Genomic DNA, 54,934 nt, shown 5'->3' on the forward strand with positions numbered 1-54,934 from the left:
CGCGCGGCACCGAGCGCGCCGAGCAGATCAGCGTTTCGAGCTTCGGCATCTCCTGTGCCGACAGCCCTTGCGGCATGCAGATCTGACGCATCGAGCAACTGGAACAGCGTGCGGCCGTACGCGCGGTTGCGCGTGACGCCACAGTCTCGCGGTTACGGCGCCCGGCGGTGCCGGCGGAGCGGGTCGGGGAACGGGTCACAGCAGAGGGATTCAGCATGTTGTGCACGCGATTTTTTTGGTAGTGAAATTGTCCCACCCGCCATGACACGCAACTGGCGGCAAAGTGACGCGTGCGCTTGCGAACGTGGGAAGTTGAGCCACCGCGGGTCTGGACGACGGTGCGCGTCGACGGACAGCGTGGCTCGGTGCCGGGGGGCAGCGCGTGGCGCGTCGCCCCGCGAGTGATGAGAAAGTCAGGTGGGTTCCTTGTCGCTGCCGGCGGCGGAAGGTACCAGCAGAACCGGCAGCGTGGCCTGGCGCACGCAGCGCTCGGCGACGCTGCCGAGAATCAGCCGCTGGAAGCCACGCCGGCCGTGCGTGCCCATCACGAGCAGGTCGGCGTTGAATTCGGCCGCGGCCTGCAGCACGATTTCGGCGACGTCACCGAGCGACGAAGCTTCGGAGACCGCCGGGTCGCCCTTCACACCCTGTGCCTCCATGGCTTTCGAAAATTCGGCACGCAGCTCCTGGCCCTCCTCGATCAAGCGGTTGCGCAGGATCGACGGGTCGTAGCCGGGCGCCTCGAAATACATTGGGGTGTTCTCGACGACGTAAAAAGGCCGTAACACCGCGCCGTTCGATTTGGCGAGATCGAGCGCCGCTTCGAACGCCCGGCGCGAGGTATTGCTGCCATCGACCGCTACAAGGATGCGTTTGTACATATCGGCTCCGCGTCAAAAATACGTCTGCCACATTGATTGCCGCGGCAGGGTTCATTGATCTTTTATACCAAGCAAGCTTAGATGATTGCCGGAAAAGGTGCATGCGACCAGGATGTAAATCAAACATTTGCCAAATTTTTTGGCTTCGGGCGGACAAAATGAAGGACGCGAGGGCAAGCGCGAGCGGCCTCGCGGGTGTGCAGTCCGCATAAGTTTCCTGAAACCGGGGCAGAGTTGGCCTTACAATCAGCCCATATTCAGACAAGCTGACTAGTCCGCTGATGAACGATCGAAAAACCAAGGGCTTACCCGACCAGATCTACGGCGACATTCTCAACCGCATCCTCGAAGGCGAGTACAAGGAAGGCGAGCGATTGCCGACCGAGCACGCGCTGGCGGAGCGTTTCGCCACATCCCGGCCGACCGTGCGCGAGGCGCTCGCGCGGTTGCGGGCCGACGGCATCATCTCGACGCGGCACGGCTCCGGCACGACCGTCGCGCGACGGCCGGACCCGGACGTGCGCCGCTTCGCGCCGCTCGAGACGCTGTCCGATATCCGCCGCTGCTACGAATTTCGCATCGTGACCGAGGCGGGGGCGGCGGCCCAGGCGGCGCTAAAGGCCGACGCCGACGACATCGAGGCGATCCAGCATGCCTGGGACGAGCTCGAGCGAATCATCGAGGCGCAGGGGATCGGCGCGAAGGACGACTTCCTGTTCCATCAGGCGGTCGCGCGGGCGTCGAAGAATCCGTTCTTCATCACGGTGATGTCGTTCATCGAGGAACAGATCCTGTTCAGCATGAACCTGTCGCGCAATCTGTCGCTCGTCAAGACGGTCGAGCGGCAGCGGCTGGTGCAGGCCGAGCACATGGCGGTGCTCGACGCGATCCGCCGCAAGGACGCGGCGGGCGCGGGCGCCGCCATGCGCGCGCATCTCGAGAACGCGCTCGAACGGATGTTCGGTTCCTGAGTCCGCAGGCGGGTGAGGGCGTCCCGGCTCAGGCCGCGGCGGCGACCGGCCCAAATAGCGCGGTCAGCGTTTTCGCGCTCACCGCGACGTCGAGCGCGACGGCCCGCTCGACGCCGATCTGCAGCGGCGGCCCGAGCCGGCTGATGTCGAGGCCGGCCCGGCGCAGCATCCGTTCGATCGGCGTGGTGGTCACCGTGACGTAACGCGTGATGCCCATGCGCTGCGCGAAGCGCATCACTTCCTGAATCGCACGGATTGTCATATCCGTGAAACCAAACGACTGTTCCTCTCCGCCGGTTTCGATCGCCCAGCGGCTCAGTTCCCAGATGTGCCGCCCGACCGGTGCCTCGGCGCCATGCAGCAACTGCGGGAAAGTGTCTTTCAGCATATTGGGGCCTTCGGTCGGCATCAGCCGCCAACAACCGCGCAACCGCTCGTCATCGCCCTGAATCAGCATGTAGTGCGGCCCGAGCGCATCGTAGCCGTCTATCTCCATCCCCGCGATGGTCGGAATTTCCCAGCCCAGCCGGCCGTGAAAGACACGGGCTCGCAGGCGGTACATCTCGTTGATCAGTTCGTTGTCGAAATCCTGCCGCATTCCAATCCGGATCGTGGTTTGCATGACGTTCTCCTGTACGTGTTGGGGTATGCCAAATACGCAGAAAAACTTATGCATTCTGAATCTTCGCGCCACCTACCTACCTGGATAGGTGTGGATGCTTATCGGGTAACGCAGAATTCGAACACGTATCCGCCAATAACCTACAAGGCTCTAAAATGGAACTTCTCGACAATCACTGGCAACCGCAAACCCACCTCCAGGCGCGTCCCTCGGAGGTCTCTTCGGCAGTGGATCGCGTTCTGATCATTGCCTACCGGAAGAAGAAAAAAGAAAGCCAGCGCCGTTTCTGGGCTCGCTTTGGCGTCACGCAATCGCGCGGCAGCCGCTTCGAGTCGGGTGCGGAGATCCCGGCGCCGGTGTCGATCCTGCTGGGTCTGTACTTCACGAAAACCGTGTCGGACGCCGATCTGGGCCGCGCCGAACGCGTGATGTACAGCCGCGACGCCGCCGCGCTGCTCAACCCGGGTCAATAAGCCCGAGCTGCGCGGCGATCACGGCCGCCGCGCGCCGCGAATTCACGCCGAATTTCGCCCTGATGTTTTTCATGTGGAAGTTCACCACGGCTTCCGAGCAACTCAGGATGTGGGATATCTCCCAGGTGGATTTGCCGCGCGCGGTCCATTTCAGGCATTCGCGCTCGCGCGGCGTGAGCTTCGGCATCAAGGTTTGTGCGTGCGAATTCAGATGCTGCTTGCTGGTGTCGATCACCAGGTCACGCAACAGCACGAGGTTCGGCAGGGCGGCGTTCACATGGCGACGAAACCCCTCTGACGGTTTGTCGTCATTGACGAAGCACATCATGCCAGCTTCCTGATTCGGCCCATGAATCGGCAGTGTCACGCCCGCACCCAGACCGTACGAACGCGCTTCCTCATACAAGGATTGCTGCGCCGGGGTGGCGAAAAGTTCTGGCGTCCAGATCAGCGGCGCGGAGCGCGACAGGCAATGCGCGACCGTCGGGTCGATATGAACCATGCCTTGTTCGTCATACGTCTGGCGCCATGCCGGCGCATAAGTGCTGCGCAGGTAAGCGTCCTCGAGACGCATGGTTGGCCGCGGCAGCATGGCGACCAGAATCCTGTCGAAGCCCCACGTTTCGGCGAGGCCCGTAATCGCGCCGAACCATTCCGCCTCGTCGGCGGCGTCCAGTAGCGGTGCCATCTGCTCGATAAAGTGTAGCGACAATTTTTTGACTCTCTCAGGCTCGCAAACATCCTAGTCGCGGTTAATAGCGGCCAAACTGCGGTCCGCTCTTTTGATCCGCATAATCTATCACTAAAAACTCAAATGCAATGCGCCGCCGCGCTGCGGGGTAAACGATAACCTTCGCGCGGCAGCAAGGGTGGCGTTGCCGATGATTATGCTGATTGAAATAAATCATTGGGTCGCCGCGGATTCGCCGGCGATTAATGCGGCTAATCCGCGTCCGGCGAACGGATTTTAATGTGTTTCATTGACGGTATTATTTCCGTTGCGCATTTAAATTAATTGCATTTACCCGATTATCTGGGACGGCGGCCGTATTGCTCGCTGCCCTGTTGCCCAGAAAGAAGCCGGCGCCAGTGTCACACATGGCACGGGTAGGATCTATTGTCGTACAAAAGGAGAATTCGTGACGTGCTACCGGCAGTTCGACCTTCGGCGGTGTCTGGGAATTCGTCGCGCGCCGGTTGTTTGACAACATTGCAACGCCAATGCTACCGTAAAAGCCCCCGCATTGCGCGTTTTCCCAACCACCATGAACGAATCCCCGCTTCGCGACGGCGAGTTCGCCGCGTCGGTTATGGCCGTGCCTCCGCTCGCGCGCCGCGCCGACTACACGCTCGACCCCGCGCAGAATCTCGCGCTGATCCGTCATATCGAAGCGGGCGGCGTGCGCACGCTACTGTATGGTGGTAACGCGAACCTCTATCACGTCGCGGTCAGCGAGTACCGCGAACTGCTGGACCTGCTTGCCGACGCCGCGAGCCCCGCGACGCGCGTGATTCCGGCGCTCGGTCCCGACTACGGCAAGATGCTCGACCAGGCGCGCATCCTCGCGCAGACCCGTTACCGTACCGCGATGGTGCTGCCGCTCGGCGGCTTCACGACGTCCGACGGCGTCGAGACGGGCCTCATGCGGATCGCCGACACGGCCGGCATGCCGCTCACGCTCTATATCAAGAGCGAAAACTACGTCGATGTCGATACGCTCGCGCGGCTCGTCGAGCGTGGGACGTTGAGCGCGGTCAAATATGCGATCCCGCGCGACAATCCCGCTGACGATCCCTATCTGCGCCGGCTGCTGCAAGGCGTGCCGGCCGCGAAGATCGTGTCGGGCATGGGCGAGCGGCCGGCGCTCGTGCATCTGCGTGAGTTTGGGCTCGCCGCCTGGACGACCGGCAGCGGCTGCATCGCGCCGAGCATGGTGATGGCGCTGCTGCGCGCGGTGCAAAGCGGCCAGAGCGCTGCTAGCGCCGATAGTGCCGACAGTGCCGATCACATCGCCGCCGAACGCCTGTACGATGCGTTCATGCCGCTCGAAACGCTGCGCACCGACATCTCGCTGATCCGCGTGCTGCACGACGCGATCACGTTCTCGGGTCTCGCCGACATGGGGCCGCTGCTGCCGCTGCTCAGTTCGACGCCGCGCGAGCATCATGCGAAGATCGCACAGGCCGCGCATACGCTGCTCGCTCTCGAGCGCGCGTTCGCGTCCAGTCACCCGAACCGCTCCGACACACAGGCAACCGCATGACCGACGACAGCCGACGCTATCCCGATCCCTCCATCCGCGTGTTCGACCCGCGCTTCAAGTCGTTGATTCTCGCGTCGGCGTCGGTCGAATGTTTGTATCAGGGCACCCGCTGGTCGGAGGGGCCCGTGTGGTTCGGCGATGGCCGCTATCTGCTGTGGAGCGACATACCGAACGACCGCATCCTGCGCTGGGACGAAACGACGGGCGCGGTCAGCACGTTTCGCCAATCGTCGAACAACGCGAACGGCCATACGCGTGATCGCGAAGGGCGTCTCGTCAGTTGCGAGCACTTGACGCGGCGTGTCACGCGCACCGAATACGACGGCTCGATCACCGTGCTCGCCGATCGCTATCAGGGCAAGCGCTTCAATTCGCCGAACGACGTGGTCGTCAAATCGGACGGCTCGATCTGGTTCACCGACCCGACCTTCGGCATCGACGGTTTCTACGAGGGCGAGCAGCAGCCGTCCGAGTTGACGGCGAGCGTGTATCGGATCGACGGCCAGTCGGGCGAGGTGTCGATGCTGATCGACGATGTGCTCGCGCCGAACGGTCTCGCGTTTTCACCGGACGAATCGCTGCTGTACGTCGTCCAGTCGCGCGGCGAGCCGCGCAAGATCCGCGTGTTCGACGTCGATGCCAATGGCAAAGGCACGACGGTGTCGAACAATCGTGTGCTGATCGATGCGGGTGCGGGCACGCCCGACGGTTTCCGTGTCGACGTGCACGGCAACCTGTGGTGCGGCTGGGGCATGGGCACCGACGAGCTCGACGGCGTACGCGTGTTCTCCGCGCAAGGCGAACCGCTCGGCCATATCGCGTTGCCGGAGCGGTGCGCGAACGTGTGCTTCGGCGGACGGCATCGCAACCGCCTGTTCATGGCCGCGAGCCATGGCCTGTATTCCGTGTTCGTGAACACGCAAGGCGTGCGCGGCGGTTGAGCAGTTGTCCGCTTACCAGACAACCGGCGCCGCAACCGGTGTGAGGGCTCGGGTTTGCCCTTAACGCGCGTTGCAACGCGTTGCACGACAAGGATCTCACGTCAAAACGGCCGTTTTCGCGCACCAGACGCGTTGCTGACTATTTGCTTGACATCGGCTGTTGCGCTTCGCTATGTTCCGTTGGTAGAAATACACCGCCCGCAGCACATCGATCGGCGGGCTTCCATACCAAGAAGCGAGGAGACGCAATGACTGTTCCGCACAGGTTGTCGCTCAAGCTGGTATCTGTCTGTATCGCCGCCAGCGCCGCATTCACCCCTGCCGCGCATGCGGCCGATCCGGTCACGATCAATATCGTCGACGTGGCCGGCGATCTTCAACTCACGCAGAAGGGCTTCGAGGCGTTCAAGGCGAAGTATCCGAATCTCGTCGCGAACATGACCTTCACGAACGCGCCCGCGCCGCAATTGCCCGGCAAGATCAAGGCGATGCAGGCTGCCGGCCGCTCCGACATCGATCTCGTGCTGACCGGCACCGACGCGCTCGCCGCCGGCATCGAACAGAACCTCTGGATCAAGCTGCTGCCCGATAACGCGGCCCAATTCCCCGGCGTGCTCGACAAGTACGCGCCGGGTCCGCGCAAGATGCAGGACCTTGCGCAAGGCTACGGGCTGGAGGTCGCGTATATGCCGGCCGGTCCGCTGCTCGAATACAACCCGGCCAAGGTCAGCGATCCGCCGAAGACGCCCGAGCAACTGCTGCAATGGTGCAAGGCCCACCCCGACAAGCTGATCTACGCGCGGCCGGCGAATTCCGGCCCTGGCCGCACGTTCCTGATGGGCTTGCCCTACGTGCTCGGGGATAAGGACCCGCAAGACCCCGTGCATGGCTGGGACAAGACGTGGGCGTTCCTCAAACAGCTGAACGATTGCATTCCGTACTATCCGGGCGGCACCTCGGCGGTGATGAAGGAACTCGGCGAAGGCACGCGTGACATGACCGTGACCGTGACCGGGTGGGACATCAATCCGCGCGCGCTCGGCATCGTGCCGGCCGAATTCCGCGTGCAGCCGCTGGACAACATGACGTGGGTCAACGACGCCCACTACATGGTGATTCCGAAGGGCGTGCCGAAGGAAAAGCTCGACGTGCTGTACAAGATGATGAACTTCATGCTGGAGCCCGCGCAGCAGGCGCTGACCTACGACGACGGCTATTTCTATCCGGGCCCGGCGATCAAGGGCGTCACCGTCGAGCAGGCGCCCGCGCATAGCCAGGAGGTGCTGCAGAAGTATGGCCGCCCCGAATACGCGAAGATGTTGACCGATCGTCCGCATGCATTGCCGCTGAATGCGGCGGCGATGGTGGCGGCCTTCAAGAAGTGGGATACCGACGTCGGCGCGCAGAAGACTCGTTAGGCCCGCGCCAAGGCCACGGGAAACGAGGCGAAACGCAGCGCGACGTAAGGTATCGTCGCGCTGCGTGTTTTCGGCGACCACACGTTGCCCTGTGTGACGTGTACTTCGCCTCACGCGGATCAGGAAACCGCCATGAAGCATCAATTTGAACAGTTGCGGCTCGATTCGGTGAGCCGCAGTTTCACGAATGCGCAAGGCCACGCGGTCGCCGCGCTGCAGGGTCTCGATCTGACGATCCGGCGTGGCGAGTTCATCGCGCTGCTGGGACCGTCGGGCTGTGGCAAGTCGACCGCGCTGAACTGCATCGCCGGATTGCAGCCGCTCACCGGCGGCGGCATCTGGCTCGACGAGCGGCGCATCGACGTGCTGCCGCCGGAAAAACGCGGCTTCGGCATGGTGTTCCAGAACTACGCGCTGTTCCCGCATATGAGCGTGCTCGACAACGTCGGCTTCGGGCTGAAGATGCGCGGTGTCGGCAGGAGCGAGATCGCGCGTCGTGCGCGCGAGGCCTTGCAACTCGTGCAACTGACCGGTCACGAGCACAAGCTGCCCGGCCAGTTGTCCGGTGGCCAGCAGCAGCGCGTCGCGATCGCGCGTGCGATCGTGATCGAGCCGCCGCTGATCCTGATGGACGAGCCGCTGTCGAATCTCGACACGAAGCTGCGCATCGAAATGCGCGCGGAGATTCGCCGCATCCATACGCAGCTCGAACGCGCGACGCTGTACGTGACGCATGATCAGGACGAAGCGCTGTCGATGGCCGATCGCATCGTCGTGATGAAGGAGGGCGTCGTGCAGCAGGTCGCGACGCCGAAGGAAGTCTATACACGGCCGCGCAATCTGCACGTCGCCCGCTTCATGGGCTATCGCAATGTCGCCGAGTTCACGCTGGAGGGTACGCAGGGCGACGCTGTCGTGGTCAGTGCGAACGGCGTGCGGCTCATCGGCACGCCGATGGCGGGCTTCGATAGCAAACGCGTGAGCGTCGCGCTGCGTCCCGAAGACATGGAGCGCGCCGAACCCGGCGCCGATAACGCGTTCGATGCCCTGATCGACGCGGTCGAATACGGTGGCCATGATTCGCTGCTGCGCGCGAAGACCGCGTTCGGCGAGGTGTGGGCGCGCGTGAGCGGCGAATCCGCCGAGGGCGAGCGCATCACGCTGCGCGTGCGGCCCTCGTGCGTGCTGGTCTACGACGCCGAGGCCGCATGAACACGTCGACGCTATCTCCTCCATTGAGACAGCGCGACGCCAAAGCGTGGCTCGTCGCGCCCGCGCTGCTCTTCATCGTCGCGTTGTTCATCTATCCGTTCGCCTATGGCCTCGCGCTGTCGTTCCGGCCGATGAACGGCGGCAGCATGTGGGCCAACTATCTGACGTTCTTCACCGACACGTCGATGTGGCCGACGATCCTCGTCACGCTGAAGCTCTCGGTGCCGGCCACGCTGATCAACGTCGGCGTGTCGGTGCCGGTCGCGTTCGCGCTGCGCCGCTACTCGCGCTATCAGAAGTTCGTCACGACCTTGCTGGTGATTCCGGTGACGCTCGGCACCGTGCTGATCGCCGACGGCATGCTGACGTACTTCGGTCCCCACGGCTGGCTGCCGCAGGCGTTGCAGGCGCTGCATCTGTACACGCAGGAAATGCGGCTCACGCACAACTTCACCGGCGTGCTGCTGTCGCTGATCGTGTCGGGCTTTCCGTTCGCGTTTCTGTTGACGCTGTCGTACGTGACCGGGATCGATCCGACGCTCGCGGCCGCGGCCGCGACGCTCGGCGCGAGTCCGTGGCAACAGTTTCGCCGCATCTATCTGCCGCTGCTCGTGCCGGGGTTGACGATGGCCGCGTGTCTCTCGTTCGTGCAGGCGTTCTCGGTGTTTCCATCGGCCGTGCTGCTCGGCGCGCCCGCTGGTCCGACGCGCGTGATGTCGATCGCCGCGGCAGAAGCTGCGTTCGAGAGCTACGACTATTCGCTCGCCTCGGCGATCGCGATGGTGATGGGCTTCGTGCAATTGCTGGTGGTCGCCGCGCTGCTCGGCGCGCGCCGCTGGTTCTATCGCGGTCCCGCAACCGGAGGCAAAGGCTGATGACGACCGATCATCGCGCGACGCAGCCCGACTGGTCCGGCTCCACGTCCGCATCCGCCGCGCCTCAGCCCGGCGACGGCGCCCGCGAGCCCGCGCAACACGCACGTCAGCGCGCCAACCTGCCGGGCCGCATCTGGCAGGCGCTGGTGTGGGCCGTGATGGGGTTCTTCCTGATCAACGTCGTGTTGCTGATCGCCACCGTCGCGGTCAATTCGATCGCGACGCGCTGGTTCGGCACCGCGTTGCCGCAAGGCTTCACGCTGCACTGGTATGCGCAGGCATGGAGCGACTTCCAGCTCGCGAGCGTGCTGTGGGTGACCGTGCAGGTGGTCGGCGCGGTCGTGCTGCTGTCGGTGCTGCTCGGCGTGCCGGCCGCGTATGCGCTCGCGCGCGTGCAATTCCCGGGCAAGCGCCTTGCCATGCTGATCTTCCTGCTGCCGTTGATGGTGCCGCCCGTCACCTACGGCATTCCGATGGCGACCGTGATGTACAAGGTCGGACTGGCCGGCACGCTAGGGGGCGTGATTCTTGCGAACCTCGTCCCCGCGCTGCCGTTCGTGATTCTCGTGATGACGCCGTTCATCGAGCAGATCGACCCCAATCTCGAGGCGGCCGCGCGCATTTTCGGCGCGAACACGTTCCGCTATTTCCGTTATGTGCTGCTGCCGCTGCTCGTGCCGGGTATGCTGGCGGCAGGGCTGCTCGTGCTGGTACGCACGATCGGCATGTTCGAGCTGACGTTTTTTACGGCCGGACCGGCGACGCAAACGCTCGTGGTCGCGTTGTACTACGCTGTGTTTTCGACCGGCGTGCGCGCGCCGCAATCGATCGATGCGATGGCAATGATCTATATGGCGATCACGTTGATCTGGGTGCTGATCGCACTCCAGTTCGTGAGCCCGACGCAGATCGTGTCTCGCGTAAAAGAACAGAGGCGCTGACCGATGGTCGGCGGCAATCGTGGAGTAGACGTTGACGAAGAGAAAGACCCCCGAGGAGTTGCGCAGTCATCGCTGGTACGGCGCGAACGATCTGCGTTCGTTCGGCCATCGCTCGCGCACCGCGCAGATGGGCTACAACCGCGACGAATATGCGGGCAAGCCGGTCATCGCGATTCTTAACACGTGGAGCGAAATCAATCCGTGCCACACGCATTTCAGTCAGCGCGTCGAGGAAGTGAAGCGCGGCATCTGGCAGGCCGGCGGCTTCCCGATCGAGTTGCCGGTGCAGACGCTGTCCGAGCCGTTCCAGAAGCCCACCACGATGCTGTACCGCAATTTCCTCGCGATGGAAGCCGAGGAGATGCTGCGCTCGTATCCCGCCGACGGCGTCGTGCTGATGGGCGGTTGCGACAAGACCACACCCGCGCTGCTGATGGGCGCGATCTCGATGGATCTGCCCGCCATCTTTTTGCCCGCCGGCCCCATGCTGCGCGGCAACTGGAACGGCGTGACGCTCGGCTCCGGTTCCGATTCATGGCGGTACTGGGCCGAACTGCGCGCGGGCACGCTGACGGCGGACGACTGGCAGGGGGTCGAGGGCGGCATCGCGCGCTCGCCCGGGCACTGCATGACGATGGGCACCGCCTCGACGATGACGAGCGCGGCCGAAGCGCTGGGCTTTACGCTGCCCGGCTTCGCGTCGATTCCCGCGCCCGATTCGCGGCATGCGCAGATGGCCGCGAAAACCGGCATGCGTATCGTCGAGATGGTGTGGGAGGATCTGAAGCCGTCGGACCTGATTACGGCGGCATCGGTCGATAACGCGGTGACCACCTGCGTCGCGCTGTCAGGCTCGACCAATTCGGTCGTGCATATGATTGCGCTGGCGCGGCGCGCGGGCATCGAGTTGACGCTTGATCGCTTCGACGAGATCGCGCGCCGCACGCCGGTGCTCGCGAACATCCGGCCAACCGGCGCGTATCTGATGGAAGACTTTTTCTACGCGGGCGGTTTGCGCGCCTTGCTCGCGGAACTGGGTGAGCTGATCGACGGCTCGCAGAAAACCGTGAACGGCCGCACGCTCGGCGAGAACCTCGCGGGCGCGCGCATCTTCAACGACGACGTGATCCGCCGCCGCGCGAATCCGCTACTGCGCGACAGCAGCCTCGCGGTGCTGCGTGGCAATCTCGCGCCCGATGGCGCCGTGATCAAGCCCGGCGCAGCCGAACCGCATCTGCTCTCGCATACGGGACGCGCGGTCGTGTTCAACGACTACAACGACATGGCCGCGCGCATCGACGACGATACGCTCGACATCGACGAAAGCTGCGTGCTGGTGCTGCGGCACGCGGGGCCGGTCGGCGCGGGCATGCCCGAGTGGGGCCAGTTGCCGATTCCGCGCAAGCTGCTGCAAAAGGGCGTGCGTGACATGGTGCGCATTTCCGATGCACGCATGAGCGGCACGAGCTACGGCGCTTGCGTGTTGCACGTGGCGCCTGAGGCATTCGTCGGCGGGCCGCTGGCGTTGGTGCAAAGCGGCGATCTGATCGAACTCGACGTGCCGCGCCGCCGGCTGAATCTGCTGGTGTCGGACGAAGAGCTCGCACGCCGCAAGGCCGCGTGGATCAAACCGGCGGCCCGGTTCGAGCGCGGCTATGGGGCGCTACATCAGGCGCACGTGTTGCAGGCGGATCAAGGCTGCGATTTCGACTTCCTGCAGCGCGGCGGCGCGAGTTCTGGCAGTGCGGGTGAGCCGGAGATCCACTGACGCTCAATACCCCACGCGATACACGCGCCCCGTCTGCGCGCCTTCCACACTGCGCAGATAAGCGAGCGCCGCGCGTTGTGCGCTGACCGGCTCGAAGCCGCGAAAGAATGGTGCGTAGGCGTCCATCGACTCGCTCAGCACGGTCGGACTCACGACGTTGATGCGCAGCCCGCGCGGCAGCTCGATCGCCGCGCCGCGCACGAAGCCTTCGAGCGCGAGGTTGACGGTCGTCGCGCTTGCGCCCTGCAGGATCGGCTCGTCGGCGAGAATGCCGCTCGTCAGCGTGAACGAGCCGCCGTCGTTCACATACGGCAGCGCCGCGAACACGACGTTGATCTGACCCATCAGTTTGTCGCGCAGGCCGACCCAGAACTGCTCGACGCTCATCTGCGTCAGCGGACCGAAGTGCACTTTGCCGGTCGCGGTGACGACGCCGTCCACTTTGCCGATGTCGCGAAACAGCCGCTCGACGCTCGCCGGGTCCGTGCTGTCCACTTGATATTGCCCGCGCGTCGCGCCTACCTCGATCACTTCGTGACGTGCCTTCAGCTCCGCGCTGACGGCCTGGCCGAGCGTGCCCGTGGCACCGATGACGACGATTCTTTTCATCCGCAACTCCGTTAAACGAACAACGTTAAACAAAGCAAAGCACGCACCAGAATTAAACGGTGCGTGCTACGTTATTGCCTGATTAATTGGAATAAAGCCGGTAATTCAAACGCGCGCGTATAAAGGGATGATACGCGCGCCGGCTTATTTCAGCCGCTGCAATTCGATCACGCGCGCGGGTCGCAAATGATTGAGCGCGTAATGAATGCGGCCGCGCTCCTGGCGCTGTCCGACCGGACGCGGGTCGTTGTATTGATAGTCGGCCGAGTAGGCGGCGAGCGGCTCGGCCATGCCTTTGTCGATCACGGCGTAGCCCGGCTCGAGCGCGAGCAGCAGATGATTGCCGCCGACCCGGCTGTCGAAGCCGGCCATGCCATCGGTCGACTCGGCCACGCTGTTCTCGAGCGTCGCATTGCTGGTGGTGACCGCATCGGGCGAGATCGCGCTGTGGCCCGCGAGCCGCGCCGCTTCGTGGTTCTTGCCGTCGGTGTCGACCGTGCTGTCGTGCGTGCGGTCGTTGTGCAGGTCCGTGGTCCGCGGGTCTTTGGGGTCCGGTTGCGTGCCGGCGTTTTCGGGTTTGCTGATCGCGCTGTTCATCGTGCATTCTCCTGAAGAGGACATGGTCGAAGAAGGGAGCAAAAGCCGTTCCGACTGTACGGCACCGCTGTGCGCGGGACTCGCGATCCGCATCCGCCATGCTCCGATGCGAGCGCTGTTGCCCTCGCGATTGAATGGCGATGACGTCCGCGATTCATTTCGTTTTTTTTAATGGACGCGTATTTTCTACAGAGTATGATCTTACTCCTGCGACCGATGCGCGGTTAAATTGGCAAGATGCTCCGGCTGTCTCAGCAGGGTCGGAAAAAACGAAACAACAAATGGCCGCGCGACTGAATATATGTTACGGGGCTTCAGGGCGGGTGACTCATGCACTTCGATGCTGCATTCACACATCGCGGCTATCTGTTGAATTGCGAACCGGCGCGCTCGGGCGACGGCTCCTGGCAACCCTATGTGGTGATCTCGCGCTCGAGCGATGGCGAACTGGTCGCCAACCGTTTCTTCCCCACCGAACTGCGCTTTTCCGACGAAGCCGCCGCCATCGCGCACGCGCGCGATTGGGCCGTGCGCTGGATCGACGCGAGCAGCTTGACTATCTGAAAGTCAAGGCAACAATGCGTGCGTGTCGCCGCGCGCCGTCCTGTGCGCTGCCGCGCGGGCCGCGTTAAAACGCGGTAATCTCTGCTGGATAACCACTTCGAACCGTGCGCCTCGCACGGCGCTGCCTTATGTCCAACGCGCCTTCCCATAACTGGGGCCTCGAACAGATCGTCGCCGACCTGCGCGCCTCGCGCGAACAATTGCATCGCACGCGGCATCCGCTCGGCATTCGTGAATTGCCATCTCGCGAAGCGGTGGTCAGCATCGTGACGGGCCTGCGCGCGGCGATGTTTCCGACGCATTACGGCGCGCCCGATCTGACCGACGAGACTGTCGATTACTACGTCGGCCATACGCTCGAAAGCACATTGCGTCTGCTCGCCGAACAGATTCGACGCGCGCTGCGCTTCCTGCCCGAGTTCGGCGCGACGCCGGACGCCGAGTTGCAGGAGCGCGCGTTCGCGGTGGCGCGCGAGTTCGCGACGCAGTTGCCGGCCATCCGCGCGGTGCTCGTCAGCGACATCCAGGCGGCGTTCACCGGCGACCCCGCCGCGCAGCACATCACCGAAATCCTGTTGTGCTATCCGGGCGTGTGGGCGATGACGCATCATCGGCTCGCGCATGCGTTGCATCGACTCGGTGTGCCGCTGCTCGCGCGCTTCATCAACGAGATCGCGCACTCGGCGACCGGCATCGACATTCATCCGGGCGCGACGATCGGGCCGAGCTTCTTCATCGATCACGGCACCGGCGTCGTGATCGGCGAGACCGCGATCATCGGCGAGCGCGTGCGCGTGTACCAGGCGGTCACGCTCGGCGCGAAGAGTTTCGCGGCCGACGAGGATGGCTCGCTGATCAAGGGCAACGCGCGGCATCCGATCGTCGAGGACGACGTCGTGATCTATGCGGGCGCGACGATCCTCGGACGCGTGACGATCGGGCGCGGCTCGGTGATCGGCGGCAACGTGTGGCTCACGCATAGCGTGCCGCCGGGCAGCAGCGTATCGCAAGGCAAGGTCCGCGAAGGCGAGCGCACGGACAACGGGCAGCAATGATGCGGCGCAGGCCGCGCCCGCATGCTTGATTGCGCCTAGCTGATCGGCCAATGCCGCAACCACGGCAACGCATGCACGCCGTGCAGCCACACATGCTCGCCAATGAACCACGCGGCCACCCACGATGCCGCGACGACGATCAGATCGCAGTGCCCGCTATTCCATAGATTCAATGAGTGCCGCCCGGCGATCCACGGCACGCCGAGCGGATTCGGCCAGTCGGCGAACAGATGCATCAGGCCGCCGCAAGCAAAGCCGAACGCCGGCGCCGCGTAGATCGAATGTCCGAGCGCGTGATACGACACCGCGAGCAACGCGAGCCAGCCGATACCCCAATGCGTCAACGTGCGATGCGTGATCCACAGCCGCCGCGCGCGCGACCACCATGCGACTTCGAGCCAGTCCGGCGCGGTGCTGCCCGCCACGCCGGCAATGAAGCTCAGCAACACGCCTGGATGAAACGGACCGCCGCTGCTGCGCGCGACGATTGCCGCCGCAATGATGCCGGCCGCGAAACCGGTTGCATGATGCGCTTTGCTGGATGCCATCGAAGCTCGCGGCAAGTGTGCCGCGCGAAAAACAAAGGGCGGCTATGTTCGCAGATGGGCGGATAAAAAAATAGCCGATGCGTGAGATAAAAAATCACGCATCGGCCGATCGCGCACGATGTTCACGTGCGACGCGACGCTCAGGTCGCGCAGCGCGCGATAGCGAAGCGCATTTCCTCTTCAGGCGGATCGTCGGGCGCATTGGCCGGATGCATGACCTTGATCACCGTGGTGCCATTCTGTGGCGTCAACGTGATGAAGTACGAGTTGTGCGAATCGGCGCCGACCGCGAGTTCGGTCGCGGCGCCGGCATGCGAGGTACGCACGCGCGACAGACGCTCTTCGAGGCAGCTAGCGATCGATGCGGGCGGGCGTGACGACGACACGTACACGAGCGGCGCGGACGCATCGCGCGCGGGGCCGCCCGACGAACCGCAAGCGGCGAGGGTGGCGGTGAGGGCGACAGCGGGGGCAAGCAGGAGAAGTCTTTTCATGGTCCGATCGTCGGCGTTCCCGTTCATGCATGGGAAGGTGAGGCACGGGCGAAGCGCGATGCGCTGGCGTGCAGCGCGATGCTTCGCGACGAAGCCGCCGTGCAGGCATCGCGCTCGCGGCGCCGCACGACGGCCGGGGCAGTATACCGAGCGGGCATCGACGTCGTCACTAGCGCGGCCACGAGTTTATTCGGACGACGGCAAACTGTAAGACCATTGAAACAATCGTTGACTGTCAATTCGCGGCGAACTGTAATTTCCGCTATGCGGATAGTTAATTGCGCACCTTACAATAATTCATTTTTGAATTCTTGATTATCTGAATTAATCGCACAAGGGCAGGTTCGCAAAAGGAAAATTATTATTGAACGATGAGGAGGCGGGTGCGCTGGCAAGCCCGGCAGCGGCGCCGTGTCCGCTGATTACCTTTGTTTTGCGCAACGCAGTCTTCCGAAGAAAGCCTTAAATCGAGGTGGGATGCCACTTATAATTTCGATTGACCCCTTCGACCAAAGGGTGTCTTTTTCATTTTTACACGCGGCTTTCGGGCCGCGTTTTTTTATGTGATATTTAAAGCTTGATTTATACGCTGTCGCGTTCGGGCAAATAGAACTATTCACTCGCTGGGCACTCGCGGAGGCGGCTTCGCCGTTCCCGAACGGGGCTTGTCCGTTCGTCAGAGTGAGCAGGGCGGAACGGGCCGGGCAGGTAGAATCGCAGGTTCGAAATCTGATTTGCGCCCTGCGAAGTGAGTGAACCTGTGATGAACGACACGCCCTTTCCCTCGTCCGACACGAATGCCGAGATGGCCGACCACCCGTCCGAACCGGACGACAGCGTGCACGAAGACCGTCTGTGGCGCGACAACGGCTGGACCGCGCGCATCATCAAGAACGAGGACGACGAAGGCTGGGCCGTCGAAATGATCAAGGACGGCGAGGCGGAGCCCGCGCTCGTCGGGCCGTGGACGATGGGCCGCAACAAGAAGGATCCGAAGCCGCTCGACGTGTCGGCGTTCAACACGCTCGTGAAAACGGCGTCGGAAGTGCTGCGTCGTCACGAACAGCAGCTGCGCGCGCAATTGCACAAGGCGGTGCGCGTGTCGAGCGCCGACGGCAACGACGAGCTCGACATCACGCTCGATATCATCCCCGATGAAGACGAGCCGTACGCACTGCTGAGCGCGCTCGGCCCCTTCGGCGAGCAGATCGCGCAAGTGCAGGTCGCGCCGACCTTCAAGCTCAGCAAGACGAGCGCCGCGGCATGGGTGGCCAACGAGTTTCGCCGGCCGGGGTAAGTCGCAACGGCTCTGAACAGGCCCTAGCTCCGCTTGCAAAAAATCGCAGTGATCAGCGGTGCGACGTGATGCACGATCGCCGTGCTGCCGGCGTTCTCGAGCGCGCTTTTCACCTTGTCGTCGCTGCCGAACACGACGGCGCCATACGCCGACTGCGCGACCGGTTCGCCGTCGCCGACGCGGAACATCGGGTCGTCCTTTTCGAAGCCGACCACCGCGAAGACGCGAAAGCCGAACGCGGTCAGATGCGCATCGGGCATGGGCGCGAACGCGTTGATCGAGTTGCTTTCCACATGTGTCGGCTTCGGGTTGATCAGTTGCTGCTTCAACAGATCAGCAATGAACTGGTGGCCGCTCTCATTGCACACCAGTGGCGCGTCGAGCTCCACGGCGAACGAAGCAAGCGGCAGCACGGCGGCTGCGGCAAACATCAGGGAGGCGAGAAGACGGTTCATGAGCGTAGGCGGGGCGTCCACAGTCGATGTCATGGATTAGCAACGATCGCGCCATCACCGTCGGCGAGACGAACGGTGCTGCACATCGAACAGATTCCGCATGTCAGGCACAACTGGATTGGCACTTTATCGCGATTCAGCGAATTCCGCTTTGTGAAAGGCGCACGAACGGCATTTGAAAACCGCAAAGCAGCGTGGGGCATGACAGCAAGCTTTCAGAATCCCGTATATATTTCCGCCTTATGACTTCGCGACCCCAATCTCCACTCAACGTCCCGCCGCCACGTACGTGGGATGCCCGCCTCGCCCGCCGGCTCGTGACGCCACTAGTCGGGACCTGGGTCACGCCGAACCATCTGACCACCGTCCGCCTGCTGATCGGTATCGCAGGAGCGCTGTGCCTCGCGCACGGCGGATTCGCGTGGGCCAACGCGGGCGCACTGCTGATCGTTCTGTCGAATTTCGTCGATCACACGGATGGTGAACTCGCGCGCATCGGCGGCAAATCGAGTCGTATCGGTCATTTTTACGACCTCGCCTGCGACGCGCTCGTCACGGTGATGCTGTTCGTCGGCATGGGCATCGGGGCCGGCGGCACGGTCGGCGCTTTGAAGCTCGCGCCTGGCGCGCTCGGCGCAGTGGCTGGTGTGGCGGTTGCCCTGATCTTCTTTGTGCGCATGCGGATCGAGGAAATGGCCGGCAAGTCCGGGACGAAGCAGGCGTCGGTAGGGGGCTTCGAGACCGAGGACGTGCTTTACCTGCTGCCCATCGTCACGCTGATGAACGTCGTCGCGCCCTTCGTGGTGGCCGCTTCGATCGGCGCGCCGCTGTTCGCCGCATGGGTGGTGATCGACTACGGGCGCGTCGCGCGCCGTACCGCTCGCCTGGCGGACAAGCCCGCCAACGCTTCTGAAACCCGTCAACGTTGGGCCAGCGAATGAATCTGCACGCCGAAGACGACGTGATCGCCTCCGTGCCGTCAGGCACGCCCGTCGCGTCGCTCGTGCCCGCACCGGATGCCGACCTCGCGGTCGCGAACCGCACCCGCGCGTTCGATAACGCGCGTCTGCGCAAAGACTTTGCCGCGCAGGACGCGTTCCTGTATCTGGAAGATTTCCTCGCGCCGGAAGTTACCGCGCAATTGGTCCACAGCGCGCGGTCGCTGCTCGACGAAGTGAACCGCAACTATCTGCCGGGTCACAAGCAGGGCGGCAGCGTGAGCCGCCATACGATCGATCGTATGGCGCCGTTCATCGCCGAGCTGTATCGCTCGAAGGCGTTGATCGGCTGGCTCGAGCAGCTGAGCGGCGACAAGCTGCAGGTGTCGCCCGCCGACGATCCGCACGCGTACGCGCTCTACTACTACACGCGCCCCGGCGACCATATCGGCTGGCACTACGACACTTCGTACTATGACGGGCGCCGCTACACGCTGCTGCTCGGCGTGATCGACGAATCATCGTGCCGGCTCGACTACGAGCTGCATACGCGCAATCCGGACGTGCCGGACCAGCCTGGCTCGGTGCAGATTCCGCCGGGCGGCCTCGTGTTCTTCGATGGCGACAAGCTGCGTCATCGCATCACGCCGGCCGGTCCGAACGAGATGCGTGTGTCGCTGACGTTCGAATACGTCACGGATCCCAATATGCGGCCGTGGCGCCGCTTCGTTTCCAACATGAAGGACGCGATCGCGTACTTCGGCTTCCGCCAGGTGTTCCGTCAGATGGCCTCGCGCGGCAAGGACTCCGCATGAGTCGCGCGGCCGTGCTGCTGCTGTCGATCGGCTCGGCGCTCTTCGTCGGCCTGCTCGCCTGGCAGGGCTTCGGCTCGGTCGCGTCGACCTTGCTCGCGGCGGGCTGGGGGCTCGCGGCCGTCGCCGCCTTCCACGTGGTGCCGCTCGTGCTCGATGCGGGTGCGATCGCGGTGCTGTTCAAGCGCGGCGATGCATCGCGCGACGGCGCATATGAAGGTGCAACAAGTGTTGCGCGAACCGGGCCCTCGCTGCGCGATGCGCTATTCGCGCGCTGGATCGGTGAATCGGTGAATAGCCTGCTGCCCGCCGGGCAGATCGGCGGGCCGGTGGTGATGGTGCGGCAACTGTCGCAACGCGGCATGCCGATGCGCGACGCGGCCGCCGCGATCACCGTCAGCACGACCTGGCAGGCGCTCGCGCAAATCGTGTTCGCGCTCGGCGGCCTCGCGATGTTCGGTGCCTACGCCGCGCACGGCACGCTGCACGACCTGCGCACCGCGACGCTGCTCGCGACCTGCGTGCTCGGCGCGCTGATCGCCGCGTTCTACTTCGCGCAGCGGCGCGGCCTGTTCGGCCGGCTGCTCGGCGTGGTGTCGAAGCTGTTCGGCAAGCGCGACTGGTCCTCGCTGATGACCCGCGCCGAAGCCGTCGATGCCGCCGTGCAGTCGCTGTACCGCGAGCGCGGCAAGGTGGCGGCGAGCTTTGCGCTGAGCCTCGTCGGCTGGATCGTCGGCACGGCCGAGGTCTGGCTCGCGCTGCGTTTTCTCGGCCATCCGGTCGGCTGGATCGACGCGCTGCTGCTGGAGAGCATCGGCCAGGCGATTCGCGGCGCGGCCTTCATGATTCCGGGCTCGCTCGGCGTGCAGGAGGGCGGCTATCTGCTGCTCGCGCCGCTGGTCGGTTTGCCGCCCGACGCGGCGCTGGCGTTGTCGCTCGCCAAGCGCGCGCGTGAAATCCTGCTGGGCCTGCCGGGCCTGCTGGTATTGCACTTCAGCGAACGAAGCTGGCAACGACGGCGCGCCCTGCGGCGCCTTCCGGTTGCCGATTGACCTCCGTACTTTTTCAAAGGACCGCGCATGCGCGCCATCATTCTCGCAGCGGGCCTCGGCCTGCGTCTCCAGCAGCCGCCGCAAGCCCAGTTTCCGAAATGCCTGTTGCAGTTCGACGGCATGAGCCTGCTCGAACGGCATCTGCAGATGCTCGAAACGGCCGGCGTGACCGACGTCGTGCTGGCGCTCGGCTTCCAGCCGGAATCGGTGCAGGCCGAACTCGCGCGCATCGACTGGCCGCACAAGGTCGAGACCGTGCTCAATCCGCGTTTCGATTTGGGCAGCGTGCTGACCGTGCACACGGTGGCCGAGGCGCTGACGCGCGGCGGCGACGTGCTGCTGATGGACGCCGACGTGCTGTACGACGAGCGCATCCTGAGCGCGCTGGTGGCGGGCGAGTCGGTCAACCGTCTGCTGATCGACCGCGATTTCGAAGCGGGTGACGAGCCCGTCAAGCTGTGCCTGAAGGACGGCGTGCCGGTGGAGTTGCGCAAGCAGCTCGCGGTCAATCTGGAATACGACACGATCGGCGAGTCGGTCGGCTTCTTCCGCTTCCGCGAGGAAACCGCGCGACGCTTCACGCAGATCGTCGCCGGCTATATCGACAGCGGCCGCGCGAACCTGCCGCACGAAGAGGCGGTGCGCGACCTGCTGCTCGAGCGCAGCCAGGTGTTCGATACGGCCGACGTGACCGGCGCGCCGTGGATCGAAATCGACTTCCCGAACGACGTCGCGCGCGCGGCCGACGAAATCCTGCCGCAGTTGCAGCCGCTCGTTAGCGCATCACGCTAAGTTGCGGGTGCCGCGCGCGAAGACACACGGCAGCGCACCACAGCACGCGGCAAAATCCTCCCGCGCAGCAACATTTGTTGCCGCCGCGATGCCATAATCGACGCTTTCCATCGATGGCTGGCCGCCCGTCGCCATGAGAATGCTGCTTGGATTAGGCGCTTTCACCGTTCCGCTGATCGTCGCATGCGCGATGTTCATGGAAAACGTGGACGGCACGGTCATCGTGACGTCGCTGCCGGTTCTGGCGCGCGACCTCGGCCACGATCCGATCACGCTGAAGCTGGCGGTCACCGCGTATGTGATCGGTCTTGGCGTCTTTATCCCGATCTGCGGCTGGGTCGCCGACCGCTTCGGATCGCGCACCGTGTTCCGCACCGCGATCGGCATCTTCATCGCAGGCTCGCTGTTGTGCGCGGCCTCCACGTCACTCGATACCTTCGTGCTCGCGCGCTTCGTGCAAGGCATCGGCGGCGCGCTGATGGTGCCGGTGGGCCGCATCATCATCTTCCGTTCGGTGCCGAAGTCGGAGTTCATCCGCGCGATGAACTATCTGTCGGTGCCGGCCTTGCTCGGCCCGGTGGTCGGGCCGCCGCTCGGCGGCTTTATCACGACCTATCTGCACTGGCGCCTGATCTTCGTGATCAACGTGCCGATCGGCCTGCTCGGCATCTGGCTGACCAACAAGTACATCGCCAATACGCGCGAGCCGCATCCTGGCCGGCTCGACTGGCTCGGCTTCGTGCTGTCGGCGAGCGGCGCTTCGTTGTTCATGCTCGGGCTGTCGCTGGTCGGTGGCGAGCTGGTATCGACGCGCGAATCGGTCGGCATGTGCGTGACCGGCATCGTGCTGCTAGTGATTTATGTGCTGTACGCGAGCCGCGTCGCGCTGCCGGTGCTCGATCTGCGTCTGCTGCGCATCCCGAGTTTTCATGCGAGCGTGATCGGCGGCTCGCTGTTTCGAATCGGTCTGGGCGCCGTGCCGTTTCTGTTGCCGCTCGCGTTGCAGGAAGGTCTCGGCATGACCGCGTTCAGGGCCGGCGCGATTACGTGCGCGTCCGCGTTCGGCTCGATGTTCATGAAGACGGTGGCGTCGCGCATTCTCGAACGCTACGGCTTTCGCACCGTGCTAATGGTCAACGCCGCGTGCGCGGGTCTTGCGATCGCCGTGTATGGACTGTTCTTTCCGGGCACGCCGCATTGGGTGATCTGGTGCATCGTGCTGGTGGGCGGCTTCTTCCCGTCTCTGCAATTCACGTCGCTCAATACGCTTGCGTATGCGGATATTCCGAGCAGCGACGTCGGCCGCGCGACCAGCGTCGCGAGCGTCATCCAGCAGATGTCGCTCGGCCTCGGCGTGACAATCTCGGGCATCGTGTTGCAGATTTCGAATCACGTGCAAGGGCATCCGCAGATCGTGTTCTCCGATTTCTGGCCGGCGTTTCTCGTCGTTGGCCTGTTCTCGTGTCTGTCGATTCCGATTACGCGGCGTCTGCCGCTAGACGCGGGTGACGAGATCGCGCGCGGCAGCCGCGGGCGGGCTTAAGCACACCTTTAAGCACACCTCGCTGCCCATCCCGCTCTGCTATCACCCCGCCTGCTCCACCGGCGTCACCGTCAGCTCCACTCGCTGCGCGCCGCGTAACACCGTCACGCCGACCGGCTTGTCGATACGCGACGCGTCGAGCGCGCGTTGCAGAGCATCCACGTCCTGCACCGGCTGCGTGTCGATGGCGACTATCGTGTCGTCGGTACGCACGCCGGCGAGCGCGGCCGGACTGCCTTTGACGATCTCCATGACGTGCACGCCGCTTTGCGCGGTGAGCCCGAAGTAGCGCTGCACGCGCCGCGACAGCGGCGTCGTGGTGCCGGCCACGCCGATATAGGCGCGCCGCACGCGGCCGTGCGCGAAGATCTGCATGATGACCCACTTCGCGGTATCGATCGCGGTCGCAAAACAGATGGCCTGCGCGCCAGGGATGATCGCGGTATTCACGCCGATCACCTGACCCGCCGAATTGATCAGCGGTCCGCCCGAGTTGCCCGGATTCAACGCCGCGTCGGTCTGGATCACGTCGTAGATCATGCGGCCGGAGTTCGAACGCAGCGAACGGCCGAGCGCCGAAACGACGCCGGTCGTCACGGTCTGCTGCAGCCCGAGCGGACTGCCGACCGCGATCGCGATCTGCCCGACGCGCAGCTTCGACGATTCGCCGAGCTCCACATGCGGCAGCGGTTCCGGCGAGCCGATCCGCAGCACCGCGAGATCGCTGCCGGGATCGTCGCCGACCAGATCGGCGTCGAACTTCGCGCCGTCGGCTAGCGTCACCTGGATATGCGTCGCGCCATGCACGACGTGGCTATTGGTCAGCAGATAACCGTCGGGCGTGAACAGAAAGCCCGAGCCGGTGCCGCCGCGCGCGCCGCGGCCATGCGCGGCCGCATCGCCGGGCAGGCGGCGTTCGACGGCAATGAACGCGACCGCCTGCTGCACGCGCTCCAGCGCGCCGATCACGGTGCGGGAGTAGGCGTCGAGCAGCGCGTCGTCGTCGTCAGTCAAAAGGTCGGTGGATTGGGGCCCGGGGGCGTCGGATGCGGCGCTCGACAGGTCATCGATGAAGCGTGGACGGCTTCCCATAACGATGCTCCGGATGGACGGGCTGCGAGATGCGGGGCGCCGTGCGGGTTTTCAAGGGCGCGCGGGCGCGGCGCCAGGCTGGCGGCCGTCGCGTGTGAGACACTTTCCCGGACGAGCCGTCGCTCGTCGCTCGCTCGCGCCACGGAGATCTCTTCATGTCCGCATCCACCGCTTCAGCGCCGCAACTTCCGCACGAGGATCCACGCATCGAGTCGCTCAGCGCGATCACACTCGCCACCAGCGACATGCAGCGCGCCGTGGCGTTCTACGACGCGCTCGGCTTTCCCATCAAGTTCGGCGGTCCGCGCGAGGCCTTCACGTCGTTCGCGTTCGGCGGCGCGTATCTGAACCTGATCGCCGATGCGCGCGCGCCGGTCAACTGGTGGGGACGCGTGATCATCTACGTGTCGGACGTCGACGCGATCTACGACAAGGCGCTGGCGGCGGGGCTGCAGCCGTCGTTCGCGCCATCGGATGCGCCGTGGGGCGAACGCTATTTTCATATCACCGATCCGGACGGCCACGAACTGAGCTTCGCGCGGCCGCTGCGCTAGTGCCGGAAGCTCGCGCAAAACTCGCTATCATGAGTGCTGCCACGCCCGCGCAGCGCCCGCCCATCCGGTAACACGGCTGACACCTCGCGCTTCGATAATCGAACGCGACCGCGTCGCGCTAGCCGCCGCGCGCCATCCCATTCCTGTCGCGAGGAGAGCCGCAATGAAAGAGCCGGATCCGAGATCTCATACCGAACTGCTGGCGGAGCGGCAACGCCGTTTCGAAGAAGACCTCATCGATGCCTACGACGAAGAACTCGAAATGGAGGTCGACGACCGCATCATCGACGGCCCCCTCGGCCTGACGCCCGAGCATCGCGAGGCGCGCAAGCAGTACTTCCGCGAACTGTTCCGGCTGCAAGGGGAGTTGGTCAAGCTGCAGGACTGGATCGTCGCGAACGGGCACCGGCTCGTCGTGATTTTCGAGGGGCGCGACGCGGCTGGCAAGGGCGGTGCGATCAAGCGCATCACGCAGCGTCTCAATCCGCGCGTGTGCCGCGTGGCGGCTTTGCCCGCGCCGAACAATCGCGAGCGCACGCAATGGTATTTCCAGCGCTACGTATCGCACTTGCCGGCAGGCGGCGAGATGGTGCTATTCGATCGAAGCTGGTACAACCGCGCGGGCGTCGAGCGCGTGATGAACTTCTGCTCCGACGACGAGTACGAAGAGTTTTTCCGCTCGGTGCCCGAGTTCGAAAAGATGCTGGCGCGCAGCGGCGTGCAGATCCTCAAGTACTGGTTTTCGATCACCGACGAAGAGCAGGAGATCCGCTTCCAGAATCGCATCCACGATCCGCTCAAGCAGTGGAAGCTCAGTCCGATGGATCTGGAAAGCCGGCGCCGCTGGGAAGCGTATACGCAGGCGAAGGAAGTGATGCTGCAGCGCTCGCATATTCCCGAGGCGCCGTGGTGGGTCGTGCAGGCCGTCGACAAGAAACGCGCGCGCCTGAACTGCATTCACCATCTGCTGAGCCAGGTGCCGTATCACGAGATCGAGCATCCGCATATCGAATTGCCGCCGCGCGTCTATAACGACGACTATAGCCGTCAGCCGGTGCCTGAGTCGATGATCGTGCCCGAAGTGTATTGAAGAGCGGCCCTGGCGGGTCAACGAAAAAGCGCGGTACGTCCTGAACGTACCGCGCTTTTTTTCGTGCTTCGGTCTGCCCGACCGACGAACTCAGAACACCGAACGGAATACCCAGTACAAGCCGCCCGCGAGTGCGATCGATGCGGGCAGCGTCAGCACCCATGCGAGGAGCAGGCTGCGCACCGTGCCCCATTGCAGACCGGAGCCGTTGGCCGCCATCGTGCCGGCCACGCCGGAAGAGAGCACGTGGGTCGTCGACACCGGCAGACCGTAGACGTCGGCGGCGCCGATCGTCGCCATCGCGACGAGTTCAGCCGCCGCGCCTTGACCGTACGTCAGATGCTGTTTGCCGATTTTCTCGCCCACCGTGACGACGATGCGCTTCCATCCGACCATCGTGCCGAGACCCAGCGCGATCGCGACCGCCACCTTGACCCACGGCGGAATGAACTTGGTCGAGTGATCGATCTGCGTTCTGAAGTTGGCGATGATCTTCGCGTCCTCGGGTGAGAACTGCGGCTCATTGGCCTTCTGCATCAGACGAATCGCCTCGGACGTGACATACATGTTGTTGCGCACGTTATCGACGATGCCTTGCGGCACCGCGGCCATCGAGCCCGATTGGCCGACCTGGAGTCCGATCTGCTCGGTCAGCTGTTGCAGCGCCGGCAGCGTGGCGGGTGTCATCTGACGGGTGCGCACGAAAGCCTCGACATCGGCGCGCGGATCCGTGGAAGGCGCCGCACCCTGCGTGTAGCGCGACAGCGTCGTCGCGGTTTGATGCGCGACCGCGATGAAGGTCTGCGTCTGCTCCGTCGTGACTGCCCTGTTCAGTGCGTAGGCAGTGGGCACCGTGCCGATCAGGATCAGCATGATCAGGCCCATGCCTTTCTGGCCGTCGTTGGAGCCATGCGCGAACGACACGCCCGTGCAGGTCAGAATCAGCAGGCAGCGAATCCAGAACGGCGGCGGCTCCTTGCCTTTCGGCTCGGCATACAGCGCGGGCACGCGTACGACCGCCTTCATGATCAGCAGCAGCAAGCCGGCGAGCAGAAAGCCCACGATCGGCGAAAACAGCAGCGACTTGCCGACGCCGAGCGCCTGATTCCAGTCGACGCCGCTCGTCCCGTTCGCACCATGCATCAGCTGATTCATCAGACCCACGCCGATGATCGAGCCGATCAGCGTATGCGAGCTCGACGACGGCAGACCGAAAAACCACGTGCCGAGATTCCAGATGATCGCGGCGATCAGCAGCGCGAACACCATCGCGAAGCCGGCGCTGCTGCCAACCTGCAGGATCAGCTCGACCGGCAGCAGTTGTAGCACGCCGAAGGCGACCGCGCCGCTCGATGTCAGCACGCCGAGAAAATTCCATGCTCCTGACCAGACGACCGCGAGGTTCGGCGTCAGCGAGTGCGTGTAGATAACGGTGGCGACCGCGTTGGCCGTATCGTGAAAGCCGTTGACGAACTCGAAGCCGAGCGCGATCAGCAGTGCGACGCCGAGCAGAAAATACGGCATCACGGAGCTTTCGCGTACGGGTTGCAGATCGTCGATCAGATGCACTGCGCAATACACGACGCCGACGACGAGCAGGGCGACGAAAATAACCAGGCCTGCACCACGGCCTTTGCCGCTGGCGGCGCCTGGTTGCGGATACGAAAGTTCCGGCATGACGTAAGCCCCAAGAAAGTTATCGCAGAGTTTTCGATGCTGCTTTCGCTGTGTGTCGCAATGATGACAACTGCGTGACGGCTAGGAGGGAGCAGAAAACAGTCGCGGCGCGGGGCTATCCTACGCCGCCCGCGCCGGTAAATACTACGCGGGCTGGCGGACAGGAATAGTAAGATGTCCGAAGCGCACTAAGCAAGTGATGAATAGCACGATACGGTGGGCGCGATGCAGATCGCGCTTACGAAGCGTTGATCACTTCGCCGTTCGCGCTGCCGCCGAGGCTGCGTTTATAAGCCTGCGCGACGATTTCAGCCGGCACGCCTTGCGAGGGATCGCGGCCCATCGATTCGAGCGTCTCGGCGACCCAGCCCGGGCTCACCACATTGACGCGTGCCTTGCCGCGCAACTCGAGCGCGGCCGAGCGCGCGAACGCTTCGACACCCGCATTGACGATGCTGACCGCGGCGCTGCCCTCCATCGGCTGTTGCGCGAGCACGCCGCTCGTCAGCGTGAACGAGCCGCCTTGCGACACATGTGCGGCGCCGCAGCGCACGAGATTGACCTGACCCATCAGCTTGTTGGCAAGACTGAACGCGAAGTCTTCGTCGGCGAGTGAGGCGAACGGTGCGAATTTCGCCGCGCCCGCCGCGCAAACAATCGCGTCGAAGCTGCCACCTTGTGCATACATCGCTTCGATGCTCCGTTTATCCGACAGATCGACATGCAGTTCCGAGCCCTTGCGGCTCGCGCCGACCACGTCATGCTCGGCGGCGAGCAACCGCACGATGTGCGAGCCGAGCAGGCCCGTCGCACCGACAACAAGTATGCGCATACATCCTCCCGAGATCGGTTTGCGGTATTTGCCGCACTGCACATTGCATGGCGATGCAATGCGCGCAGTCCTACCGGTCGAGGATAGACGCTGGCGACGCGACCTGCCATCGCGCGATTGGCCGGGCGGATGAGATGCGCCGTGAATCCCCCGTGAGCATTATTTTTGCTACGCTGGAAGGATCGTCACGTTTCAAGAGAGCGTCGATGAAACCAGACCGCGAGACAGTCGCCGAGCCGGCCGGCGAAGCACCGGCTCAGCAGGCCTTCGCGTCCTACGCCGCGCCGCTGGTCGATGAGGCGATCGAACTCGCCAACGGGATCCGCCACGACGCATCGCCCGAAGCGCTGCACAAACTGCGCGTGTCGCTGCGGCGGTTGCGGTCGTTGTGGTGGGCGTTCGCCCCGCTACTGGACAAGGGCGAGAATGCCCGCCAACGCGCCGTCTATAAGTTTCTCGCCACCGCGGCCGGTAAAACGCGCGATTGGGACATCCTGATCGAACTGCTCTCGCGGGAAGGCAGCGGCGCGCAAGCGTTCATGCCGAAGCTCGAGCAGGCGCGCAGCGACACGCTGGCGACCAGCCGCGAAACCTTATTGAACGCCGACGTCAAACATCTGCTGCGCGATGCATTGGCTACCACTTCCGCGCAACTGCACGTGATGCACCAATCGGATATTGCACTGCGCAAATTCGCCGCTCGACGCATCGACGCATCGGAGCGTTCGTTGAAGAAGCGCATCGAACGTGCACGCCGCGCTAAGCGCTCACATTACGACGCCTTTCACGATGTCAGAAAAGCGGGCAAGAAACTGCGCTATCTGTTCGAGTTTTTCGGGCCGGTGCTAAGAGGCGGTCATAAGCGCACGCTTAAACGGTTGAAGAAAATCCAGAAGCGCTTCGGCATGCTCAACGACACAGTCGCCAGTGAGGGGCTGTTGCGTGAGAATGCCGCGGCGCTTGCCAGTGCCGGCGACATCGAGGCCGCCTTGCAGTGGCTCGATAAGAAACGCAAACGCCGCTTGCGCGCGGCGTCGGGGCTGCTAGGTTGATCGGGCGCGCCCGATCCTCGCTCGTGCGAAGGATGCGCAGCCTGGAATGCACGGCGCACCGTGCTGCCGGTGCGCAGGAGTAACCCGCGAAATAATCCGGGAAAGGAGGCGAAGAGCGTGGTAAAGCGAACGCTTTCGCTGCGTCGTCGGCTGCGCGAGACGTTGCTTGTCGTCCGGATCGGCATGACTCGCTATGTGGGCAACCGCCCTTGGGTGGCTGGCATCGCTGGCACGGTGGTCGCATTGGCCATGTCGATTCTGATCGCGATGGAGGTCGGCGAAGGCCGTACCGAGACGCTCGATCATGCGCGCCAGACCTCGCAAAACCTCGTGTCGATCATTTCCGCGGATCTCGAACGCAACGTCGAGATTTATAGTCTGTCGCTGGAATCGATCGTGGATGCCGCGCGCGATCCGGTCACGTGGACGCTGCCGGTCGCCGTTCGCCAGGCGTTGCTGTTCGATCGAACGACTACCGCGGCCTATCTCGGCGGTGCTTACGTAATCGACGCGGACGGCGAAGTGGCCGCCGCGCAGTATGAAGGCGCGAACACGACCGTGCATCTCGACGACCGCGAATACTTTCTGGCGCAGCAGCGCAATCCGGCGACGGGCCTGTATTTCTCACATCCGTTCATGTCGCGGCTGCGAGACAACAAGCTCTCGGTCGCGCTCACCCGGCGCATCGACGATGCCCAAGGCCGCTTTTCCGGCATCGCGCTGCTCGCGATTCGCATCGAGTACTTCCAGCATCTGCTCGACCGGATCGACACCGGCAAGCAAGGCTCGGTCTTCATCGTCATGACGGACGGCACGCTGCTCGCGCGCAAGCCGATCGTCGTGCCTGAGATCGGCTTGAACATCGCAAACTCGCCAAACTTCCGGGAAATGAGCTCGCATGACTCGGGCAGCGACGTATCGATCGCGGCGGTCGACGGCGTGCGCCGCATGTTCACGTACGCGCACGTGCCGGGCACGCCGCTGATCGCGGTGGTCGCGCCCGCCGTCGACGACGTGCTCGCGCCGTGGGAGCATCGCAGCCATGTGGCCGCTGCGCTGACCGTCGCATTCGGTGCGGTGTTCGTGTTCGTATCGTGGCTGCTCGCGTTCGCGCTACGCGACAAGCAGCGCGCGCAGGCTGCGCTGCAGCGTCTGGCCGCGACCGATCCGCTGACCAAGCTCAACAATCGCCGCGTGCTCGACAAGCGGCTCGAGGACGAATGGCGGCGCGCGCGACGCGAGACCAAGCCGCTGTCGGTACTGTTCATCGACATCGATCACTTCAAGATTTTCAACGATACCTACGGACACGAGAGCGGCGACGAGGTGTTGATCGCGGTGGCCGATTGCATCGCGTCCGTGGTGCGCCGCTCGGTCGATCTGGTCGCGCGCTACGGCGGCGAAGAGTTTGCGGTAGTGCTGCCGGATACCAACGCGCAGGGCGCGTTCGCGGTCGCGGAGCAGATTCGCCGCAAGGTGGAAAGCCAGGTCATCCTGCGGGGGCAGGCGGCGCGCGGGGTGACGGTCAGCGTCGGCTGCGCGACGGCGCTGCCGACGGCGAGCGATAGCGGGGGCGGGCTCGAACTGCTGGCCGCCGCCGATCAACAACTTTATGTGGCGAAGAACCAGGGGCGCAATCGCACCAGTTCGGCGCAGTGGAAGGAAGAGGCAGCGGCGCAGGCGCCTTCGGGTGCTGGGGCCGGGCTTTGACTCCAGGCGCTCAGGAGGCGGCGGCGCTTTCCCGGCCGGGTTGTCGCGGCGCGGCGCGATTCAGGCGCGCTCCGCGCTTGGCGGCGCGAACCCGCGCAATGTCACGGCCGCCGGCATTTCGTCCCGGAACGCCGAGGGCTGCGGATCGGCGGCCGAACCGTCTGCGGAAGCCAGCAACCCCACCGGGAAGCCGCGCCGCTGCCATGCATCGAGTCCGCCGCGCAGCGCGCGAATCCGCGTGTAGCCGTTGCTGCGCATATGTTGCGAGACTTCGAGCGCGGTCGCGCTGTCCGGGCAGATGCAATAGATCACCATGTCGTGCGCGCGCAGCGCGCCATCGATCTGTTCGGGCGAGTGCGGATCGAGCGCGAGCGCGTCGGGAATCTGTCGTCGCAGATCGAGCAGCGGCGCGCCGGGCCGTGCATCGAGCACACGGGATGGCGTCATGCGGCTCATGCGGCCGAGGCGCCGCCAGCGCCACGGCATTCCCGACCTGACGCTCGCCGGTGAGGCGCGCGGCGGAGCGGCCAGCATCGGCGTGGCTGCGCCCGATGCGGCGCGCGCGAAGCGACGTCGCAAGCGATACCGTAGATGCAGCCGGTAGAGCAGATAGACGAGCGCCACGGCAAGGAGGATGTCGGCGAGGGTGCCGCCGCGCTGCTCCACGAACGCGCGCAGCATGTGCAACTCGCGTTCCACCGCCGCGCCGCCGAGCAGCCAGAAGGCCGCCCACGCAATCACGCTCGCGAGTTCCCAGAGTGCGTAGATGCGGATATCCACCGCAGTCGTGCCCATCAGCGGCGGCGTGATCAGGCCGAGCCCAGGCACGAACTTCGAGACCGACACGAGCGGCACGCCGTAGCGTTCGAACAGCGAGCGCGCCATTTCGAGCCTCGTATCGACGGCGGGCGACAGGCGGCCGAGCCACGCGAGCAGCTTGCGGCCGTATAGCCGGCCGGCCGCGAACCAGGTGCCGTCGCCGATCAACGCGCCCAGCACCGCCGCGCCGAGGACAGGCCAGAACGACAGGGTGCCCGCGGCGATCGCCGAGCCCGCGAACAACAGCATCGGCACGGCAGGAATCGGTACACCGAGGCGCGTCAGCAGGACGTTGACGAACACGATCGCGCTGCCCCAGGTTGAAACCGCCGACAACGGAAACTCGACCAATTCAGGCGCTCCTGTTGCTGCTGTTGGGCCGGCATGCGCGCGCAAACCCGCTTTGCATGGGCGCTCCGCATGCAGCACATTGCAAAGCGCGTTCCTGTCGCGCAGTGGGTTCAGCATAACCGAAGGTCTGCGCATGGGCGCGCGGAGCGGTGTGGGTTGGGCGGCGTGTCGATCAGAGAAGGAGAGGGACGACGACGGCCGGTGGGGCGCGTTGGCGTCGATCGCCATGACGCAACTAACGGCCAAGTCCGCGTGCTCACCGCGACGTGCGCGGTGCGCGTCGGGAAGTGCCCGTGGAACGCAACATTGATTCGCAGGGGCGGGGGCTGCATCGTCAGGGCACTGCAAAACGCCCCGCCCAGGTTCAACCCCTCAGGTATTCGGCACCGCCACCACACCCGGATTTCCGACGATCGCCAGAAACTCGCGCCGTGTCGACGGATCGGTGCGGAACGTGCCGAGCATGCGCGACGTGACCATCGTGACGCCGGCCTTATGCACGCCTCGCGTCGACATGCACTGATGCGCGGCTTCGAGAATCACGCCGACGCCGGCCGGCTGCAGCACGTCGTTCAGCGTATCGGCGATTTGCACTGTCATCTTTTCCTGGATCTGCAGCCGTTTCGCGAATGCATCGACGAGACGTGCGAGCTTTGAAATGCCGACCACACGATGATTCGGCAGATACGCGACGTGCGCGCGTCCGATGATCGGCACCATATGGTGCTCGCAATAGCTTTCGAAGCGGATGTCCTTCAGCACGATCATTTCGTCGTAGCCGTCCACTTCGGAGAAAGTGCGCGCGAGGATGTCGCGCGGATCGACCTGATAGCCGGCGAAGAACTCCTCGTAGGCGCGCACCACGCGCGCCGGCGTGTCGATCAGGCCTTCGCGGCTCGGGTCGTCGCCGGCCCAGCGCAGCATCACGCGCACGGCCGCTTCAGCTTCTTCGCGGCTCGGGCGTTCGGCGGCCGCTGCGGGTTTGGTTTTCTTTGCCTTGCTGCTGCTCATGCGTCGTCCTCCTGGATCGCGCGCCGACGCTGCCCGGCGCGCGGGGTCAGTAACTAAGCCCATTGTTCCATGTTTCGCCCCCAAAGGTGCCGATGCCCCTTGCGCTGCCGGGGCGGTCGCGGACTTGCTTCAAACGACTACTTCGGCCATTCGTCCATCGCATCGTTGAACAGTTCGGCGACCAGGCCACGCAGCCAGCTCAGGCGCGGATCGTTATGAAACTTGCGATGCCAATGTTGCCGCAGATCGAAGCGCGGCAACGGCAGCGGCGGCTCGACGAGCATGATCGACGCGTGCTCCGACACGTACGCGAAGCCGATCGCATGCGGCACGGTCGCAAGCAGATCGGTGCGCGCGAGAATGAACGGCAGGCTCATGAAGTGCGGCGTTTCAAGCACGGCGCGTCGCCTGATGCGCTTCTTTTCGAGGTACGCCTCGAGGATTTCCTGGCTGCGTCCCTCGGCGCGCACGACCGCGTGCCCTGACGCCATGTATTGCTCTAGCGTGAGCGGCCCCTTCGACAGCGGATGCCCGCTGCGCATCAGGCAGATGAAGCGATGCGTGAAGAGCCGCTGCTGAAAGAAGTTATTGCCCGACAGGTCCGGAAAATAGCCGACGGCGAGATCGACATCGCCCGATTCGAGTCCGCGCTCGACCTGCGCTGGCGACAGCGACACCGAGCGCAGATTCGCGGAAGGCGCCCGCTCGGCGAACAGCTGCAAAAGTCGCGGCAGAAACACGATCTCGCCGACGTCGGACAGCGCGATCGAGAACGTGTGCGTGCTCGTGGCCGGATCGAAGTTCTGCACCTCGAGCATGCCTTTCTCGATGCGCAACAGCGCATCGCGTGCGGCGGGCAGGATCGCGAGCGCGCGCGGCGTCGGCTCCATGCCTTTCGATGTGCGCACGAACAGCGGATCGTCGAAGTACTCGCGCAGGCGGCCGAGCGCGGTGCTCACACGCGGCTGGCTCACGCCGAGCTGCTCGGCGGCGCGGCTCACGTTGCGTGTGTCTTCCATCGCGACCAGATAGGGGATCAGATTCAGATCCAGAGGTGTCTCGGACATGTTTGTTATGGCTCGCGGGGCGGGCGGGGCACGACCGTGTCTATGCCGTATCGATATAGAGCCTAGTAGAAAAATCGCCTGTCAGCATAATGGGAATTGACGCGGCCCGCTTTTTCGCGCGCGAGTGGAGCGCGATGCAGGCCGTCGCTGCAGCACCCGGCGACCTATGATGGAGGGGCTTTCCCTGGTTTCCCTGCCTTGACAACCCGCCCACAGGACAACCATAATCGCCGAAGCGTTCGCTAAACGAATCACTGTTCACAGAACGAACAATTCAGCCGCGAACCAACCCAAGGCGCCAGCCCGCTCACCATCTCGCGAGCCGTCGCCAGCATGCCCGGAGACTGTTTCCACGCGAGCCTTGTCGGTTAGGGCTGTCAGCCCAGCGGCATTTAGCGCCCCCAAAGGAATTTCGACATGATCAACAAGATTTTCGAGACACTTCAATCGGCGGTTGCCGATGTCCACGACGGCGCGACTGTCATGATCGGTGGCTTCGGCACGGCCGGCATGCCGTCCGAACTGATCGACGCGCTGATCGAGCAGGGCGCGCGCAACCTGACCATCGTCAACAACAATGCAGGTAACGGCGACATTGGCCTCGCGGCGCTGCTGAAGGCCAAGCGCGTGCGCAAGATCATCTGCTCGTTCCCGCGTCAAACCGACTCGTATGTATTCGACGCGCTCTATCGCGCCGGCGAAATCGAACTCGAACTCGTGCCGCAAGGCAACCTCGCCGAGCGCATTCGCGCGGCGGGCGCGGGCATCGGCGGCTTCTTCACGCCGACCGCGTACGGCACCAAGCTCGCCGAAGGCAAGGAAACGCGCCTGATCGACGGCCGTCACTACGTGCTCGAAGCGCCACTGCATGCCGACTTCGCGCTGATCAAGGCGTACAAGGGCGACCGTTGGGGCAACCTGATCTATCGCAAGACCGCGCGTAACTTCGGGCCGATCATGGCCAGCGCCGCGAAGACCGCGATCGTGCAGGTGTCGGAAGTGGTGCCGCTCGGCGGCCTCGATCCGGAAGAGATCGTCACGCCCGGCATTTTCGTGCAACGCGTGATCGCGGTGCCGCAAGCGGCGCATGCCCCGACGCCCAATCCTCACGACGCTGCTGCCTGAACCGGAGACCGACATGAAGAAACTGACCCGCGATGAAATGGCCAAGCGCGTTGCCCAGGACATCCCTGAAGGCGCTTACGTGAACCTCGGCATCGGCGTGCCGACGCTGGTGGCGAACCACCTCGCCGCCGACAAGGAAATCTTCCTGCACAGCGAAAACGGCCTGCTCGGCATGGGCCCGGCACCGGCGAAGGGCGAGGAAGACGACGAACTGATCAACGCCGGCAAGCAGCACGTCACGCTGCTGACGGGCGGTGCTTACTTCCACCACGCGGATTCGTTCGCGATGATGCGCGGCGGCCATCTCGACTTCTGCGTGCTCGGCGCGTTCCAGGTCTCGGCGAAGGGCGACCTCGCGAACTGGCACACCGGCGCGCCCGACGCGATTCCGGCGGTCGGCGGCGCGATGGACCTCGCGATCGGCGCGAAGCAGGTCTACGTGATGATGGAGCACCTGACCAAGCAGGGCGAAAGCAAGATCACCGCCGAGTGCTCGTACCCGGTCACCGGTATCGGCTGCGTGACCCGTATCTATACGGACCTCGCGATGATCGACGTGACGAAGGAAGGCCTCGTCGTGCGTGAGATTTTCACGGACATCGGCTTCGACGAACTGCTGAAGCTGACCGGCGTGCCGATGACAGACGGCACCCAGGCTGCGCGCGCGGCCTGAGGGTCGGCTGAGGCGTCGCGGCGGCGGTCTGCCTGTCGGCCGCACCGATGGCGCCTCATCTGAACGACGCAATACGTCGCATCCATTCGATGCCCGGCGTTGCATGAACAGGCCAGCGCTGACGGGGCAAACCCCGCGTCAGCGCTGGCCTGGCAACTTCGGCGACGTGCCGGCGGCGTTTGGCGCACAATACGCAGCACATGCCGCGGCACACGCACGGCACGGAGCGGCACCGCGCCTGATTTGAACCGCCGCGCGCCGCTTTCCCAGTTCCGAATCCCTCGCACATCGACGTCACCATGCTCGACTCCAGCGCCCGTCTGACTGGCCTTCTTTGCGGCACACAGCCGATGAACGACATCTGGGCGCCGCATGCCACGCTGCAGCGGATGCTCGACGTCGAAGCCGCGCTCGCGCGCGCTTCGGCTGCGCACAACGTCATTCCCGAATCCGCCGTCCCCGCGATCGAAGCCGCCTGCAAGGCCGACCAGCTCGACGCCGACGCGCTCGCGCGCGACGCCGCGCTCGGCGGCAACCTGGCGATTCCGCTCGTCAAGCAACTGACCGCGCGCGTCAAAGCCGCCGACGCCGAAGCGGGCAAATACGTGCATTGGGGCGCGACGAGCCAGGACATCATCGACACGGCGACGGTCCTGCAACTGCGCGACACCTTCGACCTGCTCGACAGCGGCCTGCAATCCACCTGCGAGGCGATCGCGAAACTCGCGGCCGCCCATCGCGCGACGCCGATGATCGGCCGCACGTGGCTGCAACAGGCGCTGCCGATCACGCTGGGCCTCAAGTTCGCGCAATGGCTCGACGCGCTGCTGCGTCATCGCGAGCGGCTCGATGCCTTGCGCGCGCGCGTGCTGGTGCTGCAATTCGGCGGCGCGGCCGGCACGCTCGCGAGTCTGCGCGAGGCGGCGCCTGAGGTCACACAGTCGCTCGCCAAAGAACTCGGCCTCGCGGTGCCGACCTTGCCGTGGCACACGCAGCGCGATCGCATCGCCGAAACGGCATCGCTGTTCGGCATGCTGATCGGCACGCTCGGCAAGATCGCACGCGATGTTTCGCTGCAGATGCAGACCGAAATCGACGAACTCGCCGAGCCCGCCGCGGCTGGCAAGGGCGGTTCGTCGACGATGCCGCACAAGCGCAACCCGGTCGGCTGCGCCGCGGTGCTGACGGCCGCGACGCGCGCGCCCGGACTGGTCGCAACCGTGTTCGCCGGCATGGTGCAGGAGCACGAGCGCGCGCTCGGCGGCTGGCAAGCCGAATGGGACGCGTTGCCGGATCTCGCGCGTCTGGCGGGCGGCGCGCTCGCGAACATCGAGCAGATCGCGTCCGGCCTGAACGTGAACGTGGCGCGCCTCGCCGCGAACCTCGACGTCACACACGGCCTGATCCTCGGCGAAGCGGTGATGCTCGCGCTCGGCGACAGCATCGGCCGGCTCGACGCGCATCATCTGGTCGAGCGCGCGTCGAAGGCGGCGATCCGCGACGGCAAGACGCTATACGACGTGCTCGCCGCCGACGCGGCCGTCACCGAACATCTACCGGTCGAGCGCCTGAAGCAACTGCTCGATCCCGCTCAATACGTCGGCCAGGCGAGCGCATATGTCGACGCCGCACTGGCGCTTCACACCACGCGCGCGCAGCGCGCCCATTCCAAGGAGTAACCGGCATGCCATACGCCGCAGTCAACGGCACCGAGCTTCACTATCGCATCGACGGCGATCGTCACGGCCACGCGCCTTGGCTCGTGCTGTCGAATTCGCTCGGCAGCGATATGTCCATGTGGACGCCGCAGGTCGCGGCGTTGTCGAAGCACTTCCGCGTACTGCGTTACGACACGCGCGGTCACGGTCATTCGGAAGCGCCGAAGGGTCCGTACACGATCGAGCAGCTGAGCGGCGACGTGCTCGGTCTGATGGATACGCTGAAGATCGCGCGCGCGAATTTTTGCGGCATCTCGATGGGCGGCCTGACCGGCATCGCGCTCGCCGCGCGTCACAGCGACCGCTTCGAGCGCGTCGTGCTGTGCAATACGGCCGCGCGCATCGGCTCGCCGGAAGTGTGGGTGCCGCGTGCCGCGAAGGCGCGCCACGAAGGCATGCTCGCGCTCGCCGACGCGGTGCTGCCGCGCTGGTTCACCGCAGAGTTCATCGAGCGCGAACCGGTCGTGCTGGCGATGATCCGCGACGTGTTCGTGCATACCGACAAGGAAGGCTACGCATCGAACTGCGACGCGATCGACGCGTCCGACCTGCGCCCCGAAGCGCCGGGCATCAAGCTGCCGACGCTCGTGATCAGCGGCACGCACGATCTGGCCGCGACGCCCGCGCAAGGCCGCGAACTCGCGGCGGCGATTCCGGGCGCGCGCTACGTCGAGCTCGACGCCTCGCATATTTCCAACATCGAGAAGGTCGACGAGTTCACGAAGACCGTGCTCGACTTCCTGACGGAGGCAAAATGAACGACGAAGACCGTTACGAAGCTGGGATGGGGGTGCGCCGCGCGGTGCTGGGCAACGCGCACGTCGACCGTTCGCTCGCGAACCGCACCGAGCTGACCGAGGAGTTCCAGAACTTCATCACGCGCTATGCATGGGGCGAGATCTGGACGCGCGAAGGTCTGCCGCGTCATACGCGCAGCCTGCTGACGATCGCGATGATGGTTGCGCTCAATCGCAGCGAAGAACTTGCGCTGCACCTGCGTGCCGCGAAGAACAACGGCGTGACGCGCGAGCAGATCAAGGAAGTGCTGCTGCAGACCGCAATCTATTGCGGCGTGCCGGCGGCTAACTCCGCGTACCATCTGGCCGACAAGCTGTTCCGCGAGGACGATGCGGCGGCCGCGGCGGCGAAGTCGTAAAGACTGCACGCGCCACGTTTCGCTTCATTCAAAAAAAGCGCGCGACGGACATCTCCGTCGCGCGTTTTTTTATGCGGCGGTTGCGGATCTGCTGGTGACTGTCGGCGTGCCGCGCCGCCGCCATCGAGCCCACGCAGTCGCTATCGAGGTGATCGATAATCCGTATGCGAGCGCTTTCTTCAAGCCGCTCAATGGCCTCCGCTTGTTGCGCAGGTTGTTTCGCTGGTAGTGTCCTGCCGTTGACGCGGGCGCGCATGGTGCCGCCCGCGCTGCAACCTCCGCCGATCGGGCCGCTGCGCGTATTGCACATGCACTGCGCGCGCGCCGTTCGGCGAGCTGCCGAGGGTCGCGATGCTTTCGAATCTGCTGGTACAACTGGTCAATGGACTCGCCGACGCGTCGACGCTGTTTCTGGTCGCCGCCGGTTTGTCGTTGATCTTCGGCGTGACGCGCATCGTCAACTTTGCGCACGGCTCGTTCTATATGTTCGGGATCTACGTCGCGTACAGCATCGCGAGCCGCTTCGGCCATACGACAGCCGGTTTCTGGTTGTCGGTGCTGGCCGCTGCGCTCGCGGTCGCGGTGTTGGGCGCGCTCGTTGAAATCGTCGTGCTGCGGCGGATCTATCAGGCGCCCGAGCTGTTCCATCTGCTCGCCACGTTTGCGCTCGTGCTGATCTTTCGCGACGCGGCGCTGTGGCTATGGGGCCCCGACGACCTGTTCGGCCCGCGCGCGCCGCATCTCGCGGGCGCGGTCGATTTTCTCGGCCATCCGCTGCCCACCTACGATATCGCGCTGATCGTGATCGGCCCGGTCGTCCTGCTGCTGCTTTGGTATGCGTTGACGCGCACGCGCTGGGGTACGCTGGTGCGCGCCGCCACCCAGGATCGCGAGATGCTCGGCGCGCTCGGCATCAATCAGGCCTGGCTGTTTACCGGTGTGTTCTTCGTCGGCGCGTTTCTCGCGGGACTCGGCGGCGCGCTGCAAGGGCCGCGCATGTCCGCGAACCTGTCGCTCGATCTCGAGACGATCGGCAATGCGTTCGTGGTCGTCGTGGTCGGCGGCATGGGTTCGATTCCGGGCGCATTCGTCGCGGCGTTGCTGATCGCCGAGATCAAGGCGCTGTGCATCGGCATCGGTCACGTGACGATTTTCGGCATCGGTTTGTCGCTGAGCCGCTTTACGCTGGTGGCCGAATTCGTCGTGATGGCGTTCGTGCTGGTGGTGCGGCCGTGGGGGTTGCTCGGCCGCGCGAGCGCCGCGGTGCGCGTGATGGGCGCACCGGAAACGCCGTTGCGTCCGGCGGGCAAGCGTCTGAAGTGGCTCGCCGCCTTCGTGTTGCTGGCGCTCGTGCTCGCGCCGCTCGCGGCCAACGCGTTTCCGTATATGCCGGTGCTGCTCGTCGAGATCCTGATCGCGGTGCTGTTCGCGACCAGCCTGCATTTCATTATGGGTCCGGGCGGCCTGCATTCGTTCGGCCATGCCGCGTACTTCGGACTCGGTGCATACGGCGCGGCGCTGTTTCTCAAAGTGCTGAACCTGCCGATGGAAGCCGCGCTGCTGCTCGGGCCGCTGCTCGCGGTGGTCGGCGCGCTCGTGTTCGGCTGGTTCTGCGTGCGCCTCTCGGGCGTCTATCTCGCGATGCTGACGCTCGCGTTCGCGCAGATCGTCTGGTCGGTCGTGTTCCAGTGGGACGACGTGACCGGCGGCAGCAATGGCATCCTCGGACTGTGGCCGTCGAACTGGCTGTCGTCGCCGGTCGCGTTCTACTACCTGACGCTCGCGTGCGCGGTGCTCGGCGTGTGGCTGTTGCGCCGCATGCTGTTCTCGCCGCTTGGGCTTGCGATGCGTGCGTCGCGCGATTCCGCGCTGCGCGCCGAGGCGATCGGCATCGACGTGAAGCGGGTGCAGTGGGCGTCGTTCGTGATCGCGGCATTGTTCTGCGGACTGGCCGGATCGCTGTACGCGTTTTCGAAGGGCAATATCTCGCCCGAAGTGATCAGTGTGAGCCGTTCGGTGGATGGCCTCGTGATGGTGCTGCTCGGCGGCTTGCAGACCTTGAGCGGGCCGATCGTCGGCGCAGCGGTATTCACGTGGCTGCAGGATACGGTCGCGCGACAGACCGACTACTGGCAGTCGCTGCTCGGCCTCGCGATCCTGCTGCTGGTGATCGCGTTTCCGCAGGGAATCGTCGGCTTCGTTCGCGAGCGTTTCGGCGATGCGAATGACGATCAGGCCGACCAGAACAACGGCGGCGCCGCGTCGCCGTCGCAACGGACCGCCGCGGTCAAGGAGGGGCTATGAGCCTGCTGCGCGTAAGCGGTCTGTCGAGATCGTTCGGAGGACTGAAGGCGGTCGATGACGTTTCATTCGCGCTCGAAGCCGGTCAACTGCTGGCGCTGCTGGGCCCCAACGGTGCGGGCAAATCGACGTGTTTCAACATGGTCAACGGCCAGTTGCAGCCGTCCTCGGGGTCGATCCTGCTCGACGGTCATGAGCTCGTCGGCATGCGGCCGCGTGATATCTGGCGACGCGGCGTCGGCCGCACGTTCCAGATCGCCGCGACGTTCAACTCGATGACGGTGCTCGAAAACGTGCAGATGGCGCTGGTGTCGCGCGAGAAAAAGACCTTCGGCCTGTGGAGGCCGGCGGGCTCGCACCATGCCGACGAAGCATTCGCGCTGCTCGAACAGGTCGGCATGAGCGCGCATGCGAAGCGCGCGTGCGGCGTGCTCGCCTATGGCGACGTGAAGCGCGTCGAACTCGCGATCGCGCTTGCGAACCGGCCCAAGCTGCTGTTGATGGACGAACCGACCGCCGGCATGGCGCCGCAGGAGCGCCACGAATTGATGGCGTTGACCCGGCGTCTGGTCACCGAACACAGGATCGGCGTGCTGTTCACCGAACACAGCATGGACGTTGTTTTCGCGTACGCCGACCGGATGATCGTGCTCGCACGCGGCAAGCTGATCGCCGAGGGCGATGCCGACACGATCCGCAACGACGCGCGCGTGCAGGAGGTCTATCTCGGCACCGGCAAGACCTTCCGGCCGCACGCGCCGCTACAGGACGCGGCAAACAATGCGCACAACGGCCAGGGGTCCTTGCAATGAGCGAACCGATGCTGAAAGTCTCCGGCCTGAACGCGTTCTACGGTCGAGCGCACATCCTGTTCGACGTCGGCCTCGAAGTCGGCCGTGGTGAAGTGGTCGCCCTGATGGGCCGCAACGGCGCCGGCAAATCGACGACGATGAAAGCGGTGATGGGACTCCTGCCGCGCCGCCAGGGCGAAGTGACGTTTCGCGGCCAGAACATCAGTGCGCTCGCGCCGTACAGGATCGCGCGCATGGGCATCGGCTTCGTGCCCGAGGATCGCCGCGTGTTCGCGGACCTGACCGTGATGGAAAATCTCGACACCGGTCGCCAGCCGCCGCGCGAAGGCGCGCCGCAATGGACGCCCGAGAAGCTGTTTCGCCTGTTTCCGAATCTCGGCGAAATGCCGAAGCGGCCCGGCGGCCAGATGAGCGGCGGCGAACAGCAGATGCTGACCGTCTCGCGCACGCTGATGGGCAATCCGTATCTGGTGCTGCTCGACGAACCGTCCGAAGGCGTCGCGCCGGTGATCGTCGAGCAGATGGCCAACATGATTCTCGAACTGAAGCGCGAGGGGCTTTCCATTCTTTTGTCCGAACAGAATCTGCACTTCGCCGAGCTGGTCAGCGACCGCGCGTATGTGCTCGAAAAAGGGCAGATCCGCTTCGGCGGCACGATCGACGAACTAGCCCGGAACGAAACAGTGAGGCGCGCTTATCTGAGCGTGTGATTCTCGACGGCATCGGCTCGCCTGCGCGGCCCGAACTCGGTACGATGCCGGCTTACCGCGATAGTTTCAACGACGGCCAGGTCGCCGAACTCGTGTCGTACCTGCGCGCGCAGCCGCGCGAGCCGTGAGTTCCACGGGCCGTCGTCCGCGTGCCCGTACGCTGGCACGTTCGCACGTCTGACAAAAACCAGCAATCCTTCTGATAACGGAGAAACGCATGACCACGCGCGCAGGATGGATCTCTCGTCTCATGGTGTCGACCGTGTGCTCGTTCGCCGCGCTCGGCGCGAGCGCCCAGCAGACCATCAAGATCGGCGAGATCAATAGCTACAAGGCGCAACCGGCCTTTCTCGGGCCTTACAAGCAAGGCTGGAATCTCGCGCTCGAACAGGTCAACGCGGCAGGCGGCGTGCTCGGCAAGCAGCTCGAAGTGGTTTCGCGCGATGACAACGGCAACCCCGGCGACACGATCCGCGTCGCCCAGGAACTGATCGCGCGCGAGCAGGTGCAGTTGCTGTTCGGCGGCTTCCTGTCGAACACCGGCCTCGCGCTCGCCGACTTCGCGAAGCAGAAGAAGATCTTCTTCCTCGCGGCCGAACCGCTGACCGACAAGATCGTCTGGGCCGATGGCAACAAATACACGTACCGTCTGCGTCCTTCGACCTACATGCAAGTCGCGATGCTGGTCCCTGAGGCCGCCAAGCTGAAGAAGAAGCGCTGGGCGATCGTGTATCCGAACTACGAGTACGGGCAATCGGCGGTGGCGACCTTCAAGAAGCTGCTGAGCGCCGCGCAGCCCGACGTGCAGTTCGTCGTCGAACAGGCGACGCCGCTCGGCAACGTCGACGCGGGCGCCGTCACCCAGGCGATCGCCGACGCGAAGCCCGATGCGATCTTCAACGTGCTGTTCGCCGCCGACCTCGGCAAGTTCGTGCGCGAGGGCAATACCCGTGGGCTCTTCAAGGATCGCGCGGTGGTGTCGCTGCTGACCGGCGAGCCCGACTATCTCGATCCGCTCGGCGCCGAAGCGCCGACTGGCTGGATCGTGACCGGCTACCCGTGGTATTCGATCGATACGGCCGCGAACAAGCAGTTCGTCGAGGCCTATCAGGCGAGGTATCACGACTATCCGCGAGTGGGCTCGGTGGTCGGCTATTCGGCGCTGATGTCGATCGCGGACGGGATCAGGAAAGCCGGTTCGACCGATCCGGACAAGCTCGCCGCCGCGTTCAAGGGGCTCAACGTGCAGACGCCGTTCGGTCCGATCGTCTACCGCGCGCAGGACAATCAGTCGACGATGGGCGCATATGTTGGCGTGACCGGCTTGAAGGATGGCAAGGGCGTGATGACGTCGTACCGGTATGTGGATGGCGCGAGCGTGCAGCCGTCGGATGCCGAAGTGAAGAAGCTGCGGCCGGCGGATTGAAGACGTGATGCGCGGCGGTCCGTCGTGACTGCCGCGCGATGGTTCGTGCTGCTGGCTAAAACTACTCTTCCGCGTCGTGCTCGGTGACGAAGCGCTTCAGATAAGCGAGCACGGCCGCTTCCATCGCGCGATGATCGGCGGTGTTTTTCGAGCCCGCGTTTTCTTCATCGCCGAACAAGGTGGACGGTGCGTTGTGCACGTCCACTTCCTGTCCCTCGCGAAACACGCGGATTTCGTGGACGTCTTCGGCGTATTCCGCGATCCAGTGCACGCCCTCGATATGCGCGCCAGCGCGAACGGTAGCGAGTTTCATGGCTGTCTCCCATGCCAGGCAAGCAATGCCGTCGGAGCAGACCGGGTGCCGCCCCTTGCCCACCACCATACGCCGTCCCGTCGATGCGCGCGAGTCCTCTCGCGCCGCGCGCCGGACCGTGGCCGGGCTGGACGCTCCGGCACGCCCGTTGCTGATCGATAAGGCCAGATCCACAACGGGAGAACGATCATGCCAGAGCAGAAGACCTTGAAGCGTGCCGCGGCCGATAAACGCGCCGGCAAATCAGCGAGCACTCAAGCGGGAGAGTTCGTCAAGGAACAGGTGGACAAAGTCCGCGCCGGCAAGCACGGCGTGCGTTCGGCGAAGCAGGCGATCGCGATCGGACTGTCGGAGGCGCGCCGCGCGGGCGTCGACCTGAAGCCCCCGAAGAAGGGCGCGACGAGCGAGGCGACCCGCAAGAAAGCGCAGAAGGACAGCGCCGCGGGCCAGCACGAAGGCGCCGCGAAGAAGAGCGCGAGCAACGAGTCGAGCGCGAAACGCTCGCGCGTGAGCACCAGCGTGCTCAAGCGCGAGGGCAAGGCCGGGGCGTCGTCGGCGGCGATGTCGAAGCAGGCGAAGTCGGCGGCGGCCAAGCGGCCTGCGGCGAGCCGCTCGGCAGCGGCGAAAAAAGCCGCGGCGACGAAGGGCGCGGCTGGACGCTCCGCCGCCGCGAAGAAGGCCGCGCACACGCGGGCGTCGCGCGCGCATCACTGAGGTTACGGCGCGCGGCGAAGTGGTCCACAAAGGAAAAGAGCGGCGCACGCTTGGGCGTGCCGCCGCTCTTTGCTTGTTGCCGGATCGCGCGCTTTGTTACTGCACGGTCGCCAGCACCTCGCCGACGGTCCGGAAGATCCGCGCGATCTGCTCTTCGTCGATGATCAGCGGCGGCGAAAACGCGAGGATGTCGCCGGTGAAGCGGATCAGCACGCCCGCCTCGAAGCATTTGACGAACGCCTCGTAAGCGCGAGCGCCCGGCGCGCCATCGCGCGATTCGAGCTCGATGCCGGCGACGAGGCCCAGGTTGCGCACGTCCTTCACGTGTTTCGTGCCACGTAGCGCATGCGCGGCGGCTTCGAACGTCGGCGCGAGGCTGGCCGCGCGCTCGAACAGCTGCTCGCGGCGATACAGATCGAGCGTCGCGATCGCGGCCGCGGCCGCCGCCGGATGCGCCGAGTACGTGTAGCCGTGGAACAGTTCGATCGCGCCCGGCGCGCCGCTGCCGACGACCGTGTCGTGAATCGTGCGGCTCGCCGCGACCGCGCCCATCGGAATCGACGCGTTGTTGATCGCCTTCGCCATCGTGATCAGATCCGGCGTGACGCCGAAGTATTCGCTCGCGGTCGCCTTGCCGACGCGGCCGAAGCCCGTGATCACCTCGTCGAAGATCAGCAGGATGCCGTGCTTCGTGCAGATCTCGCGCAGCTTCTGCAGGTAGCCTTGCGGCGGAACCAGCACACCGGTCGAGCCGGCCACCGGCTCGACGATCACCGCGGCGATCGTCGAGGCGTCGTGCAGCGTGACGATGCGTTCCAGTTCCTCGGCCAGATGCGCGCCCCACGCGGGCTGGCCCTTCGAGAACGCGTTGTGTTCGAGGTTGTGCGTGTGCGGCAGATGATCGACCGCCGGCAGCAGCGCGCCTGAAAACGTCTTGCGATTCGTCGCGATGCCGCCGACCGAGATGCCGCCGAAGCCGACGCCGTGATAGCCGCGCTCGCGGCCGATCAGACGCGTGCGCTGGCCCTCGCCGCGCGCGCGATGGTAGGCGAGCGCGATTTTCAGCGCGGTGTCGACCGATTCGGAACCCGAGTTCGTGAAGAAGATGCGGTCGAGACCGGCCGGCATCAGCTCGGCGACCTTGGTCGCGGCTTCGAACGCGAGCGGGTGGCCCATCTGGAAGGTCGGCGCGAAGTCGAGCGTCGACAACTGCTGCGTGATCGCGGCGACGATCTCGTCGCGGCCATGCCCGGCATTCACGCACCACAGCCCGGCGCAACCATCGAGAATCTCGCGTCCGTCGGTGCTGCGGTAGTACATGCCCTTGGCCGACTCCAGCAGGCGCGGCGCGGCCTTGAACTGGCGATTGGCGGTGAAGGGCATCCAGAAAGACGACAGATCGTCGATGACGGGGCGCGAAGTCATGGCATCTCCTCGAAATGGGTGTCGGTTGAGGGCTTTTTGCGTAGCCAAACTGTAGCGTCCGCGGTTTAATGGCGGCATAAACAGTTGACGAAGTGTGGTGCCAACTGTGCTGGCGGATTCGCTCGAACTGTGTCGGTACATGAGCGGTCCGCAGTCCGTTTTCTTTGCCCCTGGTTTTTCGCCCGAATATTCGCCCGAATCATGATCGAACTGGACCTTCAACGCGACCGGCGCGCGGCACCGACGCTCGTCGAACAGGTCGTGCAAGGCTTCGCGCGCGCGATCGACGCACAGTCGTTGCGCGCCGGCGCGCTGCTGCCATCGGTGCGTCAGCTGGCGCAGAGCCACGCGCTCAGCACCTTCACGGTGACCGAGGCGTACAACCGGCTCGTGTCGATGGGGCTGGTGGTCGCGCGGCGCGGCTCCGGCTATCGCGTGGCGGCGCGCCCGGGGTCCCCGCGCGCGGCCGCCGCCGACTGGCAGCCGCCGAGCCTGACCGCGACGTGGCTGCTGTCCGACGTGTTCGCCGACCATTCGGTGCCGATCAAGGCGGGCTGCGGCTGGCTGCCGAGCGAATGGATCAACGAGAGCGGCCTGCAGCACGCACTGCGCGCGCTGAGCCGGGTGCCGGCCGCGCGCCTCGGCGACTACGGGCATCCGTACGGCTTCGCGCCGCTGCGCGAGCGCATCGCCGAGCAGCTCGACCGGCGGGGCCTGCCCGTCGACGTCGCCAACGTGCTGCTCACGCAGGGCGCGACCCAGGGGCTCGATCTGATCGTGCGCACGCTGTTGCGCGCGGGCGATGCGGTGATCGTCGAAGATCCCGGCTACTGCAATCTGCTGCTGATTCTCAAGCTCGCCGGGCTGGTCGTGCATGGGGTGCCGCGCACGCCGGCCGGCGTCGATACGGACGTGCTCGAAACCCTGGTCGCACAACACAAACCGAAGGCGATTTTCGTCAACACGACGCTGCAGAATCCGACCGGCGCGACGTACGGCATGTCGGCCGCGTTCCGCCTGCTGCAGATCGCCGAGCGCGAGCGCATCTGGGTGATCGAGGACGACGTGAGCCGCGAACTCGCGCCGGCCGCCGCGCCGCTGTTCGCTGCGATGGAAGGCCTGCAACGCGTGCTGTACGTCGGCGGCTTTTCGAAGACGGTGACGCCGTCGCTGCGCTGCGGCTACGTGGTCGCCGAGCAGGCGGTGCTGCGCGAACTCGCGCGTACGAAGATGGCGGTGGGGCTGACCTCGTCGGAGACGATCGAGCGGATCGTCGACAAGGTACTGGTGGAAGGGCATTACGCGCGCCACGTCGAGACGGTCGACGAGCGGCTGAAGCTCGCGCACACGGCGCTCGAGGAACGGCTCGACGCGCTCGGCCTCGAGGTGTTTCACCGGCCGCGCGCGGGACTGTTCATGCTGGCGCGCCTGCCGATCGAAGCGGAGCGCGCCGCCGAGGTCGCGACCGCCGCGCTCGCGCACGGCATCTGGCTCGCGCCGGGCTCCTACTTCCGTCCCGACGACGCGCCGAGCGCCTGGTTTCGCTTCAATGCGCCGTATTCGACCGACGACGCGTTGTGGCGCTTCATCGAGCGGGTCGGGCAGGGGGCGTGGTAGACGCGGCGGCGAGTCTGAAAACTCAGCCGCCATGCCCGAACAGCTTCAGCGCGATCGGATACAGCGACACCACGAGCAGCAGCGCCATCGCGATGTTGAACACGCGCAACCGCTTCGGGTTCGACAACACCTCGCGCATCGCGGTGCCGAAACCGGCCCACACGCAGATGCACGGGAAGCCGATCACATAGAACACCGCCGCCATCGCGACGGCGTTCATGCCGAAGCTGCTGCTCAGATGAATCGTCGTCGCGGCGGTCAGCACCATCATCCATGCCTTCGGATTGACCCACTGAAACGCGATCGCCTCATGAAAGCGCATGGGACGGCGCTCGCCGTTCCTGAGCTTCAGCTCGCCCGACGTGCCGATTTTCCACGCCAGATACAGCAGATAGGCGACGCTGACGACTTCGAGCACCGTGTACAGCACGGGAAAGTGCACGAACGCTTCGCCGAGGCCGATACCGACCGACAACATCAACAGCACCACGCCGGCGCTGATGCCGGACAGATGCGGCAGCGTGCGGCGAAAGCCGAAATTGACGCCCGACGCGAGCAGCATCGTGTTGTTCGGACCGGGCGTGATCGAGGTGACGAGCGCGAACAGGATGCCGGCGGGCAGCGCGCTGAGAGTGAGGAAAGACATGGGGGCTCCGGTGTCGCCAACAGAAAACGGTGAAGCTCATTCTAGCGACGGAGGCCGGTACAGTACCTGTACGGTTGTGAGGATGGTGTCCGGTACGGATCGACGAGGTGATCCGCGCCGAACGTTTGCGCTTTATCGTCGCCTCAAAGCGCTTGCGGGTGGTCAAGATGCCTGACCTTTCTCGGCGTAGCTGGCCGACGCGCGTGGATCCTCTCCTTCACGCGAGCAGATCGTAAGATGCGGACGAAATATTTTGTAAGGGTATGCACCAGTGTGTGATTTAGGGTCTTGTCTTTACTCTTCTGCCCTTGTCATACAACCCGCGCCATGACGATTCACGCTGCGCATACCCATACCAGTCTGGAGAGGACTAGATGTCCAGGAATTCGAGCGATCTTGATAAGAATGCGCCCGCAACGGGCGACGCCTTGCGCATTTCCCGCCGTGGATTCATCGGATTGGGAGGCGCCCTCGCGGGCAGCGCACTGCTGCAGGCCTGCGGCGGGGGCAGCGGAGTTTCCGCTGCGGCAGGGACGAGCGGCAATTCCACGCCAGCGACCGGAGGCACATCAGCCGCGGCCGACCCGATCTGGGGCCCCACCGGTTCAGCGACAAACATCATCAACGCGTTGCAGAAAATCACGCAGAGCGCGTTCCCGGCGGTCGATTTCCCGGTTGAGCAGTACGGCGCGCAACCGTGCGCGGTCATCGCCCAGACCAGCCCCTACACGGCCAGTACATCGCCGGTGAGCACCGGTGCCGGGGCGACCAACGCACCCGGATCGTTCGATTCACGTCCCGCTTTCCTCGCGGCAATCGCGGCATGCAGCGCAGCCGGTGGCGGCCGGGTCGTCGTGCCAGCGGGCACGTGGTATTGCGCGGGCCCGATCGTGCTGCAGAGCAACGTCAACTTCCATCTCAGTGCGAACTGCACGATCTATTTCAGCCCGAATCCAGCCGACTATGCGAAGGACGGCCCCGTCAACTGCGGCGCGAACGGCAACCTTTACTACAGCCGCTGGCAGGCCAACGACTGCCTGAACTTCGGCTCGCCCGTCTACGCACGCAATGCGAACAATATCGCGCTGACCGGCGAAGGCCCGACATCGGTGTTGAACGGTCAGGCGATGACGCCGTTCGCCGGCAGCGGCAACACGAGCACCTGCTGGTGGACCTTCAAGGGTTCCAGTGGCGCATACGGTTGCGCTGGGTCGTCCACGCCGTCGCAGGCCTATTCGAACCCCAACAACGTAGATCTGATGGTCGTCGCGCCCACCTTGTCGGCCGCTCTTTACGCGCTGTTGACCAATCCGGCAACGCCGTGGCAGCAAGACCAGAACTACCTCCCGGCGCTCTCCGAGGCGGGCGTACCAGTCGCGCAGCGGATCTTCGGTCTCGGCCACTATCTGCGGCCGTGCATGGTCGAGTTCATCGGTTGCACGAACGTGTTGATGGAAAGCTATCGAACCAACAACACGCCGTTCTGGCAGCATCATCCGACGGACTGCACGAACGTCGTGATCCGCGGCGTGACCGCCGACAGCATCGGACCGAACAACGACGGCTTCGATCCGGACGCCTGCAACACGGTTCTGTGCGACAACGTCACATTCAATACCGGCGACGATTGCATCGCGATCAAGTCGGGCAAGGATCTCGACAACGAGTATGGGCCCGCGCAGAACCACGTGATCCAGAACTGCATGATGAATAGCGGCCACGGCGGCATCACGCTCGGCAGCGAGATGGGTGGCGGCGTGCAGAACATCTACGCGCGCAATCTGACCATGCTCAATCAGTTCTGGGCAACGAATTCGCTGAACATCGCGATCCGTATCAAGACGAATATGAACCGCGGGGGCTACGTCAAGAACTTCTACGTGAATGGCGTCACGCTGCCGCACGGGGTGAGCCTCACGGGCGCAGGCTACGGCAGCAAGATGCTGGCGGGCAGTCCGATCAACAGTACGGTGCCGATCGGCGTGGCCACGGCAACCGCCGCCAACCCGTCCGCGTCTCAAGGCGGCCTGATCACCTTCGACTGTGATTACCAGCCTGCTGCCGACGCCATCCGCACGCGCCCCGCGCTCGTGGACAACGTCAACATCACGAACGTCACGGCCACGAACGTGACCTTGGGCAGTGTAACGGGCTCCTGTTTCCAGGCCATCGTCGCACAGGGTCCCGTTGCGTTCGACTACAACGGTCCCGCACCTGCACCGACCGTACCGGCCATCACCGGTGTCACGATCTCCAACTGTGACTTCGGGACGCCTGCGGCCGCAGGCCCCGCGAGCGCCAGCACGCCGGGCCCGATCTACCTCTACAACGTGCACGACATCACGTTGCAGAACGTGGTCATCGCTGGGCAGACGCTCAATCAGACGCTGTCGGATCCGCGTTAAATACGACGTGCCGTAAAGCGGCGAGGCACCGCCGCGTTACGTGGTAGCGTCGCAGTGAAGTTGGTATTTCCTCCCCACGCGCCGGCCTTTCTGGTCGGCGCCGTCAAACCTGATGGCAACCGGATCGCACGCATGCTGCCCGGTAAATCTCCAGCAACCTTGTTCTCCATCTGCGCGAAGTAGACGAGCGAATGCCGCTCGGCGTCCGGTATGCGGATGTCGCCAGTCTCAGTTCGCTCATCTCCAGTAGTCCGCATTCCAGTGACCCGCCGAGCGAATCCGACAAACGCACCGCGCCGTCGATGATCTGGATCGCGGCGATCCGACACTCGGTGGTTAACATATGTTGCAATTATTTTTTGTGTGGCAACATATGTAGACGAACGGCACAGCAGCGTGCCACCCATCAGGAACCCGCCGCACGATCGGAGATACTCATGAAATTGATGAATTGGTCCACGGCTGCCCTGCTCGTGGCGGCAGCGTCGGCAAGTCCGGGCGCGTTCGCGCAGGACACGACGTCCACCCTCGCGAAAATCCAGCAAAGCGGCGTGATCGCAATCGGCCATCGCGAGACTTCCGTTCCGTTCTCGTACGTCGATACAAACAACCAGGTGGTCGGCTTTTCGCAGGATCTGTGCAACAAGGTCATCGATGCGGTGAAGGTGAAAACGAAGCGTCCGGACCTCAAGGTGCGCTTCATTCCCGTCACGTCGCAGAATCGCATCCCGCTCGTGCAGAACGGCACCGTCGATCTCGAATGCGGCGTGACCACCAATCTTGCGGCGCGTCAGGCTCAGGTGACGTTTGCCGACACGTTCTTCGTCGCGACGACGCGTCTTCTGACGCGCAAGGATTCGGGCATCAAGGACTTCCCAGATCTCGCTGGCAAGACCGTCGTGACGAATCAGGGCACGACTTCCGAGCGGATTCTTCGCAAGATGAACGAAGACAGGAAGATGAATATGCAGATCATCAGCGCGAAGGATTACGGCGAAGGGCGCCTCACGCTCGAAAGCGGCCGTGCCGTCGCGTACATGATGGACGACGTGTTGCTGGCCGGCACCCGCACGCTGACCGCGAAGCCTTCGGACTGGATCATCACGGGCACGCCGCAATCGTCGGAAGCGTATGGCTTCATGATGCGCCGCGACGATCCCGAGTTCAGAAAGCTCGTCGACGACACGCTTGAACAGACGATGAAAGGACCGGAAATTCACACCATGTACGACCGCTGGTTCATCAAGCCGGTGCCGCCGAAGAACATCAGCTTCGACTTTCCGATGAGTGATTCGCTGAAGCAGCTATACGCGCAGCCGAACGACAAGGCGCTTGAATAACCGCTTGTTTCGCGCTCAGGTGCGGAGATTGGTGTTGGTATAGCGGTCCTTGGTTCTTTGCTCTATACCTGGTAGAAGCGGCGCGTTTCAGTTGAGCGCGTCGCCGTGTATCGGGAACGGAGGTGCAAAGTGATGAAGCCGATAGAACCTTCGCGAGACCACCGGGTTTTCTTCAGTGGAATTATTCGCTGCGCGCTCGTGGTGGCCGGCATTTTCATGGCGTCAGCCAACAGTGCCGCGGAGATGCGCGCGATCACGATCGTCTCAGGCACCTATGGCGAGAATTGCGGTGCGCCGCACGGCAATCTGACTCGCGAACTCGCGCGTCATTGCAATGGACGGGAGACGTGCAATTACGCGATGCCCGGCCTGCACAAAGGCGGCACGACGATGGCGTGCGCGAGCAACTTCCACGCCGAATGGCATTGCGACCACGCGGACTTTCACACTGCGGCGCTGAGTCCCGGTGCGAAATCGGGCGATACGCTCGTGCTCGGTTGCGTCGAGTCGCGCGGTGCGGGCAAATAATCTGCCACGCAAACACAAAGGCCGAGTCCCTAACGGGCCTCGGCCTTTTACTTTTCGCGAGCGTTTTTTAGCCGGTTCTACGAACCGGCGCGAAACGCCGCTTGCCTAGCGACGGCCCGATGCGACGGAAGCGCTCCCGCTTATGTTCTTCCTCGAAGTGAGCAAGCGACGGCTTGACCAGATCGCTGCGCGACACGATACCGACGAGGCGCATGCTGTTGCTATCGGCGACTACAGGCAGTCGTTCGAGACCGAGCACCGCGAGCCGTGTCGCTACGAGCCGGCATGTTTCGGATGGCAACGCAAAGGCGGTGTTGTGCTGCGCGAACACGTCGGCGAGCGTCATTGCGCGCTTGCGCTCCGAGTCTTCTGCACAGAAGCGTTCGAGCACCATGCGCTCGGCCACGCCGATCACCGCGCTGTCGTGCACCACCGGATACGCGCGACGCAGCTGGTTAGCGCCGAACAGGCTCTGCAGCGTTGCGCCGACCGTCGTGGCCGCATCGACCGACTCGACCGAGGCGGTCATCACTTCGTCGACATAGTGACGCTCGAGCGGATCGACGCCGTACTCGCGATAGATGTGATAACCCCGGCGCGCGATTTTCTCGGTCATGATCGAGCGCCGCATCACGATCGTGGAGAAGCCGTGCGCGATCAATGTCGCGGTCAGCAGCGGCAGCAGCGCGTTGGCATCGTGCGTGAGGCCGAACGCGAACACGATGGTCGTGAGCGGCGCGCCGAGCGTGGCGCCGAGCGTCGCGGCCATGCAGACGAGCGGCCACAGCGCCGGCTCGCTGCCCGGCAGCCAGTGCGCGAGCACCGTGCCGAGGCCGGCGCCGAGCATCAACAGCGGCGCGAGCACACCACCCGAGGTGCCCGAGCCGAGCGCGATGACCCACATCACCGCCTTCACGGCGAGCAGCAGAAGCGCGACTTGCACCGCGATGTGCTGATGCAGCAGATCGCCGATCACGTCGTAACCGACGCCGAGCGCGCGCGGTTCGAGCCAGCCGCCAATGCCGACGACGATGCCGCCGAGCGCAGGCCACCACATCCAGTGGATCGGCAGTTTGCCGAACAGGTCTTCCACCTTGTAGAGCGCGGCGGACAGGCCTGACGCCAGGGCGCCCGACAACACGCCCGCGACCACGCACGACAGCAGCGACCAGCCATCCGGCACGGCGGTCTGCAGCGGAAACAGCGGACCGGTACCGAAGAAGATCGCGCGGGCGAAGCCGGCGACCGCACAGGCCACCGCGACCGGCAGGAAGCTGCGTGGCCGCCATTCGAACAGCAGCAGTTCGACCGCGAGCAGCACCGCCGCGACCGGCGTGCCGAACACCGCGGTCATGCCGGCCGCGGCGCCAGCCACGAGCAGCGTCTTGCGCTCCGCCGACGTGACCTTCACGCACTGCGCGATCAGCGAGCCGAGCGCGCCGCCGGTCATGATGATCGGTCCTTCCGCGCCGAACGGGCCGCCGCTGCCGATCACGATGCCCGACGACAACGGCTTGAGCACCGCCACTTTCGGCGACATCTTGCTCTTGCCGAACAGGATCGCTTCGATCGCCTCGGGAATACCGTGGCCGCGAATCTTCTCGGAGCCGAAGCGGGCCATCAGGCCGACGATCAAACCGCCGAGCAC

57 protein-coding genes (2 of these 57 cut by a window edge) are annotated in these 54,934 nt (G+C 64.6%); 36 read left to right on the forward strand and 21 right to left on the reverse strand.

Features of this window, described 5'->3' with window-relative positions; all coding sequences use genetic code 11:
* Together CI15_RS22590 and CI15_RS22595 are read right to left on the reverse strand one after the other, a co-directional pair.
* On the reverse strand, positions 1–217 hold the 5' end (the start) of the coding sequence (locus CI15_RS22590) for a helix-turn-helix domain-containing protein (protein ID WP_420915871.1). Its footprint begins 566 nt before the window's first position; the window shows 217 of its 783 coding nt (coding positions 1–217); the start codon lies at positions 215–217; its stop codon lies beyond the left edge, outside the window.
* A gap of 196 nt (positions 218–413) precedes the next feature.
* Positions 414–881 carry a universal stress protein gene (locus CI15_RS22595; RefSeq protein ID WP_062131317.1) on the reverse strand — a complete coding sequence of 156 codons (468 nt, stop codon included), beginning with the start codon at positions 879–881 and terminating at the stop codon, positions 414–416.
* Between the two features lie 281 nt (positions 882–1,162).
* Between CI15_RS22595 and CI15_RS22600 the strand changes: the two genes are divergently transcribed.
* Positions 1,163–1,852: a FadR/GntR family transcriptional regulator gene (locus tag CI15_RS22600; protein ID WP_062131320.1), complete on the forward strand. Its 690-nt coding sequence runs from the start codon at positions 1,163–1,165 to the stop codon at positions 1,850–1,852.
* Between the two features lie 28 nt (positions 1,853–1,880).
* Here CI15_RS22600 and CI15_RS22605 read toward each other — a convergent pair whose 3' ends face one another.
* Positions 1,881–2,474, reverse strand: a complete 594-nt coding sequence (locus tag CI15_RS22605; RefSeq protein WP_062131323.1) for an acyl-homoserine-lactone synthase — start codon at positions 2,472–2,474, stop codon at positions 1,881–1,883.
* Between the two features lie 155 nt (positions 2,475–2,629).
* Between CI15_RS22605 and CI15_RS22610 the strand changes: the two genes are divergently transcribed.
* On the forward strand, positions 2,630–2,947 hold the full coding sequence (locus CI15_RS22610) for a helix-turn-helix domain-containing protein (RefSeq protein WP_062131326.1): 318 nt from the start codon (positions 2,630–2,632) through the stop codon (positions 2,945–2,947).
* On the opposite strand, the gene CI15_RS22615 is transcribed toward CI15_RS22610, so the two are convergent.
* Positions 2,931–3,635: a helix-turn-helix transcriptional regulator gene (locus CI15_RS22615; RefSeq protein ID WP_062131329.1), complete on the reverse strand. Its 705-nt coding sequence runs from the start codon at positions 3,633–3,635 to the stop codon at positions 2,931–2,933. The two genes, CI15_RS22610 and CI15_RS22615, sit on opposite strands and share 17 nt — an antisense overlap.
* Positions 3,636–4,212: 577 nt before the next feature.
* Between CI15_RS22615 and CI15_RS22620 the strand changes: the two genes are divergently transcribed.
* From CI15_RS22620 to araD, 7 genes are all read left to right on the forward strand, one after another.
* Positions 4,213–5,211: a dihydrodipicolinate synthase family protein gene (locus tag CI15_RS22620; RefSeq protein ID WP_062131331.1), complete on the forward strand. Its 999-nt coding sequence runs from the start codon at positions 4,213–4,215 to the stop codon at positions 5,209–5,211.
* The gene (locus CI15_RS22625) at positions 5,208–6,152 is read left to right on the forward strand and encodes an SMP-30/gluconolactonase/LRE family protein (RefSeq protein WP_062131334.1); all 945 of its coding nucleotides are present in this window, start codon (positions 5,208–5,210) and stop codon (positions 6,150–6,152) included. Before CI15_RS22620 ends, CI15_RS22625 begins: the two co-directional genes overlap by 4 nt.
* A gap of 248 nt (positions 6,153–6,400) precedes the next feature.
* A complete protein-coding gene (locus CI15_RS22630; protein WP_062131336.1) occupies positions 6,401–7,570 on the forward strand; it encodes an extracellular solute-binding protein in 1,170 nt (389 codons plus the stop codon).
* A gap of 132 nt (positions 7,571–7,702) precedes the next feature.
* Positions 7,703–8,782, forward strand: a complete 1,080-nt coding sequence (locus CI15_RS22635; protein WP_062131339.1) for an ABC transporter ATP-binding protein — start codon at positions 7,703–7,705, stop codon at positions 8,780–8,782.
* The gene (locus tag CI15_RS22640; RefSeq protein ID WP_062131342.1) at positions 8,779–9,657 is read left to right on the forward strand and encodes an ABC transporter permease; all 879 of its coding nucleotides are present in this window, start codon (positions 8,779–8,781) and stop codon (positions 9,655–9,657) included. Before CI15_RS22635 ends, CI15_RS22640 begins: the two co-directional genes overlap by 4 nt.
* Positions 9,657–10,598: an ABC transporter permease gene (locus CI15_RS22645; protein WP_062131344.1), complete on the forward strand. Its 942-nt coding sequence runs from the start codon at positions 9,657–9,659 to the stop codon at positions 10,596–10,598. Before CI15_RS22640 ends, CI15_RS22645 begins: the two co-directional genes overlap by 1 nt.
* Before the next feature lie 31 nt (positions 10,599–10,629).
* Positions 10,630–12,366 carry an L-arabinonate dehydratase gene (gene araD / locus CI15_RS22650; protein ID WP_062131347.1) on the forward strand — a complete coding sequence of 579 codons (1,737 nt, stop codon included), beginning with the start codon at positions 10,630–10,632 and terminating at the stop codon, positions 12,364–12,366.
* Between the two features lie 3 nt (positions 12,367–12,369).
* Here araD and CI15_RS22655 read toward each other — a convergent pair whose 3' ends face one another.
* Entirely contained in the window at positions 12,370–12,975 is a 606-nt protein-coding gene (locus CI15_RS22655) for a short chain dehydrogenase (RefSeq protein ID WP_062131350.1), read from the reverse strand.
* 144 nt (positions 12,976–13,119) lie between these two features.
* A complete protein-coding gene (locus tag CI15_RS22660; protein ID WP_062131353.1) occupies positions 13,120–13,572 on the reverse strand; it encodes a DUF3005 domain-containing protein in 453 nt (150 codons plus the stop codon).
* Positions 13,573–13,902: 330 nt separating this feature from the next.
* On the opposite strand from CI15_RS22660, the gene CI15_RS22665 reads away from it, so the two are divergent.
* Entirely contained in the window at positions 13,903–14,136 is a 234-nt protein-coding gene (locus CI15_RS22665) for a hypothetical protein (RefSeq protein WP_013092363.1), read from the forward strand.
* 128 nt (positions 14,137–14,264) lie between these two features.
* Positions 14,265–15,191, forward strand: a complete 927-nt coding sequence (gene epsC / locus CI15_RS22670; RefSeq protein WP_062131356.1) for a serine O-acetyltransferase EpsC — start codon at positions 14,265–14,267, stop codon at positions 15,189–15,191.
* 35 nt (positions 15,192–15,226) lie between these two features.
* Here the strand turns inward: epsC and CI15_RS22675 are convergent, their stop codons facing one another.
* Both CI15_RS22675 and CI15_RS22680 read right to left on the reverse strand, forming a co-directional pair.
* Positions 15,227–15,739: a metal-dependent hydrolase gene (locus CI15_RS22675; RefSeq protein ID WP_062131358.1), complete on the reverse strand. Its 513-nt coding sequence runs from the start codon at positions 15,737–15,739 to the stop codon at positions 15,227–15,229.
* A gap of 140 nt (positions 15,740–15,879) precedes the next feature.
* Positions 15,880–16,233: a hypothetical protein gene (locus tag CI15_RS22680; RefSeq protein ID WP_153041163.1), complete on the reverse strand. Its 354-nt coding sequence runs from the start codon at positions 16,231–16,233 to the stop codon at positions 15,880–15,882.
* 763 nt (positions 16,234–16,996) lie between these two features.
* Between CI15_RS22680 and CI15_RS22685 the strand changes: the two genes are divergently transcribed.
* The gene (locus tag CI15_RS22685; RefSeq protein ID WP_062131363.1) at positions 16,997–17,530 is read left to right on the forward strand and encodes a hypothetical protein; all 534 of its coding nucleotides are present in this window, start codon (positions 16,997–16,999) and stop codon (positions 17,528–17,530) included.
* Positions 17,531–17,553: 23 nt separating this feature from the next.
* Here CI15_RS22685 and CI15_RS22690 read toward each other — a convergent pair whose 3' ends face one another.
* Entirely contained in the window at positions 17,554–17,985 is a 432-nt protein-coding gene (locus CI15_RS22690; RefSeq protein ID WP_062131366.1) for a hypothetical protein, read from the reverse strand.
* A gap of 242 nt (positions 17,986–18,227) precedes the next feature.
* Between CI15_RS22690 and CI15_RS22695 the strand changes: the two genes are divergently transcribed.
* From CI15_RS22695 to CI15_RS22710, 4 genes are read left to right on the forward strand one after another with little or no spacing between them, the layout of a single operon-like run.
* Positions 18,228–18,926: a CDP-alcohol phosphatidyltransferase family protein gene (locus CI15_RS22695; RefSeq protein ID WP_062131369.1), complete on the forward strand. Its 699-nt coding sequence runs from the start codon at positions 18,228–18,230 to the stop codon at positions 18,924–18,926.
* Positions 18,923–19,738, forward strand: a complete 816-nt coding sequence (locus tag CI15_RS22700; RefSeq protein ID WP_062131372.1) for a HalD/BesD family halogenase — start codon at positions 18,923–18,925, stop codon at positions 19,736–19,738. The genes CI15_RS22695 and CI15_RS22700 overlap by 4 nt, the downstream gene beginning before the upstream one ends.
* A complete protein-coding gene (locus CI15_RS22705; RefSeq protein WP_062131375.1) occupies positions 19,735–20,787 on the forward strand; it encodes a lysylphosphatidylglycerol synthase domain-containing protein in 1,053 nt (350 codons plus the stop codon). Before CI15_RS22700 ends, CI15_RS22705 begins: the two co-directional genes overlap by 4 nt.
* A 27-nt stretch (positions 20,788–20,814) precedes the next feature.
* Positions 20,815–21,579: a phosphocholine cytidylyltransferase family protein gene (locus CI15_RS22710; protein ID WP_062131378.1), complete on the forward strand. Its 765-nt coding sequence runs from the start codon at positions 20,815–20,817 to the stop codon at positions 21,577–21,579.
* Here the strand turns inward: CI15_RS22710 and CI15_RS37025 are convergent.
* Positions 21,571–21,777 (reverse strand): hypothetical protein, encoded by a 207-nt coding sequence (locus tag CI15_RS37025; RefSeq protein WP_162532571.1) that lies wholly within the window; start codon positions 21,775–21,777, stop codon positions 21,571–21,573. The two genes, CI15_RS22710 and CI15_RS37025, sit on opposite strands and share 9 nt — an antisense overlap.
* Between CI15_RS37025 and CI15_RS22715 the strand changes: the two genes are divergently transcribed.
* Positions 21,719–23,122, forward strand: coding sequence for an MFS transporter (locus tag CI15_RS22715; RefSeq protein ID WP_062131381.1), 1,404 nt, complete (start codon positions 21,719–21,721; stop codon positions 23,120–23,122). The two genes, CI15_RS37025 and CI15_RS22715, sit on opposite strands and share 59 nt — an antisense overlap.
* Positions 23,123–23,164: 42 nt before the next feature.
* Here the strand turns inward: CI15_RS22715 and CI15_RS22720 are convergent, their stop codons facing one another.
* Positions 23,165–24,214 carry a S1C family serine protease gene (locus CI15_RS22720; RefSeq protein ID WP_062131385.1) on the reverse strand — a complete coding sequence of 350 codons (1,050 nt, stop codon included), beginning with the start codon at positions 24,212–24,214 and terminating at the stop codon, positions 23,165–23,167.
* Between the two features lie 155 nt (positions 24,215–24,369).
* Here CI15_RS22720 and CI15_RS22725 point away from each other — a divergent pair, with 155 nt between their 5' ends.
* Together CI15_RS22725 and ppk2 are read left to right on the forward strand one after the other, a co-directional pair.
* A complete protein-coding gene (locus tag CI15_RS22725) occupies positions 24,370–24,768 on the forward strand; it encodes a VOC family protein (protein ID WP_062131388.1) in 399 nt (132 codons plus the stop codon).
* A gap of 163 nt (positions 24,769–24,931) precedes the next feature.
* Complete coding sequence (ppk2, locus tag CI15_RS22730) at positions 24,932–25,858, forward strand: polyphosphate kinase 2 (RefSeq protein WP_062131390.1); 927 nt, start codon at positions 24,932–24,934, stop codon at positions 25,856–25,858.
* A gap of 90 nt (positions 25,859–25,948) precedes the next feature.
* Here the strand turns inward: ppk2 and CI15_RS22735 are convergent, their stop codons facing one another.
* Positions 25,949–27,535 carry an inorganic phosphate transporter gene (locus CI15_RS22735; protein ID WP_062131393.1) on the reverse strand — a complete coding sequence of 529 codons (1,587 nt, stop codon included), beginning with the start codon at positions 27,533–27,535 and terminating at the stop codon, positions 25,949–25,951.
* 238 nt (positions 27,536–27,773) lie between these two features.
* Positions 27,774–28,367: a short chain dehydrogenase gene (locus CI15_RS22740; protein WP_062131396.1), complete on the reverse strand. Its 594-nt coding sequence runs from the start codon at positions 28,365–28,367 to the stop codon at positions 27,774–27,776.
* 206 nt (positions 28,368–28,573) lie between these two features.
* Between CI15_RS22740 and CI15_RS22745 the strand changes: the two genes are divergently transcribed.
* Both CI15_RS22745 and CI15_RS22750 read left to right on the forward strand, forming a co-directional pair.
* Positions 28,574–29,419 carry a CHAD domain-containing protein gene (locus CI15_RS22745; RefSeq protein ID WP_062131398.1) on the forward strand — a complete coding sequence of 282 codons (846 nt, stop codon included), beginning with the start codon at positions 28,574–28,576 and terminating at the stop codon, positions 29,417–29,419.
* A gap of 183 nt (positions 29,420–29,602) precedes the next feature.
* A complete protein-coding gene (locus tag CI15_RS22750) occupies positions 29,603–31,129 on the forward strand; it encodes a diguanylate cyclase (protein WP_420915873.1) in 1,527 nt (508 codons plus the stop codon).
* Between the two features lie 60 nt (positions 31,130–31,189).
* Here the strand turns inward: CI15_RS22750 and CI15_RS22755 are convergent, their stop codons facing one another.
* The 3 genes from CI15_RS22755 to CI15_RS22765 form a co-directional block, all read right to left on the reverse strand.
* Positions 31,190–32,299, reverse strand: a complete 1,110-nt coding sequence (locus CI15_RS22755) for a VTT domain-containing protein (RefSeq protein ID WP_062131403.1) — start codon at positions 32,297–32,299, stop codon at positions 31,190–31,192.
* A 372-nt stretch (positions 32,300–32,671) separates the two neighbouring features.
* The gene (gene folE, locus CI15_RS22760; RefSeq protein WP_062131406.1) at positions 32,672–33,310 is read right to left on the reverse strand and encodes a GTP cyclohydrolase I FolE; all 639 of its coding nucleotides are present in this window, start codon (positions 33,308–33,310) and stop codon (positions 32,672–32,674) included.
* A 137-nt stretch (positions 33,311–33,447) separates the two neighbouring features.
* A complete protein-coding gene (locus CI15_RS22765) occupies positions 33,448–34,377 on the reverse strand; it encodes a LysR family transcriptional regulator (RefSeq protein WP_062131408.1) in 930 nt (309 codons plus the stop codon).
* A 417-nt stretch (positions 34,378–34,794) separates the two neighbouring features.
* Between CI15_RS22765 and CI15_RS22770 the strand changes: the two genes are divergently transcribed.
* The 5 genes from CI15_RS22770 (at position 34,795) to pcaC (ending at position 39,049) form a co-directional block, all read left to right on the forward strand.
* Positions 34,795–35,502, forward strand: coding sequence for a 3-oxoacid CoA-transferase subunit A (locus CI15_RS22770; RefSeq protein ID WP_062131411.1), 708 nt, complete (start codon positions 34,795–34,797; stop codon positions 35,500–35,502).
* Positions 35,503–35,515: 13 nt separating this feature from the next.
* Positions 35,516–36,175, forward strand: coding sequence for a 3-oxoacid CoA-transferase subunit B (locus tag CI15_RS22775; protein WP_062131414.1), 660 nt, complete (start codon positions 35,516–35,518; stop codon positions 36,173–36,175).
* Positions 36,176–36,474: 299 nt separating this feature from the next.
* A complete protein-coding gene (locus tag CI15_RS22780; RefSeq protein ID WP_062131417.1) occupies positions 36,475–37,854 on the forward strand; it encodes a 3-carboxy-cis,cis-muconate cycloisomerase in 1,380 nt (459 codons plus the stop codon).
* 5 nt (positions 37,855–37,859) lie between these two features.
* On the forward strand, positions 37,860–38,651 hold the full coding sequence (gene pcaD, locus CI15_RS22785) for a 3-oxoadipate enol-lactonase (protein WP_062131421.1): 792 nt from the start codon (positions 37,860–37,862) through the stop codon (positions 38,649–38,651).
* On the forward strand, positions 38,648–39,049 hold the full coding sequence (gene pcaC / locus CI15_RS22790) for a 4-carboxymuconolactone decarboxylase (protein WP_062131424.1): 402 nt from the start codon (positions 38,648–38,650) through the stop codon (positions 39,047–39,049). Before pcaD ends, pcaC begins: the two co-directional genes overlap by 4 nt.
* Positions 39,050–39,077: 28 nt before the next feature.
* Here the strand turns inward: pcaC and CI15_RS22795 are convergent, their stop codons facing one another.
* Entirely contained in the window at positions 39,078–39,305 is a 228-nt protein-coding gene (locus CI15_RS22795) for a hypothetical protein (protein WP_062131427.1), read from the reverse strand.
* A 95-nt stretch (positions 39,306–39,400) separates the two neighbouring features.
* Here CI15_RS22795 and CI15_RS22800 point away from each other — a divergent pair, with 95 nt between their 5' ends.
* The 5 genes from CI15_RS22800 to CI15_RS22815 all read left to right on the forward strand — a co-directional run bounded on the left by CI15_RS22800 (position 39,401) and on the right by CI15_RS22815 (position 44,298).
* Positions 39,401–41,353 (forward strand): ABC transporter permease, encoded by a 1,953-nt coding sequence (locus tag CI15_RS22800; protein WP_062131430.1) that lies wholly within the window; start codon positions 39,401–39,403, stop codon positions 41,351–41,353.
* Positions 41,350–42,162: an ABC transporter ATP-binding protein gene (locus tag CI15_RS22805; protein WP_062131433.1), complete on the forward strand. Its 813-nt coding sequence runs from the start codon at positions 41,350–41,352 to the stop codon at positions 42,160–42,162. Before CI15_RS22800 ends, CI15_RS22805 begins: the two co-directional genes overlap by 4 nt.
* Positions 42,159–42,872, forward strand: a complete 714-nt coding sequence (locus tag CI15_RS22810; RefSeq protein ID WP_062131435.1) for an ABC transporter ATP-binding protein — start codon at positions 42,159–42,161, stop codon at positions 42,870–42,872. The genes CI15_RS22805 and CI15_RS22810 overlap by 4 nt, the downstream gene beginning before the upstream one ends.
* Positions 42,869–43,000, forward strand: coding sequence for a hypothetical protein (locus CI15_RS38075; protein WP_277621049.1), 132 nt, complete (start codon positions 42,869–42,871; stop codon positions 42,998–43,000). The genes CI15_RS22810 and CI15_RS38075 overlap by 4 nt, the downstream gene beginning before the upstream one ends.
* A gap of 89 nt (positions 43,001–43,089) precedes the next feature.
* On the forward strand, positions 43,090–44,298 hold the full coding sequence (locus CI15_RS22815; protein ID WP_062131438.1) for an ABC transporter substrate-binding protein: 1,209 nt from the start codon (positions 43,090–43,092) through the stop codon (positions 44,296–44,298).
* Positions 44,299–44,359: 61 nt separating this feature from the next.
* Here the strand turns inward: CI15_RS22815 and CI15_RS22820 are convergent, their stop codons facing one another.
* On the reverse strand, positions 44,360–44,611 hold the full coding sequence (locus tag CI15_RS22820) for a hypothetical protein (protein WP_062131441.1): 252 nt from the start codon (positions 44,609–44,611) through the stop codon (positions 44,360–44,362).
* Between the two features lie 189 nt (positions 44,612–44,800).
* On the opposite strand from CI15_RS22820, the gene CI15_RS22825 reads away from it, so the two are divergent.
* Positions 44,801–45,325, forward strand: a complete 525-nt coding sequence (locus CI15_RS22825) for a DUF6496 domain-containing protein (RefSeq protein ID WP_062131444.1) — start codon at positions 44,801–44,803, stop codon at positions 45,323–45,325.
* 96 nt (positions 45,326–45,421) lie between these two features.
* Here CI15_RS22825 and aptA read toward each other — a convergent pair whose 3' ends face one another.
* Entirely contained in the window at positions 45,422–46,750 is a 1,329-nt protein-coding gene (gene aptA / locus CI15_RS22830) for an omega-aminotransferase AptA (protein ID WP_062131447.1), read from the reverse strand.
* Between the two features lie 201 nt (positions 46,751–46,951).
* Here aptA and CI15_RS22835 point away from each other — a divergent pair, with 201 nt between their 5' ends.
* Positions 46,952–48,367, forward strand: a complete 1,416-nt coding sequence (locus CI15_RS22835) for an aminotransferase-like domain-containing protein (RefSeq protein ID WP_062131450.1) — start codon at positions 46,952–46,954, stop codon at positions 48,365–48,367.
* 22 nt (positions 48,368–48,389) lie between these two features.
* Here CI15_RS22835 and CI15_RS22840 read toward each other — a convergent pair whose 3' ends face one another.
* Positions 48,390–49,013: a LysE family translocator gene (locus CI15_RS22840; RefSeq protein ID WP_062131453.1), complete on the reverse strand. Its 624-nt coding sequence runs from the start codon at positions 49,011–49,013 to the stop codon at positions 48,390–48,392.
* Positions 49,014–49,387: 374 nt separating this feature from the next.
* Here CI15_RS22840 and CI15_RS22845 point away from each other — a divergent pair, with 374 nt between their 5' ends.
* The 3 genes from CI15_RS22845 to CI15_RS22855 all read left to right on the forward strand — a co-directional run bounded on the left by CI15_RS22845 (position 49,388) and on the right by CI15_RS22855 (position 53,286).
* Positions 49,388–51,418, forward strand: coding sequence for a glycoside hydrolase family 28 protein (locus tag CI15_RS22845; RefSeq protein WP_062131456.1), 2,031 nt, complete (start codon positions 49,388–49,390; stop codon positions 51,416–51,418).
* A 437-nt stretch (positions 51,419–51,855) separates the two neighbouring features.
* Positions 51,856–52,758, forward strand: a complete 903-nt coding sequence (locus CI15_RS22850; RefSeq protein ID WP_062131459.1) for a glutamate/aspartate ABC transporter substrate-binding protein — start codon at positions 51,856–51,858, stop codon at positions 52,756–52,758.
* 216 nt (positions 52,759–52,974) lie between these two features.
* On the forward strand, positions 52,975–53,286 hold the full coding sequence (locus CI15_RS22855; RefSeq protein WP_241495894.1) for a hypothetical protein: 312 nt from the start codon (positions 52,975–52,977) through the stop codon (positions 53,284–53,286).
* Between the two features lie 67 nt (positions 53,287–53,353).
* Here CI15_RS22855 and CI15_RS22860 read toward each other — a convergent pair whose 3' ends face one another.
* A protein-coding gene (locus tag CI15_RS22860) for a chloride channel protein (protein ID WP_062131465.1) crosses the window boundary here: on the reverse strand, positions 53,354–54,934 show its 3' portion. The gene runs 219 nt beyond the window's last position; 1,581 of the gene's 1,800 nt are visible here — the last part of the coding sequence; its start codon lies beyond the right edge, outside the window; it ends in the stop codon at positions 53,354–53,356.

The sequence above is a fragment of the Paraburkholderia monticola genome (assembly GCF_001580545.1).
GTDB classification, from domain to species: Bacteria; Pseudomonadota; Gammaproteobacteria; order Burkholderiales; family Burkholderiaceae; genus Paraburkholderia; species Paraburkholderia monticola.

What these genes read in the sequence shown, in the direction of transcription:
- CI15_RS22630 (WP_062131336.1), top strand. Translation starts at nt 6,401, where the DNA reads ATGACTGTTCCGCACAGGTTGTCGCTCAAGCTGGTATCTGTCTGTATC.
- CI15_RS22720 (WP_062131385.1), bottom strand. Translation starts at nt 24,214, where the DNA reads ATGGGAAGCCGTCCACGCTTCATCGATGACCTGTCGAGCGCCGCATCC.
- CI15_RS22805 (WP_062131433.1), top strand. Translation starts at nt 41,350, where the DNA reads ATGAGCCTGCTGCGCGTAAGCGGTCTGTCGAGATCGTTCGGAGGACTG.
- CI15_RS22705 (WP_062131375.1), top strand. Translation starts at nt 19,735, where the DNA reads ATGAGTCGCGCGGCCGTGCTGCTGCTGTCGATCGGCTCGGCGCTCTTC.
- CI15_RS22610 (WP_062131326.1), top strand. Translation starts at nt 2,630, where the DNA reads ATGGAACTTCTCGACAATCACTGGCAACCGCAAACCCACCTCCAGGCG.
- CI15_RS22675 (WP_062131358.1), bottom strand. Translation starts at nt 15,739, where the DNA reads ATGGCATCCAGCAAAGCGCATCATGCAACCGGTTTCGCGGCCGGCATC.
- CI15_RS22710 (WP_062131378.1), top strand. Translation starts at nt 20,815, where the DNA reads ATGCGCGCCATCATTCTCGCAGCGGGCCTCGGCCTGCGTCTCCAGCAG.
- CI15_RS22750 (WP_420915873.1), top strand. Translation starts at nt 29,603, where the DNA reads ATGACTCGCTATGTGGGCAACCGCCCTTGGGTGGCTGGCATCGCTGGC.
- CI15_RS22620 (WP_062131331.1), top strand. Translation starts at nt 4,213, where the DNA reads ATGAACGAATCCCCGCTTCGCGACGGCGAGTTCGCCGCGTCGGTTATG.
- CI15_RS22800 (WP_062131430.1), top strand. Translation starts at nt 39,401, where the DNA reads ATGCTTTCGAATCTGCTGGTACAACTGGTCAATGGACTCGCCGACGCG.
- CI15_RS22765 (WP_062131408.1), bottom strand. Translation starts at nt 34,377, where the DNA reads ATGTCCGAGACACCTCTGGATCTGAATCTGATCCCCTATCTGGTCGCG.
- CI15_RS22740 (WP_062131396.1), bottom strand. Translation starts at nt 28,367, where the DNA reads ATGCGCATACTTGTTGTCGGTGCGACGGGCCTGCTCGGCTCGCACATC.
- CI15_RS22680 (WP_153041163.1), bottom strand. Translation starts at nt 16,233, where the DNA reads ATGAAAAGACTTCTCCTGCTTGCCCCCGCTGTCGCCCTCACCGCCACC.
- CI15_RS22605 (WP_062131323.1), bottom strand. Translation starts at nt 2,474, where the DNA reads ATGCAAACCACGATCCGGATTGGAATGCGGCAGGATTTCGACAACGAA.
- CI15_RS22735 (WP_062131393.1), bottom strand. Translation starts at nt 27,535, where the DNA reads ATGCCGGAACTTTCGTATCCGCAACCAGGCGCCGCCAGCGGCAAAGGC.
- CI15_RS22820 (WP_062131441.1), bottom strand. Translation starts at nt 44,611, where the DNA reads ATGAAACTCGCTACCGTTCGCGCTGGCGCGCATATCGAGGGCGTGCAC.
- CI15_RS22595 (WP_062131317.1), bottom strand. Translation starts at nt 881, where the DNA reads ATGTACAAACGCATCCTTGTAGCGGTCGATGGCAGCAATACCTCGCGC.
- CI15_RS22625 (WP_062131334.1), top strand. Translation starts at nt 5,208, where the DNA reads ATGACCGACGACAGCCGACGCTATCCCGATCCCTCCATCCGCGTGTTC.
- CI15_RS22815 (WP_062131438.1), top strand. Translation starts at nt 43,090, where the DNA reads ATGACCACGCGCGCAGGATGGATCTCTCGTCTCATGGTGTCGACCGTG.
- CI15_RS22845 (WP_062131456.1), top strand. Translation starts at nt 49,388, where the DNA reads ATGTCCAGGAATTCGAGCGATCTTGATAAGAATGCGCCCGCAACGGGC.
- CI15_RS22715 (WP_062131381.1), top strand. Translation starts at nt 21,719, where the DNA reads ATGCTGCTTGGATTAGGCGCTTTCACCGTTCCGCTGATCGTCGCATGC.
- CI15_RS22660 (WP_062131353.1), bottom strand. Translation starts at nt 13,572, where the DNA reads ATGAACAGCGCGATCAGCAAACCCGAAAACGCCGGCACGCAACCGGAC.
- CI15_RS22635 (WP_062131339.1), top strand. Translation starts at nt 7,703, where the DNA reads ATGAAGCATCAATTTGAACAGTTGCGGCTCGATTCGGTGAGCCGCAGT.
- CI15_RS37025 (WP_162532571.1), bottom strand. Translation starts at nt 21,777, where the DNA reads ATGAACATCGCGCATGCGACGATCAGCGGAACGGTGAAAGCGCCTAAT.
- pcaD (WP_062131421.1), top strand. Translation starts at nt 37,860, where the DNA reads ATGCCATACGCCGCAGTCAACGGCACCGAGCTTCACTATCGCATCGAC.
- CI15_RS22615 (WP_062131329.1), bottom strand. Translation starts at nt 3,635, where the DNA reads ATGGCACCGCTACTGGACGCCGCCGACGAGGCGGAATGGTTCGGCGCG.
- CI15_RS22665 (WP_013092363.1), top strand. Translation starts at nt 13,903, where the DNA reads ATGCACTTCGATGCTGCATTCACACATCGCGGCTATCTGTTGAATTGC.
- CI15_RS22645 (WP_062131344.1), top strand. Translation starts at nt 9,657, where the DNA reads ATGACGACCGATCATCGCGCGACGCAGCCCGACTGGTCCGGCTCCACG.
- CI15_RS22640 (WP_062131342.1), top strand. Translation starts at nt 8,779, where the DNA reads ATGAACACGTCGACGCTATCTCCTCCATTGAGACAGCGCGACGCCAAA.
- CI15_RS22695 (WP_062131369.1), top strand. Translation starts at nt 18,228, where the DNA reads ATGACTTCGCGACCCCAATCTCCACTCAACGTCCCGCCGCCACGTACG.
- CI15_RS22825 (WP_062131444.1), top strand. Translation starts at nt 44,801, where the DNA reads ATGCCAGAGCAGAAGACCTTGAAGCGTGCCGCGGCCGATAAACGCGCC.
- CI15_RS22745 (WP_062131398.1), top strand. Translation starts at nt 28,574, where the DNA reads ATGAAACCAGACCGCGAGACAGTCGCCGAGCCGGCCGGCGAAGCACCG.
- CI15_RS22795 (WP_062131427.1), bottom strand. Translation starts at nt 39,305, where the DNA reads ATGCGCGCCCGCGTCAACGGCAGGACACTACCAGCGAAACAACCTGCG.
- CI15_RS22700 (WP_062131372.1), top strand. Translation starts at nt 18,923, where the DNA reads ATGAATCTGCACGCCGAAGACGACGTGATCGCCTCCGTGCCGTCAGGC.
- CI15_RS22775 (WP_062131414.1), top strand. Translation starts at nt 35,516, where the DNA reads ATGAAGAAACTGACCCGCGATGAAATGGCCAAGCGCGTTGCCCAGGAC.
- CI15_RS22690 (WP_062131366.1), bottom strand. Translation starts at nt 17,985, where the DNA reads ATGAACCGTCTTCTCGCCTCCCTGATGTTTGCCGCAGCCGCCGTGCTG.
- CI15_RS22810 (WP_062131435.1), top strand. Translation starts at nt 42,159, where the DNA reads ATGAGCGAACCGATGCTGAAAGTCTCCGGCCTGAACGCGTTCTACGGT.
- CI15_RS22770 (WP_062131411.1), top strand. Translation starts at nt 34,795, where the DNA reads ATGATCAACAAGATTTTCGAGACACTTCAATCGGCGGTTGCCGATGTC.
- CI15_RS22725 (WP_062131388.1), top strand. Translation starts at nt 24,370, where the DNA reads ATGTCCGCATCCACCGCTTCAGCGCCGCAACTTCCGCACGAGGATCCA.
- CI15_RS22855 (WP_241495894.1), top strand. Translation starts at nt 52,975, where the DNA reads ATGGCGTCAGCCAACAGTGCCGCGGAGATGCGCGCGATCACGATCGTC.
- ppk2 (WP_062131390.1), top strand. Translation starts at nt 24,932, where the DNA reads ATGAAAGAGCCGGATCCGAGATCTCATACCGAACTGCTGGCGGAGCGG.
- CI15_RS22835 (WP_062131450.1), top strand. Translation starts at nt 46,952, where the DNA reads ATGATCGAACTGGACCTTCAACGCGACCGGCGCGCGGCACCGACGCTC.
- CI15_RS22655 (WP_062131350.1), bottom strand. Translation starts at nt 12,975, where the DNA reads ATGAAAAGAATCGTCGTCATCGGTGCCACGGGCACGCTCGGCCAGGCC.
- epsC (WP_062131356.1), top strand. Translation starts at nt 14,265, where the DNA reads ATGTCCAACGCGCCTTCCCATAACTGGGGCCTCGAACAGATCGTCGCC.
- aptA (WP_062131447.1), bottom strand. Translation starts at nt 46,750, where the DNA reads ATGACTTCGCGCCCCGTCATCGACGATCTGTCGTCTTTCTGGATGCCC.
- folE (WP_062131406.1), bottom strand. Translation starts at nt 33,310, where the DNA reads ATGAGCAGCAGCAAGGCAAAGAAAACCAAACCCGCAGCGGCCGCCGAA.
- CI15_RS22840 (WP_062131453.1), bottom strand. Translation starts at nt 49,013, where the DNA reads ATGTCTTTCCTCACTCTCAGCGCGCTGCCCGCCGGCATCCTGTTCGCG.
- CI15_RS22850 (WP_062131459.1), top strand. Translation starts at nt 51,856, where the DNA reads ATGAAATTGATGAATTGGTCCACGGCTGCCCTGCTCGTGGCGGCAGCG.
- CI15_RS22685 (WP_062131363.1), top strand. Translation starts at nt 16,997, where the DNA reads ATGAACGACACGCCCTTTCCCTCGTCCGACACGAATGCCGAGATGGCC.
- CI15_RS22600 (WP_062131320.1), top strand. Translation starts at nt 1,163, where the DNA reads ATGAACGATCGAAAAACCAAGGGCTTACCCGACCAGATCTACGGCGAC.
- pcaC (WP_062131424.1), top strand. Translation starts at nt 38,648, where the DNA reads ATGAACGACGAAGACCGTTACGAAGCTGGGATGGGGGTGCGCCGCGCG.
- CI15_RS22780 (WP_062131417.1), top strand. Translation starts at nt 36,475, where the DNA reads ATGCTCGACTCCAGCGCCCGTCTGACTGGCCTTCTTTGCGGCACACAG.